The 57,671-nt window shown below is 62.6% G+C and carries 25 protein-coding genes and 3 pseudogenes; 13 read left to right on the top strand and 15 right to left on the bottom strand.

Annotation, left to right across the window (positions count from 1 at the left end):
* Positions 1-3,605: 3,605 nt before the first annotated feature.
* The 4 genes and pseudogenes from XpruCFBP8353_RS24710 to XpruCFBP8353_RS20280 all read right to left on the bottom strand — a co-directional run.
* Positions 3,606-3,806: pseudogene (locus XpruCFBP8353_RS24710) on the bottom strand (LexA family protein); the annotation flags it as partial.
* A 515-nt stretch (positions 3,807-4,321) separates the two neighbouring features.
* The gene (locus XpruCFBP8353_RS20290; RefSeq protein WP_101364850.1) at positions 4,322-4,939 is read right to left on the bottom strand and encodes a hypothetical protein; all 618 of its coding nucleotides are present in this window, start codon (positions 4,937-4,939) and stop codon (positions 4,322-4,324) included.
* 34 nt (positions 4,940-4,973) lie between these two features.
* Complete coding sequence (locus tag XpruCFBP8353_RS20285) at positions 4,974-11,231, bottom strand: MalT transcriptional regulator family protein (protein WP_101378182.1); 6,258 nt, start codon at positions 11,229-11,231, stop codon at positions 4,974-4,976.
* Between the two features lie 587 nt (positions 11,232-11,818).
* Complete coding sequence (locus tag XpruCFBP8353_RS20280) at positions 11,819-12,211, bottom strand: hypothetical protein (protein WP_101364848.1); 393 nt, start codon at positions 12,209-12,211, stop codon at positions 11,819-11,821.
* 874 nt (positions 12,212-13,085) lie between these two features.
* On the opposite strand from XpruCFBP8353_RS20280, the gene XpruCFBP8353_RS23555 reads away from it, so the two are divergent.
* From XpruCFBP8353_RS23555 to XpruCFBP8353_RS20255, 6 genes are all read left to right on the top strand, one after another.
* A complete protein-coding gene (locus XpruCFBP8353_RS23555; RefSeq protein WP_133125688.1) occupies positions 13,086-13,961 on the top strand; it encodes a hypothetical protein in 876 nt (291 codons plus the stop codon).
* Between the two features lie 73 nt (positions 13,962-14,034).
* A complete protein-coding gene (locus tag XpruCFBP8353_RS20270; RefSeq protein WP_101364846.1) occupies positions 14,035-14,553 on the top strand; it encodes a hypothetical protein in 519 nt (172 codons plus the stop codon).
* A gap of 100 nt (positions 14,554-14,653) precedes the next feature.
* Positions 14,654-15,352: a DUF6710 family protein gene (locus tag XpruCFBP8353_RS23550; RefSeq protein WP_133125687.1), complete on the top strand. Its 699-nt coding sequence runs from the start codon at positions 14,654-14,656 to the stop codon at positions 15,350-15,352.
* Between the two features lie 759 nt (positions 15,353-16,111).
* Positions 16,112-16,831 carry a hypothetical protein gene (locus XpruCFBP8353_RS23545; RefSeq protein ID WP_133125686.1) on the top strand — a complete coding sequence of 240 codons (720 nt, stop codon included), beginning with the start codon at positions 16,112-16,114 and terminating at the stop codon, positions 16,829-16,831.
* Positions 16,824-18,677, top strand: a complete 1,854-nt coding sequence (locus XpruCFBP8353_RS20260; protein WP_101364844.1) for a hypothetical protein — start codon at positions 16,824-16,826, stop codon at positions 18,675-18,677. Before XpruCFBP8353_RS23545 ends, XpruCFBP8353_RS20260 begins: the two co-directional genes overlap by 8 nt.
* A 59-nt stretch (positions 18,678-18,736) precedes the next feature.
* The gene (locus tag XpruCFBP8353_RS20255; RefSeq protein WP_101364843.1) at positions 18,737-19,741 is read left to right on the top strand and encodes an AAA family ATPase; all 1,005 of its coding nucleotides are present in this window, start codon (positions 18,737-18,739) and stop codon (positions 19,739-19,741) included.
* A gap of 2,365 nt (positions 19,742-22,106) precedes the next feature.
* On the opposite strand, the gene XpruCFBP8353_RS20245 is transcribed toward XpruCFBP8353_RS20255, so the two are convergent.
* The 3 genes and pseudogenes from XpruCFBP8353_RS20245 to XpruCFBP8353_RS20235 form a co-directional block, all read right to left on the bottom strand.
* Positions 22,107-22,742, bottom strand: a complete 636-nt coding sequence (locus tag XpruCFBP8353_RS20245) for a VOC family protein (protein ID WP_101364841.1) — start codon at positions 22,740-22,742, stop codon at positions 22,107-22,109.
* On the bottom strand, positions 22,739-23,695 hold the full coding sequence (locus XpruCFBP8353_RS20240) for an SDR family NAD(P)-dependent oxidoreductase (RefSeq protein WP_101364840.1): 957 nt from the start codon (positions 23,693-23,695) through the stop codon (positions 22,739-22,741). The genes XpruCFBP8353_RS20245 and XpruCFBP8353_RS20240 overlap by 4 nt, the downstream gene beginning before the upstream one ends.
* Positions 23,696-23,706: 11 nt before the next feature.
* A pseudogene (locus tag XpruCFBP8353_RS20235) lies at positions 23,707-23,787 on the bottom strand (FMN-dependent NADH-azoreductase); the annotation flags it as partial.
* Positions 23,788-23,901: 114 nt separating this feature from the next.
* Between XpruCFBP8353_RS20235 and XpruCFBP8353_RS20230 the strand changes: the two are divergent.
* Positions 23,902-24,273 carry a winged helix-turn-helix transcriptional regulator gene (locus XpruCFBP8353_RS20230; protein WP_101364839.1) on the top strand — a complete coding sequence of 124 codons (372 nt, stop codon included), beginning with the start codon at positions 23,902-23,904 and terminating at the stop codon, positions 24,271-24,273.
* Positions 24,274-24,740: 467 nt separating this feature from the next.
* Here the strand turns inward: XpruCFBP8353_RS20230 and XpruCFBP8353_RS20225 are convergent, their stop codons facing one another.
* Positions 24,741-25,694, bottom strand: a complete 954-nt coding sequence (locus XpruCFBP8353_RS20225) for a TauD/TfdA family dioxygenase (RefSeq protein WP_101364838.1) — start codon at positions 25,692-25,694, stop codon at positions 24,741-24,743.
* 199 nt (positions 25,695-25,893) lie between these two features.
* Here XpruCFBP8353_RS20225 and XpruCFBP8353_RS20220 point away from each other — a divergent pair, with 199 nt between their 5' ends.
* The gene (locus XpruCFBP8353_RS20220) at positions 25,894-27,477 is read left to right on the top strand and encodes an MBL fold metallo-hydrolase (RefSeq protein WP_101364837.1); all 1,584 of its coding nucleotides are present in this window, start codon (positions 25,894-25,896) and stop codon (positions 27,475-27,477) included.
* Positions 27,478-27,521: 44 nt separating this feature from the next.
* Positions 27,522-29,120, top strand: a complete 1,599-nt coding sequence (locus tag XpruCFBP8353_RS20215) for an MBL fold metallo-hydrolase (RefSeq protein ID WP_101364836.1) — start codon at positions 27,522-27,524, stop codon at positions 29,118-29,120.
* Between the two features lie 103 nt (positions 29,121-29,223).
* Here the strand turns inward: XpruCFBP8353_RS20215 and XpruCFBP8353_RS20210 are convergent, their stop codons facing one another.
* The 7 genes from XpruCFBP8353_RS20210 to dpgA form a co-directional block, all read right to left on the bottom strand.
* Positions 29,224-29,442, bottom strand: coding sequence for an MbtH family protein (locus XpruCFBP8353_RS20210; protein WP_003468470.1), 219 nt, complete (start codon positions 29,440-29,442; stop codon positions 29,224-29,226).
* A 97-nt stretch (positions 29,443-29,539) separates the two neighbouring features.
* Positions 29,540-31,246 carry a cyclic peptide export ABC transporter gene (locus tag XpruCFBP8353_RS20205; protein ID WP_101364835.1) on the bottom strand — a complete coding sequence of 569 codons (1,707 nt, stop codon included), beginning with the start codon at positions 31,244-31,246 and terminating at the stop codon, positions 29,540-29,542.
* A 76-nt stretch (positions 31,247-31,322) separates the two neighbouring features.
* Positions 31,323-32,120, bottom strand: a complete 798-nt coding sequence (gene dpgD / locus XpruCFBP8353_RS20200) for an enoyl-CoA-hydratase DpgD (protein ID WP_101364834.1) — start codon at positions 32,118-32,120, stop codon at positions 31,323-31,325.
* The gene (locus XpruCFBP8353_RS20195; protein WP_101364833.1) at positions 32,117-33,463 is read right to left on the bottom strand and encodes an aminotransferase-like domain-containing protein; all 1,347 of its coding nucleotides are present in this window, start codon (positions 33,461-33,463) and stop codon (positions 32,117-32,119) included. Before XpruCFBP8353_RS20195 ends, dpgD begins: the two co-directional genes overlap by 4 nt.
* A complete protein-coding gene (gene dpgC, locus XpruCFBP8353_RS20190) occupies positions 33,460-34,737 on the bottom strand; it encodes a (3,5-dihydroxyphenyl)acetyl-CoA 1,2-dioxygenase DpgC (RefSeq protein ID WP_101364832.1) in 1,278 nt (425 codons plus the stop codon). The genes XpruCFBP8353_RS20195 and dpgC overlap by 4 nt, the downstream gene beginning before the upstream one ends.
* On the bottom strand, positions 34,734-35,477 hold the full coding sequence (dpgB, locus tag XpruCFBP8353_RS20185; RefSeq protein WP_101364831.1) for an enoyl-CoA-hydratase DpgB: 744 nt from the start codon (positions 35,475-35,477) through the stop codon (positions 34,734-34,736). The genes dpgC and dpgB overlap by 4 nt, the downstream gene beginning before the upstream one ends.
* Before the next feature lie 39 nt (positions 35,478-35,516).
* Positions 35,517-36,611 carry a 3,5-dihydroxyphenylacetyl-CoA synthase DpgA gene (gene dpgA / locus XpruCFBP8353_RS20180; RefSeq protein ID WP_101364830.1) on the bottom strand — a complete coding sequence of 365 codons (1,095 nt, stop codon included), beginning with the start codon at positions 36,609-36,611 and terminating at the stop codon, positions 35,517-35,519.
* Between the two features lie 527 nt (positions 36,612-37,138).
* Here dpgA and XpruCFBP8353_RS20175 point away from each other — a divergent pair.
* The 4 genes and pseudogenes from XpruCFBP8353_RS20175 to XpruCFBP8353_RS20160 form a co-directional block, all read left to right on the top strand.
* Complete coding sequence (locus XpruCFBP8353_RS20175) at positions 37,139-50,842, top strand: non-ribosomal peptide synthetase (RefSeq protein ID WP_101364829.1); 13,704 nt, start codon at positions 37,139-37,141, stop codon at positions 50,840-50,842.
* Positions 50,784-51,874 (top strand): annotated as a pseudogene (locus XpruCFBP8353_RS24675) (condensation domain-containing protein); the annotation flags it as partial. The gene XpruCFBP8353_RS20175 and the pseudogene XpruCFBP8353_RS24675, both read left to right, overlap by 59 nt.
* 90 nt (positions 51,875-51,964) lie before the next feature.
* Positions 51,965-57,238, top strand: coding sequence for a non-ribosomal peptide synthetase (locus tag XpruCFBP8353_RS20165; protein ID WP_101364827.1), 5,274 nt, complete (start codon positions 51,965-51,967; stop codon positions 57,236-57,238).
* 4 nt (positions 57,239-57,242) lie between these two features.
* Positions 57,243-57,671 (top strand): condensation domain-containing protein (locus tag XpruCFBP8353_RS20160; RefSeq protein ID WP_162301135.1); only part of this gene is annotated, 429 nt, incomplete at its 3' end.

Below are 57,671 nucleotides of genomic sequence, written 5' to 3'. Positions count from 1 at the left end.
ATCACCTTTATCTGCTCGGGTGAGTGCCGGATCAGTTCCAACGCGACTTCGCTCCAAACCACATGTTTGTCATCGTCCTCGGCGAACGCCGGAATCGAATCGGCCAGTAGCGCCCAACGCTCGGAATCACCACCACGGCACCATGCCAGCAATGTTTCCAACGGGACGTTGGCAAGCGGGTGTTGCCCACCGTGCAGGCCTTCGAGCGTCAATGTTCGAATGAACCCTCGAGGGTCGTCCTCGCTGGGATCCAGCAGCTCGTCAAGTGCGGCCACCGGATGAACCGAAAACAGCGCGCCAATAACGTCTTCGAAGTCGTACGAGGACAGCGTATGGTCCGCCATGCCTGCACGGAGGCTCAGGAGCAGCGCCCTAGCTGCCGGCTCCCCGTCAGGACCCGCCATGCACTTCTCCACCAGCGACTTGAGGGAGAAGTCGAGCTGGTGGTTCCGCCGTACGGTCAGCGGCACCTTAGGCACGAGCTCACGGACGGCGGCAGTAATTTCCGGGCCCGCCTGCGGCTTGCCGTGCAGATGCATCGCCACCACGTCCAGCGCGACCAGCAGGCCATCATCCTTGTCGGCGATGCCACGGATCAGCCGCGCCATATCCGGGTCCGCCAGTCCCTCCGTGACACGTCCGTAGGCGAGGTACTGGTACTTGTCGGCAGGTGCGGCACGGCGCTCGAGCGAGCGCATGAGCCTTTCGCTGCCGCGCTCGTCCAGTGGTGCACAGGTCTGCAGGACGGGCACCCACTCGGAAAGCGTCGGGCTATCCAGTGCTTCATCCAGAAGTCGTTCGAATAGCGGCCTGTCGACCTCGTGGAGGCCACCCAGGAATCCAAGCAGCACCTGCACACCGCGGACATCAGCATCGGTCGATTCGAAGGCGGACACGAGTGCACGCCAAAGTTGCTCCGGCTGGTTCGACCCCTTCGCGAGCCCGAACCCGAACCTCGACTGGCGCGCCTGCTTGTTCTCGACCAGCATCGGAAGCAGTACCTCCAGCGATTCGGCGTCCGTCGCCACCGCCCGCCCAAGATCCTCCGCGTAGCGCTCGGCACGCTCATAGGGCTTCAGGCCGTCGTATTCGTCCCCGTCGGTGATATCCAGTCCGGCCGAGAACGAGGTCAACACTACGGCCTTGGTCTGTGCGACCAGGGTCGTTGGGCGGATTTGTTGCTCAAGAGCCGCCAGGCGACGCGCCCCCTCCGGATTCTTCTCGTCCTTGTCGAACCGCATCGTCTGGCGAATGGCCAACCACCCCTTTTCCCAGCCGAGTGGCATCAGCCTCGCGACGGCATCCTCCAACTGGTCGTACCGGCGGACATTGGTCCACAGTGACCGGAAGTTGCTCGCCAGCATGTTCCGGACCCTCGCGCCCAGCGCCGACTCGCGCATACCGAACTCCACCGCAAGCGCGATGAAAGACTCGAACCACGCCAACGCCTCCGGCCCACGCTTGGGCGTGTATCCATAGTTCCGCGACCACGCCCCGAAGTCGAAACCGTAGTGCGAGGAGAAATGGTTCGTCTCCAAGGCGGAATCCAGGCACCGGATCGCCAGCCCCTGCACGCGCTCGTCTGCCGACTCCAGGTGCGCACGAAGCCATGATGCGCGCTGGTCCCTGGTGGCGTGCGTGCCGGACAGGTAGATGGTGAACATCGACTTGATGAGCTCGTCGGTACGGTCCATCCGGTTCCCGGTCGGCTCGGCCAGCACGAACAGCACGAGAACCGCCAAGCACCGGTCGAAATGCTCGGCTTCGTAGGCAATGGACCGGAGCAGGTGCGTGATGGTGCTTCTGGCCGGGTTGTCCACGGACAGGAACTGTTCGGCATCATTGCCGTTTGCCGCCCGCTCGATCGATTCAAGCGTCGCCTTGCGATCCACCGGCGCCACGTTGCGAAGCACCTCAACCAGCGGTTCGTTGAGCCCGGCGACGTCACCGAGGAGTCCTTCTTCAGCCAACCATCCGCGGACGATGGCGACGGCCTCTTCGCTGTCGTGCAGGTAGCCCAGCCGGCGCGAGAACGAGCGTAGCAACCGCCCTCTGCCCTCCACCAGCTGGGGGGCGATGAAGCTGTAGGGAATCGCCGAAAGTGCCAGCTTCGCAAGGCGGTTCGCGATGGCATGCGGCAGCACTGCGCGCCAGGGACCACGCTTCTGCGCCAAGCCGCGTTGGAGCAGCGTGGCCACTTCGCCGTGGAACGCGAGCACCCCCATGTTGGCCAGTGCGGCCAAGCGGGGGAGCTCGTTCGCCTCGTTCTCGCCATCGAACGAGTACACCAGCGCACAGGCTCGTGCTGCGCGCAGCAGCGAGTCGTTTTTGTCGTGTTTCTGCCAGAACAGCCGGTTGAAGAGCGCGTCGTCGTTCAGCCTACCCAGCGACTCATGCTTCCCCACCGTTTCGGCCAAGGCGATAGCGACCCTGGAATTGCCTTCCGAGAAGCGAGTGATCGTTGCAGCGTCGACCTGCGAGATATGCGGGTACTGCTGCTTGATCACCTCGGTGATCAGCTCCGAAGACGCCGGCTCCAACCGGAAGACGCTCGTCTCGTTCGGCGTATCCTCGCGGATGTCGTATTCAATGGTCAGCAGGCTGACGGTATTGGAGCCCTTGCACTTCGCCGCCAGCTTCGCGTGTAGCTCGGACGAACAGTTGTCGACCACGAGCACAACTCGGCGCCCGGCGGCGACCAGCTCGTCCAGGAGCACCTGCGGCACCGGCATCGGCTCGTCGGAAACGTCGCAATACACCGCCAGTGACGGATCAATGGCGTTCTCCACAGCCTCCCCTTCGAACAAGGCCTGGGCGAACCGGGTCTTCCCGACCCCGGACAGACCCGCGATGCGGACAGACGCGCCTCCCTTGCGCAGCAGCGTGCGCACGTACTGGAGTCCCTCCTGCAGCGAGTACCGGTGCTGTTCGCGATCAGCGGGGTCGACCAGGCGCGGGGATTCGTCGTCGACGAAGGGATGGGCCTTGCCTCCCCGATTGACTACCCACTGCCCATGGGGGCGCCATCCCTGCAGCGGTTTGCCGAGACGCTCCCGGACCCACGTGACGACCCCGGGATGCCGGTTGGTCCAGTCGGCGATCCGCCGTGCGTCGTAGAAGTCGACGAACGCGGCGTCCGCGCCCTCCCCCCCGGCCACAGCCTCCTGCATGGCCTTCTTGCGTTCCTGATAGCCGCTGTCGGAGGTGCTTTCCGAGCTGACGATGATGTACGCGCCACCGGTCTGGAGGATGTTGCGAATCGACGGACGCAGTACGCCGCCCGGACACATCTCGGCCTGGATCTCGGACCGGGGCATCCGCATTTTCTTCACTTGGTAGCCGATTACGGGCCGGGGGAAGCCGGCTTCGTCCGCGACTGCCTGCGATGCATCGAGTCGCACGTCCACCCCACCATCTGAAGCGCGCTGATCGCCACCCCAGGTCACGTGCTGCGACGGGTGTCGGCTCGCCGCCAGGCTTGCGTCGCACAGCCTGGCGAGGAGTTCGCGCAGGGCGCTGTCATCCAGTTCGGCGACATCACGGGGGGTGATCTCGAACAAGCTGCTCTCCCGAATCAGGTCGGTGCGGGTCCTGGTAAGCGTCGGCCGTGCACCACGCGCCTGGCCGGGTGCGACTTCGATCAGCCCGGCCTCCTCCAACGCGACGACATGCTTCCGGGCGGCGCTGCGCGAGGCCAGCCCACAGGCCTCCGCGATCTCAGCGAGGGTCGGCGGCTGCCCCTGTCGGGCCACGCGTTCCTGGATAAAGGCCAGCACGGCGAGCCGACGATCGCTGAGCTTCTTCATGGAGAACATATGTACTCCATAAAAGAGAACGCATCAATACTCCTTCCAGACTCTGCTCCTATCGCACCGCCAGGCGCCCCAATCCCAATGAATGATGAGACGGACAAAGCTCTTCAGGCAGCCGCGTCAGCCACCGGCTACCGTCCACATGTGCACCCGGCCCCGCTCTGCGAGGCTACGCTTTTCGCCGCTCGGCCTGTGACTGAGCCAGTTGGGTCGCCTGCTGCAAACGCTCCATAAGCACAGATCGCGGCGGCAGGGTCATTAGGTACTCGGCGACGCGGATCCCCGACTAGAAGTGGGTGGTGACCATGTGCGTGATCTGGACGGAACCATTCCGCTGCTCACGAAAGTCTGGGAGCGGCCGCCGTAAAGGCTCCATCGGAACAGCAGCCGGAGCGTAAATTCCTCGTAGCCTTATGAGTCCGGATACTCAGTAGGCAGCCTTAGCAGCACCCGTAGCGTACGGAGTCCGCTCGGACGAAGCGGGCCCGCCCTACCCCCGATAAATCATCCTAATCCGCTGCCCCGCCCATGCGCACCCGCCGGGCGCTACTATCCTTAGCTTCAGCTAGAGATTCCATGAGGCTCGTGCGCAGCGACTGAGCGGCAGCAGAGAACTGATCAAGTTGAGCGATTCGTTTCTCCAGCTGCTCAATGCGATACCTCTCGAGTGATTCCTGCTCCCGCCCCATCGCCACGATCCTAATTCGGAGTTCAGTGTAAGGGTCTTCATCTTCGAGGTCCTGAGCAAACTCCAACCATTCAGCGCTCTCTCGCCCAGCCACCTGCGCTGCAAGCGTAAGAACGTGGTGAATGAGGCTGCGAGCGATGCCATCAATTTCTAACGCAGTCGTCAGTAGCTCATCTATTTCATTGCCTGCGCCAATAGCGAGCGCCTCAAGGGCCCGCCAGCGATCGTTGCGATAATACGACCCAGCATCAGGATGCAGAGAGTCGATAACTTCGATTATCCGGTCAACGGATTCGAAGATTCCTCTCTCGGTAGGAAAGGTCCGCGCCAGCGCCCACAGATCCATAATGGCGCGCGCACACTCTTCCAGCGCCTCTCTGTGCTGAGCCGGAGCAGCCTGCTCAGCGCGCACGATCAATTCGGCGATGTAATGCGCCATCCATCGCGCAAGCGTGTTTGTTGAATCAACCAGTTTAAGCTCGGCGATGAGCCTTTCGCCTAGGGCGAGCACTGAAGCCGACGATGCACGGGGAGCCCGCCGCTTCGATCCTGATGATACTAGTTGCTCGCTCTTCTTGGACATCTTCAGCCCTGCTTTGGTAGTTGAAAGGTACAACTCGGCGATCGCAGGTGACTTCAATGATCAGCGTTCGCCCCTGTCGATCCAGCATCTCTTTCAGGAACTTCATGTCTACCAAGAGGCGTTCTCCACTTGGGCTGCGCCCATCCTCATCGTAGGTTCGTTCGCCCCACCGCTCCACCCACGCCACGCAAGTTCCGTCATTCTGGTGCCACTCACCTGAGGCTTCATCCAGGGTGATTCCAAGCTCATCAGCCACCGCGCCGGCGATGTCCGGAAATCGTCGGGACAATTCTCCGGCCCACGGATCATCAGAATCAGCTCCCGTCTCCTTGCCCGCCTCGGTTACCCAGCCCTCCAATACATAGTCCCCGTGGTGGATCTCGTGAGTATCCTGGAAATCGGGAAGTGCGTAGTCATAAGGGTTTCGGGTCGTCGCCAATGCTCGAGCCAGCGCCCCGGCGCGCGTGCGCGATGCCAATGCACTGACCACGCGAAGTGATTCGCTGTTGCGCCCGGCATACTGTGTCCATCTGCCTGCAGCCACGACCGCCTCGCCATGAGCCATGATGCGCGATAGCGCGTAACTCTTTGCGGCAGGTACGGGCCAAGTGCCCTTCTCGTGTGCCGGGAATTCTATGACATCTGTCGGAGGCAACTGCCTGCTGTCCGCCAGCCAGTCGCCCTTGGGATCGAACGAGGCATTCTCCAGAAGCCAGTAAGAGAATGAGCCCCAAGAGCTCTCAAGGTCTTCATGAAGCGGATGTGTCTCCAGTAGCTGTCCTGCGGCCTCCATCAGCGCGTGATAAGAGAGATAGAACGACAGGTTATCCTTTCCTCCCAACTCGTTGCCTCGGTGCCTCAGGTCTTCCTTGAATTGGCCGCGCTGAGCACGCACATCGCTGTTGTAATCGCCGCTTTCATGCAGCCCCCACTGCTCTCGGATAACTCGGCATGCGATTTCTTCGATCTCTCTTGGATATATGGCAAAGGCTCGCGCTAGCGGCTCGATCCAGCTTCGCGAGAAGTCGTAGCCGAAGGTGAACTCACAATCGACGTTCGGTCGGGCTTGATTGCGGTGCAGTCTTGTGTGGGTGGCGGAGAATTGGGTTGGCAGGTGGGATGAATTTATCGCTATAAGCGTATTGCGGGTATCCGAATCCATCTCAAGGTGGGCCTGATCGGCTAAGTTCAGCAGGGTCCTAGCCGCCATGCCTCTGGAGATCACGTGTCGATTTTTTCGGGATGCCAATGACTCCAGCCACTGGGCATGACGCGCGACAGCCTGCGCACTCTCACGAGATGCACGGTCGACGGCGGTCAATAGCCATTGGAGCGCGTGCATTCTGTAAAAGTGGAGGCTCGCGTCTGTAAAGGCGACCGCACTTCCTCCAGTTGCGAGCGCAACAAGATCCGCAAAAAGTGAATCGCGCCCCAAGAAGCACAATGCGCGGACGGCATGGGCTGCCTGCCACCGGCGGCCCGACTCAACAGCCCCCAAGGCAGCCCAGATATAGCCTGCGACACTCTCGCGACAACCTCCTGCGGGTTCTAGGTGCGGACTCCACGGCCCATCCCCCTGTTCGTAACCGAGGCTGTCCTCTAGATGCTCTAGGCCATAGCCTAGGACAGAACGTGCTTCCGCCGGGTTCAGGAACTGTGCGGTGATGCCGACGAGTTGAAAGAGGCGTCGGGACGAAGTTGGCAGGCTAGTCTCTGCAATTGCGTCAAGTGCGGACCGAAGCAGGTCCTGCCGCGAGAGCCCGGTCTTCTCGTAAACAAGGTCGAAGGGTAGCGGTTGGTGATAGCGGTTGATGTCGAGCGACGTCGCATGCTCACGCACAGTGCGGTCAACGAACGACGCTAACGTCTTTCGCAACGCGAGTCCGTCCACCCAGATCGAGGGAATCCTCTCGAGAAGCTCATGAACCGCATAGAGATTCCATTCATCAATCGACTCAAGACTCTTGAGGAACTCGCCTTCCATGCCGTGATGCACGCGGCCTACAGCTTCTTCAATCCATCTCTCTCGCCAACGCCCGAGTCGCTCATCGGGCATTCGCGATTGACTCTCTAGGAGGCCCAGGGTGGTGGCGAGATCGATGCCTTCAAACACCGCTTCCCAGTCTGGACTGGGCTGGCGCGCGCTAGATGTTGAATCCTCGTGTGACACATCGCCTGACTCAAAACGTCTCGCACGCTGCTCCAGCTCGCGGAATGGCCGAGCTTCCAAGCCCCGTTGCTGAACAGCATTTGCAACCATTTTCAAGTGCTGCTTGGAACTCGCGGAAAAGCGTAAGTATCGGTAGAACTGAGTCAGTAGCTTGTCTTTCTCAGCACGGCTGCCGGCCGCGTCTAGCGCCATCGAGATCATGGACGACCAGTCCCAATGGCCCTCAAAGCAGATGAGTGCGGCGCCATCGCGACCATCCAGATTGCCCCGCTTGCACAAGAATTCGACAAGCTGGGGCAAGAATCGCTCGGGCTCACCAAACCGACGATCGCGCCAACGACTCATGATGGCTGGCGCAGTCCGCGGTGACAGCGTGGCGATTGCCTCGACTGTGTGCTCCCAATCGAAGTGTTTGTCTCGATCAACGTATGATCGCGTTAGCTCGGCGGCACGGGCGAATCGATGGGCTAGGCGCGGATCGTCGGCTTTATCTTCGGTACAAGCGTCGCTCAAGTTCAGTAGGGCATGCCATCGCTCGAGGTTCTCCTGCCCTATGTTGCTGGCGACACGGACCGCCTCACTGAAGTATTGCAAGGCTTCATGCTTGCTGGCCCCAAGCACAGCTCGAGAGAGTAGAACGAAGCTGTCGGCCATTGATTCAGCCAGCTCGGTGTCCTCTCCGATTCGACTCCGGGCCTTTTTTGCAAAGGAAAGGACGACGTGTGGAGGTCCTTTAGTCAATGCCGCGCGACGCGCGAGGTCTGCCAAGGTTGGGATGAACAGAGGGATCCGCAATCCTTCCTGCCATTGCACTAGACCACTCCAGAGAGTTTCGTCTCCGTCTAGCAGGACAATGCACTCAGACCACAGCCGCGCGACCTCGTCTGCCGTTGCAGACCAGTCCTGATAAACGTCACGCCTGTGGCGGGTCCAACTCTCCAAGGCTTCGGATAAAGACGTGGCAAATTGCCCTTGCGACAATGCGCCAGTACGGACCTTAACGCTAAGTTCGTGCCAAGGAATCAGAGCCTTGAGGTTCTCAAAGCCTCGACCACTAAAGTCACTCTTCGCAGTTTTTCTGGAGTTGCGCTTCGAGCCATAAATGACCTCAAGCGTCAAAGACTTGCCCGAAAGTCCGGCAAGCAAAGCATATGCGCGTAAGAATACAATTCTATCGTCGTTCAGATGCTCTGATTCGAGCGCCCCAGGCACGCTTTTGGGTAGGTAGCGGCGCAACAAGCTCGCGAGCTTACGTTTTGGCGCCAGCCGGTAGCGCTGCGCAGTCTCAATAATCGACGAAATTGCTCCAACTCGCGTGGCGTCACCTCGCCAGTCGCCAGGCGACTCGATTCTAACTCGAGGATGAAAGAGCAGGCGCATGATTCGCTTGGCGGCGTGCTTCGGCACTTGTCGCTCGACTTTCCTGAGCTCCTCGGCGACCGCCAGAACTAGGCCGATATCGTTGCCGGCTGAAATAGCTAAGGCCTCTGCATCCTCCCACCGCGCCCCGTCGACCAGGCGCTTTCCAAGCAAGCGCCCCACGCGATAGGAAATCTCGCGCGGTCGCCATCGGCGCAACTGATCAGCGCAGCGTGCAGGTCCATGGATATTTAGCTCCGCCCACTGCAGTTCAAGGATGTCACCGTCCTCAAGCGAGGTTGAGTAATCATCCCTTCGTCGGTTCCTCAGCCAATGGTTGAGCCAGTCATAGGCAATCCGCAGTTGAGCGCGTGCTTCGCCCTTAAGACCTTCTCGTCCTGAGAGAAGCGCTGCTTCATAGGCGTGCTCGGACCCCGTCCAGTTTCCACCGATGATCTGACGTCTTGAGACCTGCTCCACGAGCTGATCCCCATCGAGGAACTGTGATGCCAGATCCACATTTCCGCTCAAGAGCGTTTGCTGACGACCGTCGGCCGCTACACGTCCGCCGGCCTTCAATGCGAGCTTGGCGGCATCGGCATATCGACGTGCTCGAAGTGCCGCCAGGGTCGCGAACTCCAGTCGCTGCAACTCGACATCACGCCGCGCGATCTCGTCATTCTCAGGAAGTGCGTCATCATCTAGGGCGAGATGAACTAGCTCATCAAAGCGATCAGTGCTCAACATCAGCGCCGGGAGCGCAGAGGCGGCATAGCGACTCTCCCGCGCCAGTGGTCTCAGGCGACGTACGAACGCATCGAGCTCCTCGTGGCCGGGCCTGAAATGCTCTTGGAACCACGTCTCCGTCGGCTCGTCCCTGAACTGTACGGAATCTTCGCGAATCAGCAGCGGTTTGCCGAGGTCATGGACGAAGCTTCTAACCAAGCCTTCGTCAACGCCCGCTGTCAAAGCAATGACTCTGATCGGCACGAATGGGCGCAGTGTAGCGAGAGCCGCGCAGATGCGGTCAATTTGAGTTCGCTCTATCGCTGACGCGGCATGGCGGGTCTGGCTGACAGCCCGCTCCAACAGGTCCGCAATGGTGTCGTCGACAGTCCGGGGCGATGGGCCTAGGCTGCGCAGGACCGTGGCCAGGGGCGCGGCCGGGTCTAGATCGAGTGCTGTACGCTGAACCCGCGGATTGCGGGACGTCAGGCGATGAAACTCCAGAACATCAGCCTCGACAATCTCGGTAAAACGGGTCCTGAGAAGATGTTCAGTCTCCTGCTGAGTGAAACCATCAAGGTCAAACCGGGTTACGCCCGGCGGCGGATGGAGCTTGTCGATCCTATGAGGGCGCGAAGTGAGTACCAGCCGAACGTTATCGGGAAGGGCCTCGGTGAGCAGTAAGCGAGGGAAGCTAGGGGGATGGTGGAACTCTTCGGCCGCCATCTCGGCGTTGTCTGCCGCGTCCAAGATCAGAATGAGGTGCGCATCGGCGGACCTGCTCCGCACAACTATGCTGGCTTGCTCCACCCGTGCCAGAAACGCGCGCACATAACCAGAGTCATCCGCCTTTGGCGTAGGGATCAGGGGGTGACACAGGCCATGGGAGGCCATTTCATTTGCCAGTTGGACCAATCCGTCTTTCGCGCGATGTCTCAGTCCGGTCGCGCTTCTATATCCACCGTTACCGAAGCAGTCGTAGACGAAAGCCGTGTCCGAAAAGGCGGCACCGATCTGGGTGGCGACGACGGATTTGCCGCAACCGCCATCGGCGGAGACAATGACTGGCAACTGCGAATCGATGATGACCTTGAGCAAGTCTGGCATCTGGGCGCGGGGCACGACAACGGCAGGCGAATCGATGACATTCGGTGCCGGGAAGAGCTCGTCTAGCCTGGTGCCGATCGTGTCCAGGACATCTTCGCGTCGGATCTCGTGGTTGGATCTGAATTCTGATGTGGCCTTGCGTGCGACGAGCTCGCGCAGAGCAATTGCCGCGTCTTTGTCGTTATCTGGAAGGTAAGCTCTCAGGTCTCGATTGAGTAGTGAGCGCTGTTCAAGAAATCCTTCGACGCGCGTGATCGGCCGGAATAGGGAGGCAAATACCTGGAGGTCAGCGGGCGCTAGCCCAGTTACACGACTGATGTAGCTCGCGTAGCGCCCTGTCGTACCCCTCGTCAGCTCCGCTAGCGCCTGTTCAACCTTAGATGAGATTGGCCGATTGGTTTCGAACTCAAATGCAAAACGGGTGCGGACGTCCTCGATCCCGAATTGGCCGGCCAATGCGGTGAAGCGATCCGAGAAGTCTTTGAGCGTCTTTCGCAAGCCGCTTGCGGTCCATTCCTTGTCGGCATGAAGCGTCGAGTGCTTGAGCTGGCGATAGCGCACGAGCCGCGCCGTCGACAAACTGGTGCTGCCGTAATAGAGGGCGAGGTCGATGGATTCGATGCCCGCGTTGACAGAGTCCTGCTTTGAGATTCCTTCGACGGATACTACCTGTAGGTCGGAGGATGACTGAAGGAGTTCTAAGCAAAGGCGCGACGCGCGCGAGTAATGAAACTGGTCGCCGTCTCTGCTTGGGCCTACATCAAAAGTATCAATTTGCTGCGCCATCGACTTCAATTCCGGATGTTAACTTCACTAAGGTGGTCGGCATCGGGGCCTGCGTGTCCGACGGTGCGGCACAACGAATTCTAGTGACAACTATACTGTTGGCAGCCCGCGGGGGAGATTTTGCCTATCCCCCGCTAAGTTCGCCCAGATATACGAGTGTACCCTTGGGATCAGTGCATACCCCTCTTGCCAGATGTTGCGGTGCGCGCGACCTAAGATCCGATTATCCCAATCGAGGTGCACCACTGCTGACGCGGCTTGAATCACGTCCTGGGAATCACTTTGCCCTGTTCCAAGGTAATCGCCCGGAGCCAGTGATGGCCTTGAGGCGTTTGGCGACTCCATTGTCGGTTTCGATGCCGGAGGCCTTGATGGAAACCTCTAGTGCTTTTAGTTTCGCGATGGCTATGTGCACACTGGCCTGACCTTGCACATATCCAAGGTTGACGTATCCCCAGTTGGGTCCATTCGCCTGGGCAGCGGGCCAGTGGGTGTTATTTCGATGTAACACACTAATGCAGACCCTAGCATCTAATTTAAGCTGCGCCGCGAAGCGGCGTCGGCTTGAATGAATTTTTAGAAATCAATCAATCAAACTTCAAGCCACTCTTGATCCTCGACATGCTCTCACGCTCTGCGGCATCGGCAGCGGCTTTTTGCGCAGTTTCACGCTGCTTCTGCTCCCAGTGCTGTGCGTATGCCTTGTTCGTCTCGGCGACAATCTTGTTGAACTCTATAATGAGATTCTGAAGCTCATTAAGCACACAGTAGGTCTCCAGTCTATCGCCGGAGACGTAGGCGTCACGCTTCATCATATAGAAATGTTCTTTCCAGCGCCGATTGAAGTAGTCAGCCCATTCCTCCGGAGCCGAGGATGATAATTTCAACACTGCATTGAACAGGGCTGAGTCCGGGTCAGTCTTACATGCCGCATTGTCGTCGAAAGAGACGATCTTAATGCATTCAAAGTCACGCACCATGAAACTCTCCTTGTCTTTAAGAAATGTAATAATTATCTCTGGCGACGACTAATTACTTGCCCGCTGTGCCCTGCACGTCGCGTGCCATCCTGTTGACGCCAATCGATCTTAACGCGGCTGGGTCCGATTAACAAACCGAAGCATAAAGGTCCAGGACGTTCGCTACGGTACATGCCCGCTTTCCATCAAAATTTGACTCTAGCACTCTTAGCCGCGTCCAGGTCCGCCTACGGCCAGGAGCGGACCTCTATCCCGCCCCCGATAACGCTCCCTAATCCCCTGCCCTGCCCAATGTTCAGTCTCGGCCAGCAGCGGACATGCGGTCAAAGTAGGTGGTTCGCAACAGAACCCGGCAAGAACAATAGTACCTTCATCAGCGACTCCGACAGCAGCATAGCTCTGGCTGCGGTACCGAGGCTACCGACTGGCCTCATGAGCTCCGGTCATCCTACGATAAGGATGGGATTTTCCTGATAAACCATGTCGGGCCATCCGACCTGCACGGCGACCTCCTCACTCCCGCCTACGCGGAGGCGAAGGCGACCTTAAAGACCATCAATCGTTGCTTTACGCGAATCTTGCCGGCCTGCGCGCTAGCCGCTGGCAGTACTCGGTGACATGCCACGTCCGCCAGTAGTTCTCTTTGGAATGCGACACGACCTAACGTGCAGATCTTTAAAGAGCAAATAGAGAAGATGCCCATTTTAAGCGTACCGAGCGCATGTACCCGGGTATCAAAGTCACGATCACATGCAGAAAGTCCGCGCCTCCTGGCTCGCTCAACGCCAAGTGGTGATCAGCCCGCTCGGCAGGCTAGGAAAAACGCGGCTGCAAGGCGAGAATCCCTGATCCAGAACTTCTCCGGCCGAGCACGATGAGCAAAGATGGAAAGGTGCACATCCAAGGGCACTTTGCACTACAGCCAGATAAACCAGTGCCGCTGCGCTCCGCTGCTTCCATTCGCTATGAGAAGCATGATCCAACCTCCCTCGAGGTTGAGGTCCTCTTCTTGGGCGGCGAAGAGGAACGTGCCGAGGCATACCTTGCAGTCCATGCCCTTGACATCAACTTAGTAAAGCTCCATCCAATCAACGAGGGCGGAGACTCCATCAACTTGCTCGGGCTCAATAGATGGCAGTCGAGTCTCACAAGCTTGAAGCTGGAGGTGGGTGCCATAGAGATCGGCATCGATCGTGATCCCGCCATAAAACCTGTCGATGTGAGCTTTACCGTTAGCCTCCAGCCAAGTGGCATCCTCACCGGCTACGGCTCGGTCGAACTTCATTGCAATGGAAACATCAGTACCACACATGGCGAAGAAGAACAGATTCTTGTTCAAACGAGTCTTGGCCCAATCGAGGCGATGGAGGCGTACGACTACCTTGACGGGACGGCCTTCGGCGACAAGGTCCTCCATCGCATCCAGCGCCTTCGCCTGGTGGGCAGGATCGAGCTTCGAGTAGGCGAGACGCTGAGGTCTTTGCATGAAAAATTGCTCGAGGAAATCTTTCCGATCTGCAGTGCACTTTCCCTTTGCTACAGGCAACCGGTCGATGCATACGAGATTCAATATCTGTGGGAAGGGCCTGAAGAGGATCCCATCAAACGAGCTACCTACAGGCGTAAGTGGTATAGAAGCCGGGAAAAGGTAGGCGGCAGCGAACTTATCGATACCTCGAACTTACGAGGGGGGGGGGCTTTCGGATCTGGTCAATGCTCTGAAAGGACACCCTCAAAGCAAATCACTTGACCAAGGTATCGGCTTCCTTTCGCATTCCTATGTCAGCTTTCTCGAAACTGCGTACTTCACTGCCTTTTCTGCTATGGAGACCATCGTCAACGCCGTTTGCGAAAGTGAAGAAGTGTTGCTGATCGGGCCAGCATCCTGGAAGAAGGTTGAAAAAGTGCTGCGGGCATCTCTGAAGGAACTCTCCGACGCAGAAACCATCTCTAAGAAAACCGCCACGCATATGCAGGAAAAGCTTCCGGAACTGCGGCGTGCATCGCTTGCATCGAGAATCGGCAGGGTTGTCGAGGCTTACTCGATCAAGACATCCGACCTGTGGACCTCAGAAGGGTTCGCCGCTGGAATGAAGCGAGCATCTGGGTTCAGGAATGAGTTGTTCCATGCCGCCCGCACCTCCGACCTAGACCTGATGGATGTGGACCTGACCAGGATTAGGGCATTTACCGAGAGGCTTCTTCTTGCTGCACTGGCGTGGCCTGAAGATCGCCGGTGGGTCTGGCGCGATGACCAGATCCATTTGATCATTCAGCCCCCGGATCCGATCGAGTATGAAGCATCATTTAAAGGCAATTTCGAGAATGACCTTGAAAAATAAATTTGAAGGAATACCTCCACTAAAGAGCCCTGGTCATGCCCTGCATCTATGGAGGTTATTGATTAGGCCGTGGATTTTACGTCAAAAGAAAAAAGAATAATTGAAATTTTTTAAGAAAAATAATCTTCCAAATTCGCGATTTAACAATCTAATGAGAACGGCTCAAGCCATTGCCGACATAAACCCTGCAGGTTTACAAGACCTTGTTAAAGCTATCCTGAGGCCCATGCAAGCAGAACATATCTTGTCAATCGCCGAGTTTGGACATGGCTCAAAGACTCCGATCCAGTGGCAGACGTTTTTCGGTCCCGCAGTGCGTGACAGGCTTTATGAAAGCGACGGAATGACCATCCGCCCATCAGAGTTTGATCCAGGCAAGTATCCAATCTCGCTTGCTCGCGACATCGTCCTCCCTTGGCCATGGAAAGAGACAAGCTACGCCAGTGCATTGGCGACGATAGGCACCAAAAAAACTTCGCTTACCCCAAATACAATGCATGGCTGCCAAGGGGAATGGCGTCAAGACTTAAATCATGCAATTGAGCTGTGGTTGCCATGGCGAATCGGTTTCGTCACGGGTGGAAATCACTCTATCGCTGCAGGAATTTTAGCCGGCGAAGGCACAGTCATTCCCTATTTGGTACTGGATTTCTCATATCTGTTTGATGAGTTAGCTGCGGATGGAACTGCCTTCTATGAGCTTGAAGAAAAACGCCGGATCTGTGATGTACATGATCCTCGTGTAGCTGCAGTTTTTGAAATTGGGCGCATGATTCACAAAAGCTCCCGGCCAAACTAAAACGATCAATTTACTAACGATTATTCACGCCAAGAATGCCGCCCATCCCTACTAAGAAGGGGTTACAAGTTCAGGGCGCGCCTCTCCTCGAGATATCCCCGAACCCGACTTGACTCAATCCGAGGCCTTTCGGTCTGCGAGTCTGATGGCAGCTCGTGCAACACCCATTGGCAAATGAGTTTACGAAAACAAGAAGTGAGTAACCAACTTTCGTTGTTATAAGCCAATGGCCTCAAACACAGGGTGTTGCGCCAGACTGCGCGGCCTGCTAGCGTCGTTTATCTAATGGAGCGCTGCCGGCCAGGCGAGGGATCCTCTGACAAATGATGTGCTCGCCTGAGCACCACATTGCAGCTTCGCCGTGGCTTCGTTGGAACTTGAGGCGGCGCTGCTAGGACAACCCCACTTCACAGATCTGTCGCATTCTCAACCGCATCTACATCGGAATGCCCGATATCCCACACTCGAGAAAACAGTGCATGACAAGTAGTTTTTAATTCTCTGACCATCTGAAATGAAATGCCCCCGTTGGCGCGGGGGCATTTTCCTCTCGTCGGAGCGAGAGGTAGAGGAGCACTAAGGACTCGATGCTTAGGCTCCCGCATTTCTCCTACCTAGTCAAGCCTCCGTGACGGATGGCTGGCAGAGTGTTACCGCCTTTCAGGGCCGACCGAGTTCGGCAACTGGAGCGTTGCGCCCTGCCCTGCCCCCGTCACAAGTGGCGTGGTGCCCCTGTGCACCATTTTTCAGGAGACGCAAATGACTGTTGGAGCAGCAGCCAGTGCCATAGGCACGACCTTGACACACCATGTCGATCCTTCACTGAACTACACCCCACGGCAGCTGACTCGAGGACAACGCAGCCGGCAAGAGGTGTTCGTGTATCAATCTCCGCGCAACCGGCGGGTCGTCACCGTGGCGGATCCCGCCCACTTTGCATTGGGTCTGATTCTAGAGTTCGACTCTGCAGTTCGAGCATATGTGGAACGGCCCCGTCAGCTCCAGCTGTCGCTCAAGACATCCGTTGATCTATCTTTCTGGTCGCATATGGCCAACGGAAGTCAGCAGTTCCATCTCCTCATCCCGACTGCACGCACCGCCCGTAGTAGCAGCGGCGTCGTCATGCTTCCCGCAAGAGAAGAACTTATCGAAATCGGCGTCCGGAACGGCGTGCTACTCACCTGCATGACTGAGTTGGAGCTGACCTCCTCACTGGCACGGGTGGCCGTGTGCTACGAGCTCCTGCCATTGGTCTGGGATAGCGAACGGATCATTGCTCGCGCCGCCATCGCAGAGCAGGTCAAAGAACTTCTAGGACGTGCGCCGCGCCTGAACTTGGCCAGCTTGATCTCTGCCCTCTCCTACACCGCGCACCAAACTCGGGCCACGGTTGCCTGGATGATCCATCAAGGCATCCTCGCGCTTGTAGACCACTCCCCGGGTTCAAGTGATGCGGTGCTGGAGCTCGCCCATGGCTAACCCGCGCAGACTCTACGATACCGAGGAGCTGGCCGAGTGGTACTGCCCTAACGAGGTGGAGCTTAAGGAGGCGGATCGATCCAACTATCGCCGCGCCAGGGCCGCATTGACTGCCGCACTGACCGGTGAACTCTCCTTCTCCCGCGCTGCTGCTGCTAATCAATTGTGCCGCAAACGGCTTGCACGTATGGCTGAAGCAGCGCCACGCAGGCACGCGGACGGAATGCCTAATGGCTTTCGCGTCTGCGTCCCCTGGGGAACTTATAGTCATGGCACTGCTGGTGACGTCGGCGGCCGTGTACCTAGCGCCGCCGGCCCAGGGGCAATGCGCCAATTGCTGCAGGCGTTACCGCTAATCCGCACGTGGGTGGAGGGCTACCAGCAGCCTCTCCCCCCCGGTCGCGCTCCCAGGGGGTTTGATCGTCTGCACGAGCGCATCTGCGCGGAATTGGGGCGCCAGGACTTGGCCGACCACTATCCGTTGAACACACCAGATCGAGGCAGACGCGCACTTCTGGACTACCTTCGCCGTTCTCGGATCATGGCGGTAGTACCTGGCACTCTAGAAGTTGAGCAAGTGCCTGTGCGCAAGCTGGAAGATGCGTTCAGAGGGCGAATATTTGATCGCACCGAATTTGATGCACATCGCATTGATGTGGAGGGCACGTTGAGTGTGGACGTGCCGCTTGGTGGCACCGTCGAGAAATCGGTCACCACAATTTGGTTGCTCATTGAAGTTGAAACACGCTCCCGAGCTATTGTGTCTTGGTCACTTCGAGTTGGTCGTGGCTATAGCAATCTCGATGTGGCCACCTGCTTAGCGGTGGGACTGAGGCCGTGGGTTCCACGTGAACTGACAATCCCGAATCTGTCATATGCGCCGGGAGCGGGCATGCCGACGGGGTTGGAACCGGCGCTAGCCGCGAGGCGGTCCAGATCCATTGCGCTGGATAACGCCCTTGCTCACTCAGCATGCGACTTGGAAGCGTCCTTCTGCCATTCCCGAGGCGGCGTACTGATCTTCGGGCGCGCCCAACAACCGCGCTCTCGGCCAATTGTTGAGCAGTTGTTCTCCCGTTTGGAGCGAGGTGCACTTCGCCGTATCCCAGGTGGCTTCGAGCCGGCCAAACGTTTAGGCGATTCGAAGATTCGGATCAGCAAGGTTCACGGTGATGACCACGCTTTTCAGCTGGGTGCGTTCGAGGAGTTGATCGATGTAATAGTCGCAAACTACAACGCCACCGTACACCCTGCCTTGGGCAGCCTGTCGCCTCTGCAATTCCTACAATCGCAGGCCAGTTCTGCATTCGACTTCAGCCCCGACACCGGCGCGCAAGATGCAGATGAATTGTGTACGGTCATGGCTCCCCTAGTCGTTCATGGGAACAAGTCTCAGGGTGTTGTGCCGCACGTTAACTACAAATACGTAAAGTACCGCAGTGCGGGTCTCGAGGGGCGCTGGGAACTAGTTGGCAAGACAGTGATGGCTCGAATCAACCGAAACGATCTGCGCAGCCTGATGCTGATGCGCAGTGCAACTGCCCCACTTTGTGCAGCGCGAGCCGCCTCACCATGGGACAGAACACCACACGACGAAACCACCCGCAAGTTGATCATGCAATGGGTCAAAAATCGCTCGGGCTTCAGCATTGCCGGTGCCGACTGCGCTGTGGCTGCCTATATCGCCTTCTTGCGCAATAAAGCACAGACCTCACAACTAGCTGTAGACCAGCTCGCTCGCATGGATACCGCTTTTACGCAGGAATCGCGCCCTATAAGTGGGCCCGACTACTACAGCGCAGAACTTCGAATTGCTTCCGATGGATGGGTGAGCCTGGATGAGTAACTAGGTTTTAATCGCCGCTCGCCCAAGACCATCTGCATTCTTCTGCCAGAGTCGAGTATATGAATAGTCCTCATGTCAACTCTATCACCAATAAGGTCCATCCACTTCTGATTCCCGACGGCTATCAAATCAATACAAAGCCGACAGAACGACTCGCTAATTTTATTAGAACGAACATCTTTGAGGGACACCATGGATGCTCTGCATATGGTGGCGGAGGCATCGGAAAAACTACGGCAATTACCTATCTGACAGATAACGCGTCTCGATGGTTGATCAACACTGATAAGCAGCCCATGGCAGTCGCGATGCGAATGGTCATGGCCAGCGGGATCCGCCGCACTGACAGAGCGTTCTGGTCCACCATGAATGAGCGGATAGGAATTGGCACCTCCAGCGGCACCACATCTGCAGTTGGCATGGCCAAAATCCGCCACCTCATTGGAAGTCGATGTGGACAAGCCGGCGTAAGCAGGATGGTGCTGTTCATCGACAATGCTCAGAGGATCACTGAAGCGGAGTACGAGTACATGGAGGATCTGGACAGCATGATCCTTCAGGATCGCCTGAATCTATTCCTTGTCCTGATTCGCCAGAGTGATGCCGAAGGCGTGGAGGTAGGAGACGATTGGCGCGATCGTGGTACGCACAGTATCCGGCGCTGGTTCATGGCTACTACACCTTTCGGGCCACTGGTGGGGCTGGAAGAGGTCAAGCACGCGCTCAACGGCTACGACAGTAGTTGGTGGCCCAATCCGGAAATGCCCTACAGCCGCTACTTCGCTAAGCAGGCTTTCGACAATGGATGGCGACTGAGCAGCCAGGCCTCATTGATCTGGGAAGTGGTGGGCGAGATGAGGAAGAAGGGCAAGCTTCCCGAAAGTAAAGCGTGGCCAATGGCCACCTTCACGTTGATGGTTCGGCAACTGCTTTGCGAAATTGCTTTCCGTCAGGAGAACTTCAATGGCTTCACAGGAGACCAAATAGCGATGGCCCTGCAGAACTGCGGCTACCTGCGTCTTGAGTACGTACGGGCTCGTATGCGCATGCCTCCGGGCGGTTAATCGAAGGCCACAAACTATGAGTTGGTTGCACGAAATTGAAGGTCAGCCGATTGTGCCACGTGTTATAGGGGCTGATCTCAGCCCCTATCCCTACATCTCCGGGTATGGGCTGGTACAACGAATCGCCAGATTCGCCCTGCCAACCGGCGGAGAGCTAGCCGCTTTGGGTTTAAAAAACAGAAAGGGGCTAGACGTATTGTTAGCCACTCAGAGGGCCGGCAAGACCCGATCCACCCTTCTAGGGGCGTTGGGCCTGGATGCCACGAGCGTTAGCAACTATTGGACACCAGATACCTGGTCACCAATTGATTGTCCAGAACTTTTCAATCGTCACTCTCGTCCTCTGCGTCAGTGCTGGGAGTGTGCTTGCCACGGCTATCATTGCGCATTATTTCAGCTTCCATCCGTGCGTCGTTGTCCTTGGCACGGCTCTCCACTGACCTGCACATGCCCCAGCTGCGGGGCTACTCAGTTCGCAAGGTTCAACGAGAAGGATCAGCTTGGTATCTGCCGCTGCGGATACACGGCCGCAGATGCACGCATTGCCTTGGCGGAAATGCGCACATTCCCGGCGGTCCAGTGCGCCGCTTGGACAGATGATTATCTCGCTTGGGCAACGCGGGAACGGCGTCACCGGGTAATCTCTGTTCCGGAATCGAACCAGCGCTGGGACGAGGCGTTCGCCACATTAGCTGCGCTGCCCACAATGCTTCAATCGACGGAGTCCGCTCCCACGACAGCACAGCTGATGTGCTTTGAAGGGGCTGGGCCCGATCCTGCACCGGATGCTCTATGGGGATGGTCACTTCTGGGTGGCTCTCAGACGTTTCGCTCCGCACCCTTACCTCGCTTTGCTTTCCAAGCCCTCGCCAAGGTAACGCAGAGCGTACTAAAAAATTGCGGCTGCAACGACGACGTCGTGGCCTTTGATGGCAGCTTGAATCGTGACCCGGCCTATGAGACAGACGCTACGCCCAAATCAGGATATATATTAATCGCGCCCTATGGACTCTCCGAGAACGGGCATGCTTGGTTGAATTTGAACGTGATCGATAAAGAAGTGACCACTGCCTGCGGTATGGCTCTGTCATTGACAGCGTGTCGTCTGATTGGACCGCCTGACACGCACATGTCTCCTCAGGCAAGCATCGGCAGGTCGCTTGGCCAAGTGGTGGGGCGGCGGCACATAGTGGATGCGATGATGGCAAGCCTGTGCCGGGGCTACGCTCAAGGACTGACCTTGGTGCTGCAGCCCTCATGGTCAGGTGAACAGCTAAAGCCGCTGCGCCTTGAAGTACCCCTGATCGAATTAACAATCTGCTCTGGTGGGATTGATCGGGTACGAATAGCGTGGGCACCCTCCTCAGCGATCCAAAGAAGCTCTACTCCTCAAGAGCATGCGGCCCCCATGCCGACGAAGAAGTCCAAATCCATAAAGCGGAAGAGCCGCGCTCGGCGCGTCATTCCGAGGTGAATCTAGAGATTAAGAAATTAAGGGCATCTTCTCGGTCGTTTCGCCAATTTTGAGGTAGCTTTTCCGTTGCTCAGCAAATCTGGGGCAACATTTCCGCAGCTCGTGAAGCATGAGGCAGCTTGTCTGCAGAGACATGTACCGATACCCACCCCCGCCTCGATGTCCGTGCCATGCGAATCAATGACTTACGGGTGGGGCGACTCTTCCCCGTCAATCAGCTGCATAGGCGAATGATTGCCGCGGAGGAAATGCCCCCGTTCCCGAAGACATACACCCCATTCTGAACTATCTGCTCACTAACTTCGCGGCCCAGCGCCAGGACTTCACCGGTTTCTCCGATGAGGACGTTTACGACGCATTGCAGGCCGCCGGCTTCATCGAACTGGAGCGCTCGCGCGGCAGCGAGCAGGAAGAGGAATAGCACGATGATGCTTACCCTGCCCTCATACGCGCATGGCGTGGTCCATGCGCGCCTGGACCGCCAACCTGGAATTTCCGGGTTTGGCACTGTGCTGCTGACCCAGTGAATACCACAAGTCCATCTTCCCCGCCCGTCAGCGCTCCGGCAGCCAAATGGAAGGTCGTCAGGTTTTCGATCGGCAGTACCCATGTCGCCGCACTCGTAAGGCCTCGCACAGACTGCGGCGCCCCGCCGACATACGGACGCACGATCGTGCAGCCAGGCCCCGCCTCCATCGCGATGCTGCCGATGCCGGCAACCATCAGCGGGAGTGGCTGCTTGACTAAGCCGAGGACGGTACCGATCGTGTCCGCCTCCTGGATGCCAGTGATGCCATAGTGGCGGTATACGCCCCGCAGAGACTTGAAGATTTCGTCGTTCGGGCAATCATTGGGACGAGAGCCTCTCCAAGGAATAACCGAGTAATGCGGTCAAATTACCTTTGATACATCGAAGGCCGCCTGAGGCAAAAACTCCTCCTGGCAGGCGCGCAAGTGCAACTCCCAGGGCGTAGCTCCAGCCTGCCGTGCTGCCACCAACTTGTCCGGATCAATATCGATGCCCAGCGGTTTGCGGGCAAATGCAGCCGATGTCTGCATGTGGTCGAGTGCAGCCCATCGATCGGTGTAATTGTTGACGTTGATCTCGACGCTGTTGCGATCGGGGTCCTCATAGTAGAACGCGGTCTGCGGCCCTTCATCCACAGAGAACACCGGCACGATGCCGATCCGCTTGAGGCGGAGATACGTGCCTAGCAGGTCGTCAAGCGAACCGAGTTCAAACGCCAGATGCTGGACTCGCTGGTGCTGGGAGCGCTCAGGATCTTCGGTGAGGCCGGGAACTTCGATGACGGCGAGCCGATGACTCACCTCGTCGTTGCTCAGGAAGGCCGCCTTGATGGCGGCCGCCGGAGCATCGACAGCAGCGGCGGTTGGATTGCTGGATGCGCTGACGAGACGCATACCGAGGACGGGCGTGTACCAGTCCAGAAGCCGTTGCAGGTCACCCGTCAACAAGCCAACGTGCTGAAGTTTCGGATGGAGAACCGCTTCCGTGTTGAGAATCATGTGAGTTCACTCCCGTTGCTGAAAGGGCCTACGGTGGGTGAATTCCCCGTCACTGAGGGCAGTGTCAGTCCATGACGATGGGCGAGTTCTCCTGTGATGTTCCACAGCTTCTCGCAGGCAGCCGGATCAAGTGCCAAGGATTGCGGGCTGTAGCGCTTTGGCTTGCGCAACACTGCCCCGTTCGCGTCTTGCGCAGATGCCTTGGTGAGCAACCTGACGGCATTCATGGCGGAGACTTCCGGCGTGGTGCCCGCCAAGCCCATCAGCCGCATGACGAGCGGCATTTCGGGCTGTGCCATGGCCTTTGTCTTGGTTGGACCAACGCAGGATGCACTGATCGTGACGGGGAGATCATGCCAACGCCGTGCCGCTTCCTGAATGTGCAGGAAGCCCAGTGCGTGGGTGCCCAGTACCGATTTGAAGAATCCCCACTTGCGCCGCTCGAACTGGAGATCGTCCAGATCGGGACGGATGAAGGCAGGAACATCGCCCGCGATATGCACGATGCGACCATCGCCTGAGGCCGCGAGGTGATCGACCAATGCGCGGTTAAGGACAGCCCTGGCGAAGTATTGCAATGCGAAGGCAAACTCCAACCCGTCGGCCGTGACTTGTTTGCGGTTGAACGCGGCCATGGCGGTATGCATGATGCCGTGCAATTGCGGACGCCAGGCTTTGACGCCTTCTGCAACAGAATGGATGCCAGCGACGGTAGACAGGTCGCCGGCAAGGAAATCGGCGGACGTGGCGCCGGCCGCAACGACGGCATCGACAGCAGCCTGACCAGCTTGTCGTCCTCGGCCGACAATCAGAACCGACGCGCCGCGGCGACCCAACTCCAGCGCAGTGGCTCTTGCGATGCCGGTTGATCCACCGAAGAAGACGAAGTTCGACCCGCGCACGCTGCGCTCGCCGGCGTCATGGATCTCGTCAGAGCGGGAGTCCAGCGTCATGCCGCTTCCAGGCGCGCCACGACCGCAGCGGTGAGTTGCCGGCTGACCGAATAGTCTCCAAGGATGCTGGAGTCGATATGCAGAATATTCATGATGTCCCGTTGAGGTGGGGCTTTTCGAGAAGTCGGTAATCGAGTTCCCTTGCAGAGCATGAATTTATGCAGGTACAGTTGATCTATCAAGAAGGATGATTATCAATACCTAGTATGAAAAAACATACCATTGAGCTCTGCAAAGGCTCCCCGGACGATATCGCGGTGCTGCGCGAGCATATGCGCCGCGCCGTGGCGTTGTTCAGCGGAAAGTGGAAGCTGGAAATCTTGTGGTTGCTCGACCAGCGGCTGCACCGCTTCAATGAGCTGCGGCGGGCCATTCCGGACGTGACTCAGCACATGCTTACGGCACAGCTGCGGGAACTGGAGGCGGATGGCCTGGTGCGCAGGACGGTGTATGCGGAGGTACCTCCTCGCGTCGAGTACGAAATCACGGATGATGCGAAGCGACTGAAGCCAGTGTTCGAGGCGATTTTTGCGTGGGCAGGTGATTGCAAGCGAGGGGATGAGGGCGCCCGCAGATAGCGCTTGTGGGCCACCTGCCCGGTCTGCGCCTGCTGTTGTTGCTGGCGCACGTCCTTGTACGGGTTGTAAGGAGCGCCATTGCGCGCAAGCGTGCGGCACATAGGCTGCGGCAGATCGTAGCGCGTGCCCTGCTCTGTCATGCAAGTGCAAGAAGCCTCGCGCGGATCTGAGGCGGTCGGCGTGCTGGCCATATCAAACCGCGCTTCCGGAACCGCCCAAACACCACCTTCGACGCAATCTGTCGGTAGGGGCAGTAGTGGTTCGCTCGTCGCAGGGGGAGGGCTGCGTATGCGAGTTGGCAGTCTGCCGACCCAGCCCAGCTGCGAACATCGGCTCGGAAGCAGCCCTGCCCTTGCACTTCCTCAATCCATCGTTGGCATAGACATGGATACAAACGCGCCACTTTTCCGCTGCAACCAGCACGCGAGGCGACAGCGTGGCACGCACCCGTGCGTAGGTCAGTGGATTCAGCGACTAGGCTCCATCAGCGCTGCGAATACGGCGCGCGATCCCTTGTATGGTTTACGGCCGTGCGCGAATGTCATGTTGTCGAGCAGCAGGACGTCGCCGGGCTGCCAGTGAAACACGAGCGCCTCGCTGGAGAACGCCTGTTGGATTCTCTGCAGATCATGCTCGGAGATTTCCGTGCCGTCGCCGAAGCGTGCATGCCTTGGTAGCTTGTCGGCGCCGAACATGTTCATCATGGCTTGGGCCTGCGTGCGCCCCAGGCTGGAAACATGGAACAGGTGCGCCTGGTTGAAGACGATTTTCTCTGACGTGACCGGATGCAACGCGGTGCCCTGCGCTCGGTTCGCGGTGCGAAGCAAACCGTCGGCGCCCCAGTGGGAAGCGATGCCACTGCTTGCGCAGTACTCGTCGACCTGCGATCGATCTTCGGTCTGGAACACGGTTTGCCAGGGAAGGTCGATATTCGGGTGGTAATGGCGGATGTATTCAACCCCCTTTTCTTCCAGTCGCTCAAGCAGGTCGGAGCCAATATTGCGGGTGATCTCGCGCATGGGGGCGATCGGTGTCTGCCCTCCTTCGGCGGGTGCTTCGATGCAGCAGAACGCTACCAACAGTGGCCAGGTCGTGTGGTATGCGCTCTCGTTGTGCATCGGAATTTCAAGGCGCGCCGGATAGTTCGTTGCCGTCGATACCCGGTTGGTGATTTCGGTCCGCGGCGTGGATCGATAGACGTATCGATACTGCTGTTGCGATATACCTTCGACAAATGCATCGAAGTGTTTGACTTCCGAGACATCGAAACCACGTAACAGGATGGCGCCACGTTCGTTGAGTTCCTGCCGGTAATGCGGCATCTCCGGGACGATGGCATCGAGCAGGGAGTGCCGCCCGCTCGCTGGCGAGATGATCGTCGGACCCTTCCGGCTTTCAAATAACGGGGAATATTTCAGCATATGTCCTCATTGATTATGAAACGGGGGGTTGTCGTAGCCGCTGCGATTGCCATTGTCCGGGACGCGTTTCGCCCTGAACAGAGAGACGCCGTGCATTGGCGCGCTGCGGCAAGTGCCTGCCACGATGAAGCAAGCATCAGCCACAGCTCAAAAACAGACTGCGACGCACCATGGCTATGCTCTGCGCGGTTGCTACCGTATGACATCCCCCCGTTTGCGACTCTCCGAACACGTCCGTCTGCTTCCGCGTATCAATGGTTGGTTCGCGCATCCGTATCTCATTTCCCCACTGACCTTCGGGCTGTACACCGAACATTCGCATCTGGCGATGATGGAGTCGTTTCTGGAGGATCCGGAACAGCACCGCGCAGCCCTGCGTGAGCCTGACATGCGTGGCGGTCCCTTCATCGACCATGCCGGCGATGTCGCCGATATCCGCAAGCTGCGCGACCACACCCTGCAGCGTTGTGCGCCCCAGCTGCGCTACGCCGAGGCGATAGCCGCGCTGTATGAGCTGCTGCACAACGAAGCCAAGGGTGCCGGCCTGGCCGGTCTGTACACCAAGATCGATCCGCTGATCCGCGCCAAGCTGGAGATCTTCTACGATGTCAGCAAGCAGCCTGGCGTGCGTTTCATGGAGCGCCAGTTCTATGCCAGCGACGCCTACGACACCGGCCTGCAGACGGCGGTGCTGGAACCTGTCAGCGAACAGGAACGCGCGTTCGCGTTGAGCACCCCGCAGCTACCGTCGGCCGCCGGTTCGCTGGAGTTGAGCGTGCCTTTTGCCGATCCGTTCTGGGACCAGTTGTGCGGCGGGATGTCCGATGCAGATGCCCTGCTCGATCTGATCCTGCGCCATGCGCCTGCCGGCACCACGCGCGCGCAGGCACTGGCGCTGCTCACCGATGCGCCGCTGCCCGAACACCCCGCACCTGAGGGCGTGCGCGTGCGTTACTTCGGCCATGCATGCGTGCTGATCGAAGGCGCGGGGGTCAGCATCCTGATCGATCCGCTGATCAGTTATTCGGGCGAATGCGCCATCGACCATTTCACCTTCGACGATCTGCCCGCCAAGATCGACTACCTGCTGATCACCCATCCGCATCAGGATCATGTGGTGATGGAAGCACTGCTACGCATCCGTCACCGCGTCGGTACCGTGGTGGTCGGGCGTGCCGGCGGCGGTGATTTGCAGGATATTTCGTTGAAGCTGTGCCTGGAGCACTGCGGCTTCGCCAATGTGGTGGAACTGGCCGACTACGAGGAACTGCGCTTTCCGCAGGGAAGAATTGTCGGCGCGCCGTTCTACGGCGAGCATGCCGATCTGGATATCCGCGCCAAGCTGGTCCATGCAGTCGAGCTGGACGGCAAGGTATGCGTGCTGTTCGCCGATTCGCGTCCGCCGCTGGTGGAGTGCTACGCGCAACTCAAGGCACTGTTCCCGAAGATCGATTGCATGTTCCTTGGCATGGAGTGTGTCGGTGCGCCGGCGACGTGGCTGTACGGCCCGCTGCTGCAGAAGATGCTGACCCGGGGCGAAGACCAATCGCGCCGCCTGGACGGCTGCGACTGCGCACTGGCCAGCGCACTGCAGGACTTCTTCCTGCCCGAACGGCTGTATGTCTACGCCATGGGTGCCGAACCCTGGGTCACGCACATCACCAGCATTCTGTACTCCGAAGACTTGCCGCAGTTCCGCGAGGCACGCGCGTTGGAAGCGAGTGCGCGTGCGAAAGGACGCCATGCCGAGCTGTTGTTCGGCCGCTGCGAGATCGTGCTCTAAGAGATATCGCTCTAACCGATATCGCTCTAACCCAGGCATCCCCCATGTCCGACACACAAGGTTACCTGCGCGCCAATGCGGTGGCGCGCCCGCTGTTGAACCACTGGATCTTGTGGGACATGTTGATCCCGCCGGTGCAGTCCGCGCTGGTGGTAGCAAAGCAGCAGCTGCCGATCCTGGAATCCTACCTGCGCGCGCCCGAACAGCATGCACAGGCGGCACGTGACCCGGCCTTGATGGGCGGCCCGTGGATCAATTATCCGTCGCCAAAGACTGCCGAGATCGCGCAGTTGCTCGAACACACCCGCGTCGCGCAAGGCGATGCACTGGCACTGGCGGCCGCGTTGCAGGCGCTGGAGGATCTGTTGCGCCAGCAGGCGAGCGGACAGTCGCTGGAATCGCTGTACGCGCAGATTCCCGGCGAATTGGCCGGCCTGGTCGAGCTGGTCTACGACCTCAACGATCATCCCGGCCTGCGCTTGCTCGAAGGCCTGCTGTATCGCAGCCGTTTCTATCGACGCGACCTGCAACAGTTCGCCTTCGGCCTGGTCGAACGCGACTGGCTGCCGTACGAACGCAGTACGCCGGTACTGGAATCGCCGCAAACCCCGGTGCTCGCCCTGCCCTGGAACGATGCGCGGCTGGATACGTTGTTCCGCGCGGAACGCGCGCAGGTGGTGATCGACGAAGTGGCCGAACTGCTCGGCGTCGCCGCGTCGCAGCGGGCGGGATTTGCGGCGTTGTTCGACGCTGCGCCGCCACCGCAGCGCCATCGCCCGCCTGCCGCAGGGGTGCGCATCCGCTATTTGGGCCATGCTTGCCTGCTGATCGAATCGGATCAGGTCAGCATCCTTACCGATCCGTTCGTGGCCTACGACTATCCGACGGATCTGCCCCGCTACACCCTGGCCGATCTGCCCGAGCGAATCGACTACGTGCTGATTACCCACGGCCACAGCGATCACATCCGACCGGAAACCTTGCTGCGGCTACGCCACCGCATCGGGACCGTGGTGGTGCCGCATAGTGCCGGCCGTCGCCTGCAGGACCCCTCGTTGAAGCTCATGCTGCAGGCGCTCGGATTCGAGCGGGTGATCGAGCTGCACGAGTTCGAACGTATCGCGTTGCCCGATGGGGCGATCACCGCGTTGCCCTTCCTTGGCGAGCACAGCGATCTGGATATCCAGGGCAAGGCTGGCTATCACGTGCGCCTCAAGGGCTGCAGTGCAGCGTGCCTGGCCGATTCCTGCAATCTGGATCCCAGCCTGTACCGGCACATCGCCGCGGAACTGGGGCCCGTCGATGCCTTGTTCTTGGGCATGGAATGCGAAGGGTCGCCGCTGAGCTGGGGCTATGGACATCTGTTGACGCGACGCATCGATCCCAAGCTGGATCGCAGCCGGCGTGACCGCGGCTCGCATGCGGACGAGGCCATCGCGCTGATCGAACGTTGGCCGGCCCGCCGTGCCTACGTGTACGCGATGGGCCAGGAGCCCTGGTTGAATCATGTCCTGGCGATCAACCAGTCCGGTGAGCACCTGGGCCTGCGCGAGGCCGATCGCTTCCTTGCCCATTGCCGCGCGCGCGGCATCGACGGCGAGCGTCTGTTCGCGATGAAGGAACTGAATCTGCCTGCCGTCTGAGCTTCGACACGCGCTTGCGTGTCCTTGTCGTGTGGGTTGCTTAGGTTCCCAACCGCCCTGCCCTCCCGACGACGTAGCGTCAGGAGGGAGGACGAGGCGACACTCAATGTCCCGCCGCTGCCATCGCGTCGCGCAGGCTCTTCGGACGCATGTCGGTCCAGTGTTCGTTGACGTAGTCCAGGCAGGCCTGCTTTGGGTTCGGGCCAAACACCACCGACCAGCCATTCGGTACGTCGGCGTAGTCCGGCCACAATGCATATTGTTCTTCGTGGTTGATGACCACCACATAGATCTGGTCTTGCTCGTCGTCTTGGATCGACATCTGTACGTCTCCGGTGGGAATGAATCGCGGCGTGTTGCACGCATCGGGCGATGCGCCGGGCGCCGGCCGCAGGTTCGACGCGCCCGTGTTCTCTCGCTCAGGTTCCCGACGACATGCCGGGCACCTGCAGTTCTTCCAGCGCCAGCCCGCGCACATCCGCAGGCAACGGCGCGTTACGCGTGTGCGCCGGTTCGACCACGTGACCATAGTCCAGCGACAGCACGCGGTCAGCCAGATGTCGGTAACCCGCATCGTGGGTCACCAGCACCAGCGTCTTGCCGCGTGCGCGCAACTCGGGCAACAGCACGGTGTAGAAACGTTCCCGGAACGCCTGGTCCTGATCGGCGGTGAATTCGTCGAAGAGCATGATCTGGCGATCGTCCAGGCAGGCCTGCACCAGGGCCAGGCGTTTGCGCTGCCCCTGCGACAGATTCACGCTGGCGAACACGCCGTCGGCCTGGTCGAACGCGACCTTCGCGGCAAGGTCGACGCGCTCCAGCCAGTCCTGCACCTGCGCCGGATCGGCAGGCGCGGCGTCAGAGCCGATCACATGCGAAAACAACATGAAGTCGAAGAACACCGCACTGAACATCGCCCGGTAGCTGGCCAGCGTCAGGCTGGTTTCCAGCGCCTGCCCGTCGACGAGGATGCGTCCTTCGCTGGGGCGCAGCAAGCCGCTGAGCAGCAGCAGCAAGGTCGATTTGCCGCTGCCGTTGCCGCCGGTGACGAACACCGTTTCGCCGCGTCGCAGAGTGAAGTCCACCGGGCCGAACTGAAAGTGATCGCCGTTGTCGCCGGCATAGCGATAGATCACCTGTTCCAGGCGCAGCGTCGTCCACGCCGGCATCACGTCGGTGGCTGCCGCTGCCGAGGACGGCGCCGATGGCGCATCGTCGAGTCCCATCTCGCGCAGGTGGCGCACGCTCGCCGATGCACTGCCGACCTGGGCACCGAGATCGAACAGCGCGTTGAGCGGGCCGCTGATAAACAGCCCGGTGATGACGAATTGCAGGATCGTGGCCGACGGCAGGTCGAATAGATAGCGGCCGGCCAGGATCGCGGCCAGCACCCAGCCATAACCGATCAACTCGGCGCAGGCATCGCTGATGCCCCAGTGCATGCTGGTGTCGAATTGAGTACTGCGGGCGCGCTCGATCGCTGGGCGTAGCTCGGCCCTTGCGAAGTGATTGGCACGGGCCGGCGACAGGGTCAGTTCTTTCTTGCCCTCCACCAGCGTGCGCAGCAGGCCGTTGAGGGTTTCCTCGGCCTTGCGCATGCGGTCGTAGGCGGGGCCGGTGAAGCGCCGGGTCACGTAGAACAGTGCGCCGGACAAACCGATGAAAGGCACGACCACCGCGAACAGCGGCAGCGACACCCAGGCCAGGTACAGCAGCCCGCCCAGCGACAACAGGCTATTGGTCAACAGCACCGGGCCCATCTGGATCATCTGCGCCAAGCGACCGACATCGCCGATCAGCGCGCCGAACACCGCATGCTTGCGGTGCATCAGCCGTTCCAGCGGCAACTCCAGAAAGCGCGCCGACAACTCCGTACGCAGATCGGCCATTAATCCGCTGCTGACGCGCGCGGCCAGACGTGCCGACAACAGGCGCACGACAAGTGCGGCGCCCAGCAGCAGCGCACCACGTAGCAGCGCCTCGCGCGTATCGATCTGTAGCGCATCGGTGGCGGTGGTGTTGAGATAATCCAGCAGCAACATCGAGGTGCCGGCGCTGGCTGCCGACAGCAACGACACGCCGGCCAAGATGCGCGCATGACGGCGCAGATAGCGCTGGATCAGCATGGCCGCGCTCCAGTGGTCGCGAGGGGGCGTCTTGCATCAACCAACACGCGGCCAAGCGACTGCAGCAGCGCCGCGCTCATTGGCCACACCAGTGCGGCACACGTTTTTCCACGAATGCCAGTGGCCCTTCGCGGCTGTCCTGGCTGTGGCGCCGACGTTCTTCCCAGGGATAGCGGGCCGCAAAGGCATCGGCCAGCGGCAGGTTCGCCGACTTGGCTGCCGCTTGTTTGATCGCGCGCAGCGAGAGCGGCGCACAGGCCAGCAGATCGGCCAGCCAACCGTCCACGCACGCATCCAGCTGCGCGGCCGGCACGACCTCGTTGACCAGGCCCAACGCCAGCGCACGCGCCGCGCCGATGCGTCGGCCGCTGAGCAGATAGCCCATGGCGCTGCGGTACGGCAATTGCCGGGTCAGACGGAACACGCCGCCGGCGCCGGGGATCAGGCCGAGCCGCGCTTCGGGCAATGCGAATTCGGCGGTATCGCAGGCAACGATGATGTCGCAGGCCAGCGCCAGTTCGAAGCCGCCGCCCAGGGCCAGGCCATTGACCCGGGCGATCACCGGTTTGCACAGGTCGAACCGCTCGGTCAGGCGCGGCCAACCGGCCGCCCCCTGGCTGCCGAACGACGACGACGGTACGCCATCAGCCAGCCGTGCGGCGAGTTCCTTCAAATCCTGACCGGCCGAGAACGCGCGCTCCCCGCTGCCGCTGAGCACGGCAACCCACAGCGTATCGTCGGCCTCGAAGGCGTCCCAGATCTCAGCGAGCGCGGCATGGGTGGCAAGATCGAGCGCATTGAGCACCGCCGGGCGGTTCAAGGTGATGCGGGCGACATGGCCGTCGCGTTCGAACAGCACCGGCGCGGCGTTCATCCGAGCACCCGAGGGTCGCACAGGAAGCGGCGCAGGCGTTTGACCCCGTCGTCGATCTGCGTGTCGGTGAGATAGCTGCACGACAGGCGCAGGCTGTGCTGGCCGCCGTCGTCCAGGTAGAACATGCGCATCGGTGTCCACAGCACGCCATGGTCGCGCGCGGACAATTCCAGCAAGTCCGCATCGACCTGCACACCGAGCTGCAGACAGACGAAAAAGCCGCCCGTTGGACGATTCCAGCGCACGCCCGGATGTGCGGCAGCCAGATCGCCCAGTTCGCGCTGCAAAGCAGCCAGCAGGCGGGCGAGCTTGCCTTGGTAGAAGGCCGCTCGCTCCGAGCCCAGGGCCGCGAGCGAGCCACCGCTGCTCAACAGCATGCCGGCAGCGATCGCTTGGCAGACCGGCGAGGTATTGACCGTCAGCATGCTCTTCAGCGTGGCCAGCGCATCGGCCAGCAGGCTTGGCGGTCGACCGTCCACGCACTGATCGGCGATCACAAAACCGACGCGGATGCCCGGCAAGGCGATCTTGGCGAAGGTGCCCATGTGGATCACCCGGCCCGTGCGATCCATTGCCTTGAGCGATGGCAGGCGCTGCGCCTGGGGGATAGTGAAACCGTAGGTACTGTCTTCAAGCAGCCAGAAGTCGTGTGCGTCGGCCGCATCGAGCAAGGCCTGGCGCTGTTGGCGATCGAGCAGACTCCCGGAGGGATTGGAAGCATCCGGAGCCACGTACAGCGCACGCACGCGGCGGCCCTGCGCGCGCAGCGCGGTACAGGCACGATGCAACTGCTCCACATCGACGCGGCCATCGTGCTCGTCGATGCCCAGCAGCGGGATATCGAGCGCGCGCGCCGCGCCCATTGCGCCGACGAAACACGGCTGCACCACCGCCAGGACATCGCCGGGTGCGGCGAACAACGCCCGCAGCACCAGAAACATCGCTTCCTGAAAACCCACCGTGACCACGATGCTCGACGGCGCGATGTCCAGGCCCTGATCCTGGCGCAACGCCTGCGCCAGCAGCGCATTGATGATGCCGCGGCTGGGGCCGTACTGGAACAGACGGCGGCGCACCTGCAACGCACTCAGACCCTCGGTCTGCGCCAGGTGGGCGAGATAGGTGTGCAGATGCGCGCTTAGATCCAGCGGTTCCAGCAAGGTCGGCGCCGGTGCGCCCGGCGCGAACGAAATGGCATCCGGGTAGCGGTCGATCACCTCGTTGAGAAAATCGATCGCCCCCATGACCGGCTCACCCAGACAGGGATGCAATTGCGTCGGGTCCAGCATCGCCACCGCTGACGGCTGCAGATCGGCCGATACGGCGTTGGCGTGGGCGCTCATGCCGCCCACCGCTGGCGCAGGCGCGCAAGCACGTCGTCGGCATAGATGCGGCTGGACTGTACCAGGGCGAATTCGGCCATGTAGCGGCGAAAATCCTCCGGCGATTCTTCCGCGATGCACAGCATGCGCCGATTCGGCGCCACCGCTTCGCTGCGCATCTGCTCGACCGCCCGGGCGATTGCCGCATCCATGTCGCCAGCGTCGACAACGTCGTCGACCAAGCCTGCGGCATCTGGCTCCTCGGCGCGGATGATGCGACCGCGCAGGATCATGTCACGACTGACCCGCTGCCCGGCACGCAGACCCAGACGCAGATTGGCCGAGCCCGGGACGATGCCCTCCTTGGCGGCAGGCAAGACGAAATACGCGTCGCGCTCGGCCACCACATGGTCGAACACCAGCAACAACTGCAGGCCCCCGCCGATGGCGAAGGTGTCCACCGCAGCCACCCAGGGTTTTTCGATGCTGTGCTCGAGCGCATCGGCGCCCGGCCAGCACAAGCCGCGTCGAAGTTTGTTGAGATAGGTGAACTCGCGACGCAGCAGGAAGTCGACGAAGGAGATCTTCCCCTGGTGCAGATGCTGCAGGTTGATGCCGGAACAGAACACCCGCCGCCCGCTGTATTTGGGGTGTTGCATCGGGCCGCCACGGACCACGCCGACCGTGACCTGGTCATCTAACAAGGCCAGATCCACCGCCACTTCCATCGCCTCGACCAAGGCGTTGTCCTCGGCGTTGAGGCCGGTCTGGTTGGCGACGGTCAACCAGGCAACGCCATCGCGGCGCTGCAGATGGATCGGGCCGATCTGCAAGTGCCCCTGGCTGCGGAATTCTGGTAGCAGTTCGAGCGCGCGCGCAGTCGGCCGCAGAAGGCTCTCGATCAGATGGTGCCCGCACTCCGGCTGGCGCAGCACGCCCCATAACACGATGCCCTGTTCGATCTCCCAGCCTTCCTTTTCCGACTGGATGCACGCGCCGTCCTGCGCCCATTGCGCCTGACTCGGCAACAGCCCAGGCACGAGCTTGGCGGCAGCGTGCAAGACCTCGTCCAGGCGTAGCGCCAGAGTCCGGTGCTGGGTCAGCGTCCCGTACAGCCAGTCGCCATGACGGCGCATGAAATCCATCCGTGCGGACCGGCAGCGCGTGTGGATCGCTGCTGCCCGCTGTGCCTGCAGCGGATCGCGCTGCGCGCGCGGCGGCAAGGCGACAAGCGCCTGCTCGGACCAACCCGCCAGTGCATGCAACTGCGCCATGTCATCGGCCAGCGGATTCATGCGGAAACCGCCTGTGCAAGAACATCCTGTGCCCCGTCGGCAGGCGCAGGATGCAGGGCGCGCAGTTGCCGGCGTCGCAGCTCCACATCGCAGGCGGCCAGATGCTGTCCCAGGGCTTGTTCGTAGGAATGGGCGGCGCCTTCGAGCAGCAACAAACGTCGATTCGGCAACACCTGCACATCGACGCCGGCCAGCGTCGCCAGCCATGCGGCGATTGCGCCCTGCGCATCGTCGCTGAGCTGATCGACCACACCCAGCTGCGCCATACGCGCGCTACAGAGCTGCGTTTCGAACAGGAACACCGAACGCGCCGCGCCCATCCCCAGGCGCGTGCTCATGCGCCGCATCGCCATGCCTGGCCATGCGGCTTCGCCGCTGTGCAGGCAGACGCTGGCCGTGGGCGTGGCGATACGCTGATCCGTCGCCAGCAGCAGATCCAGCATGCCGGCCGAGCAGGTGTTTTCGATCCAGGCCAGCGACAGCCCTTGCAGGCGTTCGAAGCGGCGCATCGCCTTTTCCCAGCGGCTCACCAAGTCCAGACTCACTGCGCCCGGCCAGCACGCCGCCGCAGACGGTGCGGTGGTGCCGCGCAAGTGCAGGATCATAATCGCCGGTGAGCTGGCGTCTTCGACCGCATCGCAGGCGCGGGTAAGCCGTTGGATCTGGTCGTCGCTCAGCGCGCTGGCGGCGTCGATCGTCAGGTGGACGAGATGCAACACAGGATTTGCAGGATCGCTCATGAAAATTCCACTGAAACGAAGATGGGAATCAGGCGTGGTTTACCAGCACAGCAGCGCGGTCTCGATCGACGACCCCGGCCCCATCGTCATCATCACGCCCCAGTCGCCGGGACGAACGTGCCCTTCGTCGAGCAGGCGTGCGTAAGAGAACAGGAACGAACCGCTGGACATGTTGCCGTGTTCGCGCAGCACCTCGATGGTGTGGCGCATATCGTGACTGGTCAGCATGAGGTTGGCCGAAATCGCGTCGATGACCTTGCGCCCGCCCGAGTGCACCAGCCAGTGCGCGATGTCGCGGCGGCGCAGACCGGTTCCCTCGAGCAGGCGGTCGACCACGGTCGGCGCATTGGCGCCGACCACGTATGGGACGTCCTTGTGCAGGCGGAAATGGAACTTGCCCTGCGCCTGGTCCCAGACGAACCGCATCGCATCCAGCGCCTCGGGAATCACCTGGCTGGCGAACTTGCACACGCGTGGCCCGCTGTGGGTATCGGCGTTGTCGGCGATCACTGCCAACGCTGCGGCGCCGTCGCCGAACAAACTGTTGACCACCGCCGTCTCGATGCCCTCATCGTCGACGTAGGCCGCCGAGCACACCTCGATGCACAGCAGGATCGCGAGCTTTCCGGCATTGGCATTGGCCCAGTTGACCGCTGCGTTGAAGCCATTCAAGCCGGCGTTGCAGCCCATCCCGACCACATCCAGCCGCAGGCAGTCCTGACGCAATCCCAGGCGTTGAATCAACAACGAACTGAAGCCGGGCGTGAGCAGCCCGGTGGTGGTGACGCAGCACAGATACTGCACATCATTGAGCTGCGCACCGATCGAGTGCAGACAGCGCAGGAGTGCACGCTCGCCGATTTCCAGGCCGATCTCGCGGTGCTTGTCGAGCAGCTGCGCCTGCGTTTCACTCGGTGCTGCCGCTGTCTCTTCGCGCCGTGGCAGGACCAGGCTGCGAGAGTCAATGCCGTTGCGCAGAAACACCAGGCGCCGGCGCTGATCTTCAATACCGAAACGCTCCAGCACATCGGGCTGCGAGTAGCGGCTACCAGGCGTGGCGGTACCAACGCCACGAATGCGCGACGCGATGGATTGCCGCGCGTGCGTCGATGCAACATCCGCATTGAAATTCATGCGTGTCCAGGTTCCAGCGTTGCCCAGGATGGATCGCCAAACGACTAGTGCGTGTGATGCACGTTGAGCGGCAGTGCGCGCGCCATCTCGACGCGCCACACGCCATTTCGCATTCACCTCGACGTACACAACAGGCTTTGGGCGACAGCGATGCACGGCATGGTGGTCGACGCCCTGTCGGGCCACTTGCTCATGTGCGCCGATCAGTTGCCTGTCAGCGTCACTCGACACTACGCATGTGCGCTCGCTCTTTCGGCATGGCGCAGCCAACACCCCACGGGTAGCAAGATCATTGCGTGGTGACTGCGGCACGACCAGCAAAGACAAATCGCCGTCACATTCAGTCAAGCGCACACGTGTCCGACGCCCTAAAAAAGCGATCTACGCCGTAAGTTGAGTCAGGTACGTGCAACGCCCGACATCGATGATTCTGCTCCGATGCGACCGCCAGGTGCCGCGTCTTCCGCCACGTCCCGCAGGGCGAACGTTTCGCAGCCGGGCACGCCTGCTCAAGGAGCGCGTCCATCATGGATAAGTCTACGAAGACGCTGCCTGCTTCGTTCGTGCAAAAGCGCATGTGGTTGCTCGCCCGGCTGGATCCGCAGGCATCCATCAGCTACCACATCGCCAACGGCGTGCGGTTGAGCGGCGAACTGGATATCCATGCATTGCAGGCCGCGCTGGACCGCATCGTGGAACGACACGAGGTGCTGCGCACCAGCCTGGTCGATATCAACGGCCAGATTCGCCAGCGCATCTTGCCGCCGTCCGGCTTTCCGCTCGTGCATGAGGACATGGGAGCGTGCGCTGCGGATCCTGCCGCGATCGCGCGCATCGCACAGCAGGAGTCGCGGCGGCCGTTCGACCTGGAACTGGGTGCCCCAGTCCGCGGGCGTTTGTTGCGCCTGACGGCGGACGAACACGTCCTGCTGCTGACCTTCCATCACATCGCTTGCGATGGCTGGTCGATCGGCGTGCTACTGCGCGAGCTGGAAGCCTTGTACACCGTGTTCCTGCGGCAACAGTCCGATCCGCTGCCGCCATTGTCGATTCAGTATGCGGACTATGCGATCTGGCAGAGCGAGCAGCTGCAGGGCGACACGCTCGATGCGCAACTGCGCTTCTGGACAAGGCAATTGACTGGCGCGCCGTCACTGCTGCCACTACCCACCGACCGCACCCGGCCCGCCATGCAGGACTACCATGGCGCGTTCGTGGAGCGCTCGCTGCCGGCGGAGCTGGGGCAGCGGCTCCATGCGCTGGCACGTCGCCACGGGTGTTCGCTGTTCGTCACTTTGCTGGCCGGCTGGGCATTGCTGCTGGCGCGCATCAGCGCTACCGACGATGTGGTGATCGGGACGCCGGTGGCCGGCCGGACGCATCCAGACCTGGAAGCGCTGATTGGTTGTTTCATCAATACGCTGGCGCTACGGCTTACGGCGTCCGGCACGCCCTGCGTGGCGCAATGGCTTGCGCATGTGCGCAACGTGGTACTGAATGCGCAAGATCATCAGGAGCTGCCGTTCGAGCGTGTCGTCGAAGCGCTGCAGCCGAACCGCAGTCTGAGCCATACGCCAGTGTTCCAGGTGCTTTTCAGTCTGGATGGCTTCAGCGGCGAGCAAGCGCTGCACCTGCCCGGACTGCAGCTGGCGCCATTGCCCGACGCGTCGGACATGTGCGCGTTCGATCTGATGCTGTCCATGCAGGAGTCCGCCGCCGGGCTACGTGCCTGCCTCAAGTACCCGGTTGCGCTGTTTGAGCGCGTCAGCATCGAGCGGCATCTCGATCAATTCATGGCGCTGCTGTATGGCATGGTCGCCGACGACAGCACGCGCGTGGATCGTTTACCACTCTTGCGCGCACCCGAGCGTCAACAGTGGCTGCAGACACTGGCGCGCACGCAGCGCACATTCGCTGATGATGCGTGCCTGCCGAGTTTGTTCGAACGACACGTCGCGCAACGGCCGCACGCCATCGCCGTGGTGCACGAGGAGCTGGCGCTCAGCTACGCCGACCTCGACGCGCGCGCCAACCAGCTCGCCCATCATCTGATCGCCCACGGCATCGGTCCGGAAGACCGCGTGGCGCTGTACCTGCAGCGCGGTATCGACCTGGTCGTGGCCATCCTCGCCGTGCTCAAGGCCGGTGCCGCCTATCTACCGCTGGATCCGGCCTATCCCACCCAGCGGCTGGGCTTCATGCTGGCCGATGCGCAACCGCGTCTGCTGCTTGCCCACCGCGCACTGGCTGCCACGCTACCCTCACAGACCGGCATCGCCACCCTGGTGCTGGATGATGCAGATGCATGGGCGCATCGTCCCATCGATGCGCCGCAACGCAGCGATCTGCTTGCGCAGCATCCGGCCTACGTGATCTACACCTCCGGCTCCACCGGCACTCCCAAGGGTGTGGTCGTCGCCCATGCGCAGGTGGTGCGCTTGCTGCATGCCACCCACGCTCACGTCGCGCCGAGCGCTGACGATGTCTGGACGCTGTTCCATTCCTGCGCCTTCGACTTCTCGGTCTGGGAGCTGTGGGGCGCACTGGCCCATGGCGGTCGACTGGTCGTGGTGCCGCAGCACGTTGCGCGCGACCCGGCCGCCTTCCATGCCCTGCTCTGCCAGCAGCGCGTCAGCGTGCTCAATCAAACACCCAGCGCGTTCCAGGCGTTGATCCAGGCGCAGCGACAGAGCCAGGTGCAGCACCACCTGCGGCTGGTGATCTTCGGTGGCGAAGCGCTGCAACCGGCCAGTGTCTCCACGTGGTTTGCTGCGCATGGCCAGCGCACCGCGCTGCTCAACATGTACGGCATCACCGAGACCACGGTGCATGTCACCGCGCATGTCCTCACCAAACAGGATGTCACGCGCGCCGACCTCAGCCCGATCGGCGCACCGCTCGCGGATCTGCGTGCCTATGTGCTGGGCCCGGATGGCCAGTGCCTGCCGATCGGTGTGGCCGGCGAGCTGCACGTGGCCGGCGCCGGTCTGGCGCGCGGTTATCTGCGGCGGCCGGGATTGACCGCCGAGCGCTTCGTGCCCGATCCATTCGCCGAGCAACCAGGCGAGCGCATGTACAAGACCGGCGATCTGGCGCGTTGGCAGGCCGATGGCAGCCTGGCCTATCTCGGCCGCAACGACGAGCAGGTCAAGCTCCGCGGCTTCCGGATCGAACTCGGAGACATCCAGGCAGCCTTGCGCGGCTGCGACGGCGTGCGTCAGGCAGTCGTCATCGCCAGCGAGGACAGCACCGGCGACAAACGCTTGATCGCGTACGTAGTCGGCGATGCGGATGTCGCGCTTGACCCCGACGCGTTACGCACCAGACTCGGCGCCCGCCTGCCCGACTACATGCTGCCGGCGGCTTATGTGCAGCTGCCCGCACTGCCGCTGACCGCCAACGGCAAGCTCGATCGCCGCGCCCTGCCGGCGCCGGATGCCGATGCGCTCGCCACACAGACCTACGTTGCACCGGAAGGCGAGCTGGAGACCTTGCTGGCCGCAGTGTGGAGCGAGTTGCTCGGTGTCGAACGCGTCGGTCGCCACGACGATTTCTTCGCCCTGGGTGGGCACTCGTTGCTGGCGGTGCAGTTGGCGTCGCGCGTGCGACAGCGGCTTGGCGTGGTCATCGGCTTGGCCGAGATCTTTGCGCACGCGCGTCTGTCCGAGTTGGCCAATGCCGTGAGCAACGCCGCGCTGGATACGCAACCGGCGATCGTGCCGAGTCCGCGTAGCGGGCCGCTGCCGTTGTCGTTCGCGCAGCAGCGCCTGTGGTTCATCGATATGCATGGCCAGATCGGCACGGCCTATTCGCTGGCGTACGCGCTGCGGCTGCGCGGTGCGTTGGACGAAGCCGCGCTAGGCCGTGCGTTGGACCGTATCGTCGAACGTCACGAAGCGTTGCGGACCTGTTTCATCACGGTGGATGGGCAACCGCAGCAGGTGATCGCGCCAGCCGAGCGTGGATGTTCCCTGCTCCACCACGACCTCAGTAGTGACAGCGATCCACTACAGGCCGCATACGCGCACGCTGAAGAACAGGCGCAGGCGCCGTTCGATCTGGCCAAAGGCCCCTTGCTGCGCGGGCAGCTGCTACGCCTGGGCCAGCACGACCACGTGCTGTTGCTGACGGTGCATCACATCGTTGCCGACGCCTGGTCCGGTGCCGTGCTGGTGAATGAACTGACTGCGTTGTACGGCGCGTTTGCGCAAGGCCTGGCCGACCCGCTGCCGCCCCTGCCGATCCAGTACGCCGACTTCGCGCTCTGGCAGCGCCGCTGGATTGCCGGCGAACGGCTGCAACGCCAATTGACGTACTGGCTGGAACACTTGCGGGGCGCTCCGGCGCTGCTCGATCTGCCCACCGACTTTCCACGCCCGGCACGGCCGGATCACTGCGGCGAAGTGTTGCCGTTCCGCCTGGACGCCGCCCAGTCGGCGGCGCTCAAGGCGCTGGCCCGGCGGCATGGCGTCACCTTGTTCATGGTCATTCTGGCCGCGTGGGCGGCGTTGCTGGCACGCTTGTCTGGGCAGCGCGAGGTCGTGATCGGTACGCCGGTCGCCAATCGCCATCAGGCCGAACTCGAATCCTTGATCGGGCTATTCGTCGATTCGCTCGCACTACGCATCGCTCTGCGCCAGGACCCGAGCGTGGCCGAGTTGCTGGCGCAGACGCGTGCCACGGCACTGGCCGCACAGGCATGCCAGGACATTCCCTTCGAACACGTGGTCGAGGCGCTTAACCCGGTGCGCAGCAATGCGCACAATCCGGTATTCCAGGTCATGTTCGCCTGGCAGAACGCCCCGCAAGGCGAGCTTGCGTTGCCCGAGCTGAGCTTGGAGACGCTGGAGCGTAGCGGCCGCACTGCGCAGTTCGATCTGGAACTGTCGATGCAGGAAGACGCCGATTGCATCGTCGGCAGCTTGGGGTTTGCCACTGCCTTGTTCGCGCGCTCCAGTATCCAGCGCCACATCCGCCAGTTGCTGACGCTGCTCGGCCGGATGGCTGCCGACGACAGCCTTTCGCTATCGGCGTTGTCGGTGACCACGCCGCAGGATCTGGCACTGCTGCAGGACTTCAACGCCACCGACACCGCGGTCGCCGACGTTGCCGGTGTGCACACCCTGTTCGAACGCCACGCCGTGCAGGCCGCGACGGCCATCGCCGTGGTCGATGCCGCGCGCAGCCTGTCCTATGCCGAACTCGATGCACAGGCCAATCGCCTGGCGCGCCATCTGGTCGACCTCGGCGTCGGCCCGGACCAACGGGTGGCACTGTGCCTGGGCCGCAGCGTCGAATTGATCGTGGCGATGCTTGCGGTACTCAAAGCCGGCGGCGCCTACGTCCCGCTGGATCCAGCTTATCCAGCGCAGCGCCTGGCTTTCATGCTCGCCGACAGCGCGCCCTGTGTGCTGCTGACCGATGCGCAGGGCGCGGCCCAACTGGGCGCGCGGGCCCGCATGCCGATGCTCCTGCTGGACCAGTCGCAGCCCGAGTGGGCGCAGCTGCCGCACACCGCCCCCGCTGTGCCGGCGCTACGGACACAGCACCTGGCGTATGTGATCTACACCTCTGGTTCGACCGGCACGCCCAAGGGTGTGGCGGTGGACCATGGTGGCTTGCGCAATTATTGCGTGGCTGCTGCCACGCGCTACGGCTTGCAGGGGGGCGACCGCGTACTGCAGTGCAGCTCGCCGAGTTTCGATATCGCCGTGGACGAAATCTTCGCCACGCTGTCCAGCGGCGCGACGCTGGTACTACTGCCGGGCCAGCGCTTGCCGGCCATCGGCGAATTCTGCAGGGCGATCGATCAGCAGCGCATCAGCGTGCTGAATCTGCCGACCGCCTACTGGCATGCCTGGATGGCCGAACAAACCGGCAGCACGGCCGCGCTGCCGGCAACGTTGCGGCTGGTAGTGTGCGGCGGCGAAGCGCTCAACTTCGCGCATGTCGAGCGCTGGCACCAGCTGGCACGAGAGCGCGTGCAACTGCTCAACGCATATGGCCCCAGCGAGACCGTCTCTGGCGTCAGCTTCGGTGCGGTCGTGCCTGGGCAAGCGCTGCACATCGGCGGACCGATCGCCAATGTGCGCCTGCACGTGCTGGATCGCCGGCAACAATTGCTGCCGATTGGCGTGAATGGCGAGCTGCATATCGCGGGCGCGCAACTGGCGCGCGGCTATCTGGGCCGCCCGGATCTGACCGCCGAGCGCTTCGTTCCCGATCCGTTCGCAGCGGTCGCCGGCGCGCGCATGTATCGCAGTGGCGATCGGGTCCGTTGGCGAGAAGACGGCACGTTGCTGTTCGTCGGTCGCGACGACCACCAAGTCAAGTTGCGTGGTTTCCGCATCGAACCGGGCGAAATCGAGGCCGCGCTGCGGACGGCACCCGGCGTGCAGGATGCGGCGGTGCTGGTCCGCGAAGACCGACCCGGCGAGCGCAGTTTGGTTGCTTATGTGGCGACGCCGTCGCTGGTCGTGGAGGCCGTGCGCGCGCATGTGGCGATGCGCCTGCCCGACTACATGGTGCCGGTCCGCTATGTGCGCCTGCATGCGCTGCCGCTCACCGCCAACGGCAAGCTCGATCGCCAGGCCCTGCCGGCGCCGGATGACGAACACCGCAGCGGCCCGGCAGGCGCGGCGCCGCAGGGCCGCAATGAGCAAACTCTGGCCCAGCTGTGGTGCGATTTGCTGGGCGTGGACCGGGTCAACCGCGACGACGATTTCTTCGATCTGGGAGGGCACTCGCTGTTGGCGGTGCAACTCATTGCGCGGGTCCGCGACAGCCTGGGCGTGGAGCTGCAGATCGGCGACATCTTCACCCACACTCAATTGCAGGCGCTGGCGCTGTGTCTGGAGCGCAGTGGCGGCAGCGATGCAGGTACCGACTCGTCTCCCGTCGTCGCAGTGGATCGCAGCGCGCCGCTGCCGCTGTCCTTCGCCCAACAGCGGCTGTGGTTTCTGGACCGCTTCGATCCGCAGAGCCAGCGTGCCTATTTGATGCCTGCGGGCGTGCGCTTGAGCGGCCCGCTGGATGGCCTGGCGTTGCGCCGTGCACTGGATCGGATCGTGCATCGGCACGAGGCCTTGCGGACCTGTTTCGGTGTGGAAGACGACGCGCCGGTGCAGCTGATCGGACCGCCACAGAGCGGCTTTTCGCTGCACTGTGTCGACCTGAGCGACCTGCCCGACCCCGACGCAGCCGCCCGCGACCACGCCGCCCAGGAAGCCGGCACCGGCTTCGATCTACAAGAGGGGCCGTTGCTGCGCGGCCGCCTGCTGCGTCTTGCCGAGCAGGAACATGTGCTGCTGGTGACCATGCACCACATCGTCTCGGACGGCTGGTCGATGGGCGTGTTCGTGCGCGAACTGGGCGCCTTGTACGGCGCATTCGTCCAGGACCGCGACGACCCGTTGCCGCCACTGCGGGTGCAGTACGCCGATTACAGCAGTTGGCAACGTCAGCGGATCAGCGGCCAGGCGCTGCAGCGCCAGCGCGATTTCTGGCGCGCGCATCTGCAAGGCGCGCCGACCTTGTTGGAATTGCCCACCGACCGGCCGCGCCCGGCCCAGCAGGACTATGCCGGGGACACGGTTGCATTCGCGCTGGATCGCGCCGACAGCGCAGCGCTCAAGCAATTCGGTCACCGTCACGGCACGACCGTGTACATGACGCTGCTGGCTGCCTGGGCGGTGCTGCTGTCGCGGCTGTCCGGCCAAGCGGATGTGGTGATCGGCACGCCGGTGGCCAACCGCACCCATGCCGAGCTGGAGCCATTGATCGGCTTCTTCGTCAACACCCAGGCGCTGCGGGTGGATCTGTCGCACAACCCAACCGTGGCCACCTTGCTGGCGCAGGTGCGCGCTAGCGCGTTGGCCGCGCAGACGCATCAGGATCTGCCGTTCGAGCAACTGATCGAGACGCTCAACCCCGAGCGCAACCCAGGCGCGCATCCGTTGTTCCAGGCGATGTTGAGTTGGGAGAACGTGCCGCAACCGGAACTGCAGCTGCCGGGATTGCACCTGCAGGGCGTGGATCTGCAGATGCAGACGATCAAGTTCGATCTGAGCATGGGCCTGCAGGAACACGATGGCTGCATCGTCGGCACGCTCGGTTACGCCTGCGCGCTGTTCGACCGCAGCACCATCGAGCGCCATGTCGCCCAGTTCGTGCACCTGTTGCAGGCGATCTGCGCAGGCGACGCACAGCGCGTTGCCAGCCTGCCGCTGCTGCCCTCAGAAGAGCGTCGTCAACTGCTGGAGATGGGCGTTGTTCCGCCAACGCGGCCGTTGCCGGACGCGAGCCTCTATGCCCTGTTTGCGCAGCAGGCTGCACTGACTCCCGATGCCTTAGCGATCGTGAGCGGAGCAACGATGCTCTCGTACGCCGGTCTGCTCGGCCATGCGCAGCAGGTGGCGCAGCAGCTGATGGCTGCGGGCGTGCGCCCGGGCGATCGGGTGGCCGTAGTGCTGCCACGGTCGACGCGGTTGATCGTCGCCGAACTGGCGGTGCTCCACTGCGGTGCAGCCTACGTGCCACTGGACCCGACGCATCCGGCCGAGCGCCTGGGCGAACTCATCGGCCACTGCGCCGCACGCGCCCTGCTCAGCGACATCCACATCGCGTTGCCGGTCCTGCAGCTGCCGCGCGTGGATCTGGATCATCGAGATCTGGACCACCTGCCAACTGCGGCCCACTCTCTGGCGACACCGGTCGCGGTGCCGGCAAACAGCCCCGCCTACGTCATCTACACCTCCGGGTCGACCGGTACGCCCAAGGGCGTGGTGGTTGCGCATGCCGCCGTGGTGGCCTTCGCCATGGGCGGTGGCCATGCGCAGATCCAGCCAGACGACCGCATCGCGTTTGTGGCCAACCCGGCATTCGATGCGGCAACCTTCGAAGTCTGGACTGCCTTGCTGCATGGCGCGGCTATCGTCGTCGTCGAGCAGGCCGTGTTGCTCGATCCGCCAGCCCTGGCCGCGCATCTTGCCAGGCACCAGGTCAGCATCCTGCATCTGACTGCCGGGCTGGTGCCCGGCTACTGGCGCGCGTTGGCCAGCTGGCTACCGAGACTGCGCTGCCTGCTGACCGGTGGCGACCGCGTCGATGCGCGCGCCATTGCCGATCTGCTTGCGCAGGCGTCTCCGCAGCGTCTATTGCACTGCTATGGCCCCACCGAAACCACAGTCTTCGGTGTGCTCCATCCAGTCGCGGCGGTCGAACCCGGCAGCGAACGTCTGCCGCTCGGGCGGCCCCTGCCCGGCACCTGCGCGTACGTGCTGGACCAGCACGGACAACCGGTGCCGATCGGCACCCGCGGCGAACTGCATCTTGCCGGTGCGCAGCTGGCGCAAGGCTATTTGCATCTGCCGGCGCTGACCGCCGAGCGTTTCATTCCCGATCCATTCGCCACCGCGTCCGGTCAGCGCATGTACCGCACCGGCGACCTGGCACGCTGGCGCAGCGACGGCACGCTGGACTTCCTTGGTCGCAACGACGATCAAGTCAAGATCCGTGGCTTCCGGGTCGAGCCGGCTGACGTCGAAGCCGCAGTGCGCGATTGTCCCGGCGTGCGCGAAGCGATCGTGCTGACCGACACGTCGCGTGCCGGCGAGCGCCGGCTGGTGGCCTATGTCGTTGCCAGCGCAGTCGTCGCTCCCGAGTCGCTGCGGGCCATGTTGAGCGCTCGGCTTCCGGCTTACATGGTGCCCGCCGCATATGTCTGCCTCGATGCGCTGCCGCTCACCGCCAATGGCAAACTCGATCGGCAACGCTTGCCGGCACCGGGCAGTGACGACCTCGCCAGCGATATCTCTGTGCCACCACAGGGATTGCTCGAACACACGCTGGCCACCCTGTGGTGCGAGTTGCTCGGTGTTGCACGGATCGGTCGCCACGATAATTTCTTCGCCCTCGGCGGGCACTCGTTGCTGGCGGTCACGCTGATCGAACGACTGCGCCGACATGGCTGGCAAGTGGACGTACGTAGCGTGTTCACTTCACCCACGCTGTGCGGCCTGGCGGCAACGCTGCAGACGGCGACCAACGTGGTCGTGCCGCCCAACCCCATCGACGTCGGCTGCAGCCATCTCACTCCGGATCTGTTGCCGCTGGTCGAGCTCACGCAGGCCGAGATCGATCTGGTGGTGGCCAGCGTCGATGGTGGTGCCGCCAACGTCCAGGACATCTATCCGCTGGCGCCGCTGCAGGAGGGCTTGCTGTTCCACCACCTGGCCGAGACTGCGCGCGATCCCTATCTGCAGCACACGCTACTGTGCGTCGACACCCGTGCCCGTCTGGACGACTTGCTTGCCGCGCTGCAGGCGGTGATCGTCCGTCACGACATCCTACGCACTGCCATCGTCTGGGAGCGCCTGAGCACGCCGGTACAGGTCGTGTGGCGCCAGGCGCCACTAGTGGTGTACGAACATGCTTGGGCTGGCTCGGTCGAACGCCTGCGTGCGCACATGGTGCAGACGCCGATGCGCTTGCAGCAGGCACCGCTGTTGTGCGCGCACGTGGTTCGCGACGCCAGCCATGATCGCTGGTTGCTGGGTCTGCAGCACCATCACCTGGTGATGGATCACACCACCCTGGAACTGGCGATGGCAGAGATCCGGACCTGCCTGGCCGGTGGCCAGCACAGCTTGCCGCCGGCGCTGCCGTTCCGCGATTTCATCGCCCACACGCAGTTGGGCGTGCCGCAATCGGAGCACCAAGCATTCTTCACCGAAATGCTGGCCGATCTCGATGCGCCCACTGCGCCATTCGGGCTGCCTACGCCTGCCGATGCGGCGATCGCTAGCGAACACGCGCATCTGCAGCTCGACCAGACGCTTGCTCGGAACCTGCGCGCGCATGCCGGCCGCCTGGGCGTCAGCGTCGCCAGCCTGTTCCATCTGGCCTATGCGCTGATCGTGGCGCGTAGCAGCGGTCGCGACACCGTGGTGTTCGGCACCGTGCTGTTCGGCCGGATGTGGGCCGGCGACGGTGCCGACCGCGTGCTCGGCATGTTCCTCAACACCTTGCCGTTGCGGATGGACTGCGACCGCACCGGCGTGGCCGAGGCGATCCACGCTATGCAGCACCGGCTTGCACGGCTGTTGCGCCATGAGCATGCCCCCCTGGCACTGGCCCAGCGCTGCAGCGGCGTGCAGTCGCCGGCGCCCTTGTTCACTTCGGTGCTGAACTATCGCCATGCCAGCGACGGTCGCGCGGCCGACACCAGGTCCGGCCACGCTTGGGACGGCATCGAAGCGCTGCCGGCGCAGGAACACACCCATTACGCGCTGTTGCTGTCGGTCAACGACCACGGCAATGCGGGCGATTTCTCGCTGGATGTTCAGGCCATGCCCAGGGTCGGCGCCGAACGCGCTGGCCGGATGATGCTGCAGGCATTGGCCGCGCTGGACAGCGCCTTGCAGCTGGCGCCGGCAACCCCGTTGCATGCGCTGGACGTGTTGCCGCAGCAGGACATCGCCGCGCCGCGCGCATCCGCTGCGGCACCGCTGCCAGCGCCGCCGGCCGCGTGCATCCACCACCTGTTCGAACAGCAGGTAGCGCGCAGTCCGCAGTCCACTGCCGTGCGGTTCGAGGAGCGTGCAATCTCCTATGCCCAGCTCAATGCACAGGCCAATCGCCTCGCCCATCACCTGATGGCACTCGGTGTCGGTGCGGATACGCGCGTGGCCCTGTGCCTGGAGCGCGGCCCGGAGATGTTGGTCGCCGTGTTGGCGATCCTCAAAGCCAGCGCCGCCTATGTGCCATTGGACCCGCGCTATCCGGCGCAGCGCCTGGCGTTCATGCTTGAAGACAGCGCACCGCACTGCGTGCTCAGCCACACCGCGCTACGCGCGCGACTGCCGCACGGCAGGATCCCGATGGTCTGGCTGGACGACAGCGACGCATGGGCGCAGCAGCCCGAGTGCAACCCCGGCCCGGCGCCCGGGTTCGGCCCGCAGCACCTGGCGTACGTGATCTACACCTCCGGCTCCAGCGGACGTCCCAAGGGGGTGATGGTTCAGCACGACGCGGTCGTCAATCTCTGGCAGGCCTTGCATCCGGTCGTGCACGCGAACGCCGCATCCGCGCCGCCGTGCGTGTCGCTCAATGCGTCGCTGTCGTTCGACGCCTCGGTCAAGATGTGGGTGCAATTGCTCTCCGGCGCCTGCTTGGCGATCGTGCCGCAAGCGGTTCGTCTGGACGGCGAGGCGCTGCTGGCCTGGATGCGGCACTCGCGCCTGGATGTGCTCGACTGCACCCCGGCGCAATTGCAACTGCTGCTCGACACCGGCCTGCTCGAGGCAACGGACGGCGTGCCGAAGACGGTGCTGATTGGCGGCGAAGCGATTCCACCGGCCATGTGGCAGCGCTTGAGCCAGTGCACACAGATCGCCTTCTTAAATGTCTACGGCCCGACCGAATGCACGGTGGACGTCACCGTGTCCGCGATCCGGCCGGACGCGCCGCTGCCCACGCTGGGCCAGCCATTGGCCAATGTGCGACTGACCCTGCTCGATCGTCGGTGCCGCCCGGTGCCGGCCGGCGTCATCGGCGAACTGATGGTGGGCGGCATCCAGGTGGCGCGCGGTTATCTGCACCGCCAGGGACTGAGCGCAGAGCGATTTGTGCCCGATCCATTCGCCGAGCAGCCTGGCCAGCGCATGTATCGCACCGGCGACCTGGCGCGCTGGCGCGCCGATGGCGTGCTCGAATTCGTCGGCCGCAACGACGATCAAATCAAACTGCGCGGCTTTCGCGTCGAACTGGCCGATATTCAGGCCGCCTTGCTGCGCTGCGACGGTGTGCGCGCTTCCGTCGTCATCGCGCACGACGATGGCCATGGCGATGTCCGCTTGGTGGCCTATTGGGTCGGCACTGCAGCCGACCGCGCTGGTGACAGCCTGCGTAGGCAACTGTCGGCACAGTTGCCTGATTACATGGTGCCCAACGTCTATCTGCAGTTGGACGCGCTACCGCTGAATGCGAACGGCAAGCTCGATCGCCAGGCGTTGCCGCCGCCGGAGGCGGCAATAGCGGACGCCGACGGTTATGTGCCACCGGCCAATGCCATCGAACGTGCGCTCGCCAAACTCTGGGCCAGCGTCTTGGGGCAGCGGCGTATCGGTCGCCACGATCACTTCTTCGAGTTGGGTGGACATTCGTTGTTGGTGGTGCGGCTGATTGCGGCCGCCAAGCGCAGCAGCCTGGAACTGACTGTGCAGATGGTCTACGACTGCCCCACCCTCTGCGGGCAGGCTGCGCGTCTGACCGGAGCAGCGCAGACATCGGGACCGCAGGCGCTGGCGGCCCGGCGTGGTGGCACTCGCCCCCCTCTGTTCGTGCTGCCGACCGGTGTTGGTGATATCACCTACGCGTTCGAGCTCGCTGCACACCTGGATACGGATATCCCGGTCTATGCCCTGCCCTGGCCCGATCCGTTACCTGCCACATTGGAGGCGCTGGCGGCGCAGACGGCCGCGCTGATCCAGGCGGTGCAGCCGCACGGCCCTTACCACCTGCTGGGTTATTCCTCCGGCGGGCTGCTCGCCTACGCCATCGCCCAGCACTTCGGCATGCACGACGCGCCGGTCGGCTTCCTGGGTCTGCTCGATTGCGATGTACCCGCAGCAGCGACGGAAACCGAAACGCTCGACGATGCGATCGGCCAGGCGTTGCTGCGCCAGCTCGAAGGGCTGCAGCGCCATCGCCCTTACCAGGACCGTGACGACATCCAAGCGGCGTTGAAGGCGCTGCTGGATCGTATCGGCGACAGTGCCTACCACGAGATGCGCACAGTCTGCGAAAGCGATCCGATGCTGGCGAAGTTGGCGGGCGAAGAACAGACCTCGGTCGCGGCCCTGCTGCATACCTGCGTCACCAGCACGTGTTTCAATCGCCTGTGGCCGACGTTCGACGCGCAACCATTGCCGGCGTCAAATCGACTGCATCTGTTCCAGGCCACAGAACCCGAACCGGCCACCGATGCCTATGGCTGGCAACAGCTGTTGCCGGATGCGCAGATCGAACGGATTGCGGTCGGCGGCGGACACACCACGCTGATCGAAGCCGAGCATATCGCCACGCTGGCGCGTCGCATCGAGCGGGCGCTCGACATCGCTGCATGCCCCCGTACAGCGTTCGCGCCGCAGCACGCTGTCGCCGACGACGACGATGCAGGCGAGAGGGTTACAGCCAATGCTGCCTGCGCGCCCGAAATGGACACCCCATGACCGCGCTCGCCCATTCGCATGCCCACGCGAACCAACGGACACCAGCCCGCCCCGCGAGCGCCACCCTGCGCCCAAGCACGCCTGCGGCAGCGCTCTACACCTTCCCCACGCTGGAGATTGCATGAGCGCCGTCGAACTGGCCCTTCCTCCTGCACAGATTGCGCTGCATGCGCTGGGTTCGGCACAGCAAGGCGTGTGGCTGGGGCAACTGCTCGCACCGGACCAGCCCAGCTACAGCATCGGCTGCGTGATGCACTTCGAGGGAACGCTGCGTCGCGATGTCTGGGAACAGGCCATTGCCGCAGCGATCGCACGCCATGATGCGCTGCGCACCGTACTGGTCGAAGGGTCGCCCTTGCCGAGCCAACGTGTGCTGGAAGCGCTGTCTTTTTCGCTGCCTTGGCACGATTACTCGGATAGCGGTAATGGCGAGCACCGCGCCTGGGAGCATATTCGCCAAGCGACGGCCCGGCCATTCGCGCTCTATGACCAACCGCTGTGGGACATCCAGTGGCTGCAGGTCTCCGCCACGCGTGGTTATTGCGTGTACCGCTGCCACCACATCATCGCCGACGGCATTTCGATGGGCATGCTGGCGCGACAGGTCGTGGATGACTACAACCAGCGCCTGCGCGGCCAGACCGAACAGACTCCATCCCCATCGTATCTGCGGGCGCTCGACGCCGACCAGGCCTATCTCGGCTCCAGCCGTTATCAGCGCGACCTGGCGTTCTGGCGCGACCGTCTGCAGGCGCGACCGGAGCCGTTGTTCCCCAGTGCGACGGCAGCGCTGGGCCATCAGCGCAGCGTGCAACTCAGCAATGAGCTGGACACCTCGCTTTTTCTTGAGCTGAGCACGCTCGCCGAGCGCCTGGGCGGCTCGTTCACCAGCCTGATCGTCGCCTGCTTGAGCAGTTGCCTCACCCGCCTTGGCAACCGTCAGACGCCGATCGCGATGGGCCTGGCCGTCCACAATCGCCGTAACGCGCGCGAACGCGCGATGTTCGGCATGCTGTCCACGCAGTTGCCGCTNAGCAGGCGCCGCGGCCGTTCGACGTCAGCGTGTCGGTCGAGGATTTCAGTGCATGGGGCGACGCGTCGATCGTCGGCGGCGGCTGGCACATGCTGCCGCTGCACCACGGTTACGAGGACACCGCGCTCGGCGTATTCGTCCGCCGCTACAGCCCGCAGCATCCGATCGTGCTGGAGTTCAATGTCAACCCGGACCGGATGCCCGTGCCGATGGCCGAACAGGCGCTGCTCGCGCTGCGGCAGATGCTGCCAGCGCTGCTCGCCGATCCGCAGACGCCCCTCTGGCGCCTTCCGCTGCTGACCTCCGCACAGCGTCAGCAGGTGCTCTACGCCTTCAACGACTGCACCGGACTGCCTCCCGGCGATTGTCAGGTGCAGCATGCGTTCGAACGCCAGGCCGCGGCCACCCCGCATGCCATCGCCGTCGTGCACGAGGATGCGACCCTGAGCTACGCCGCGCTGGAAGCCCAGGCCAACCAGCTGGCGCATTATCTGTGCGCACTCGGTGTGGCCCCAGACGACCGCGTCGCCGTCTGCCTGCCGCGCGGCATCGCCATGGTCGTGGCGGTGCTGGCCACGCTCAAGGCCGGGGCAGCCTATGTACCGCTGGATCCGGCTTATCCGCCCGAGCGGCAGGCCTACATGCTGCAGGACTGCCAAGCATCGGTGCTGCTGACCACGCCGGCCTGTGCCGATGTCGACGCGCTGGTCTCGCCCGCAGGGCTGACCGTGGTGTTCGCCGACGCCGCGCACCCGGCGTGGCAGACCATGCCCACGACCGCGCCCGCACGCGTCGGCTCGGTATTGCAGGGCGGCTACGTGATCTACACCTCCGGCTCGACCGGGCGCCCCAAGGGCGTGGTGATGCCGCACGGTCCGCTGCTCAATCTGCTGCATTGGGAAGCCGAGCACTGCGCCGGCGCAGGCATGCATGCGCTACGCACCCTGCAGTTTTCCGCGCTCGGCTTCGATGCCAGCTTCCAGGAAATTTTCAGCACGCTGGGCAGCGGCGGCAGCCTGGTGCTGATCGCCGATGCGCAGCGTCGCGACGCGCATGCGTTGTACCGCCGCGTCTGCGCCCAGCGCATCCAGCGCCTGTACATGCCCTACATCGCGCTGCAATCGCTGGCCGAAGCGGTGTTGGCCGATCCGGCCCTGGGCGCGCTGGAGTGCCCGCTGCGGCAGGTGCTCACCGCTGGCGAACAGTTGCGCATCACCCCGGCGATTCGCGCGTTCTTCGCCGCACGTCCGGCTTGCCGCTTGCACAACTACTACGGTCCCACCGAGACCCACGTCGCCTCCGCCCACCGATTGCCCGCAGACACTGCGCAGTGGCCGTTGCTGCCGCCGATCGGCACCGCACTGCCGCGCACACCCTTGTACGTGCTGGATGCGCAATGCCAACCGCTGCCGATCGGCGCCATCGGCGAGCTCTACATCGCCGGCGTCCAGGTCGCGCGTGGCTATCTGCACCGGCCGGCGCTGACCGCCGAGCGCTTCGTCGCCGACCCATTTGCCACGCAACCGGGCCAGCGCATGTACCGCACTGGCGATCTGGCCCGCTGGCGTACCGACGGCAGTGTGGAATTTCTCGGTCGCAACGACGATCAGGTGAAGTTGCGCGGCTTCCGCATCGAGCCCGGCGAGATCGAAGCCACCCTGCAGGCCTGCCCTGGCGTGCGCAACGCGGCGGTGGTGTTGCGCGAGGATCGTCCCGGCGACAAGCGCTTGGTCGCCTATCTGGTCGGCACTGGGCTGCATATTGAGCAGGTACGTGATCGGCTCGCCGCCAGCCTGCCCGACTACATGGTGCCAGCGGCGTATGTGCTGCTACCCGCCATCCCGACCACCACGCACGGCAAGCTGGATCGCGCGGCGCTGCCGGTACCGGATGCCGCTGCCCTGCCGCTGCAGGCCTATGTCGCGCCCGAAGGCGAACGCGAGCGCTTGCTTGCCGCGCTGTTGAGCGAGCTGCTCGGCATCGAACAGGTCGGCCGCCATGACAGCTTCTTCGCCCTTGGTGGCCATTCGCTACTCGGGGTGCAACTGATCTCGCGCCTGCGCAGTGCGTTGGGTGTCGAACTGCCGCTGGCCGCGCTGTTCGCGCACCCTCGCCTGGCCGATCTGGCCATGGCCCTGGACAGCGCCGCCGCCAGCGCCCTGCCGGCCATCGTGCCGTTGCCGCGCCCGGACACCCTGCCGCTGTCCTTCGCCCAGCAGCGGCTGTGGTTCTTGGCTCAGTTCGATGCGCGTGCCGATCTGGCCTACCTGATGCCCGGGGGGGTTGAGCTGCGCGGCCAACTCCACCTGCCTGCACTGCGCCAGGCGCTGGATTGCATCGTCGCTCGCCATGAAGCGCTGCGCACCCGCTTCGTCGCCAGCAACGATGGCGCTGCGCAGGTCATCGCAGCGCCCGATGTCGGCTTTGCGCTGGACTGCATCGACCTGCGTCAGTCTGCCGATCCACACGCCGATGCCCAGCGCCACGCCGAACAGGAAACCCGCACGCCCTTCGACCTGACCTGTGGCCCGCCGATCCGTGGCCGCCTGTTGCGCCTGGCCGAGCACGAGCATCGCTTGCTGGTCACCCTGCATCATCTGGTCGCCGATGGTTGGTCGATTGCCCTGCTGCTGCAGGAACTGGGCACGCTCTACAGCGCGTTCGTGCAAGGCCAGCCCGATCCGCTGCCGCCGCTGTCGCTGCACTATCCCGACTACGCGCTGTGGCAACGCCGCTGGATCGACGGCCCGCTGCTGCAACGCCAATTAGCGTTCTGGCGCGACCACCTGCGTGCAGCGCCCGCACTGCTGGAACTGCCCACCGACCGGCCGCGCCCGGCCGAGCAGGACTACGCAGGCGACGCGCTGCCCGTGCGCTTGGACGCAGCGCTGACCCAGGCGCTGATTGCCTTGAGCCAGCGCCACGGCACCACGCTGTTCATGACCGTGCTCGCTGCCTGGGGCGTGTTGCTGGCGCGCCTGTCCGCACAGCAGCAGGTGGTCATCGGCACGCCGATCGCCCAGCGCACCCGCGCCGAGACCGAGGCGTTGATCGGTCTGTTCGTCAACACGCAGGCGCTGCATCTGGACCTGCGCGCGCAACCGACGGTCGCCGAATTGTTGGCCCAGGTCCGCGCCACCGCACTGGCCGCGCAGGAGCATCAGGATCTGCCCTTCGAGCAGCTCATCGAAGCGCTCCAGCCGGCACGCAGCCTGGCCCATCCTCCCGTGTTCCAGGTGATGTTCACTTGGCAGAACACGCCCCAGATCGAGCTCGCACTGCCGGATCTGTATAGCCAAGTCCTGCATGGGCCAGCCCACGACGCCAAGTACGATCTGGACCTGGATCTGCGCCAGGACGGTCCATGCATCGCCGGCAGCCTGCGCTTCGCTACTGCGCTTTTTGATGCAGCCACGATCCAACGACAGCTCGACAGCCTGGTTGTGCTGCTCGAGCATATGGCCCACGACGACCAGGCCCGCGTGACCAGGCTGGCGCTGCTGCCGCATCCCCAGCGCCAGCAGTTGCAGACCTTCAATGCCGGCGACACCGCCGCAACCGACCCGCGCTGTCTGCAACACTGGTTCGCGCAACAGGTGGCCGCTACGCCGGACGCCATCGCGCTGATCTGCGGCGACACCGCGCTGAGCTATCAGCAGCTCGATCGGCAGGCCAACCAATTGGCGCACAGACTGCGCGCACTGGGCGCACGGCCGGACAGCTGTGTGGCGCTGTGCCTGCAACGCGGCATCGCGCAAGTGGTCGCCGTGCTGGCCGTGCTCAAGGCCGGCGCCGCGTATTTGCCGCTGGAACCTGGCCAGCCGCGCGAGCGCCTGGCGCTGGTGCTGGCAGGCGCGCGTCCGGCGCTGGTGATCGTCGACGCTGCCGACAACGCTGGCTGGGAGGATGATCCGGCGACACCGGTGCTGTCCATCGCCGCAGCGCAGGCCGCTGCCCTCGCCCATGCGGACCACCCACCGCTGCTGCATCCCCATCCGCAGCAGTTGGCCTATGTGATCTACACCTCCGGCTCCAGCGGCCAGCCCAAGGGTGTGATGGTTTCGCACCAGAGCGTGGTGGCGCGCCTGCATGCATTGATCGACACCTACGGGCTGAGCGCACAGGACCGCGTGCTGCAATTTGCCACGTTGTCTTTCGACGCCTCGGTCGAAGAAGTCTTCGGCGCATTGTGCAGCGGGGCCACACTGGTGCTGCGCGACGACAGCTGGTTGGACACAGAACGCTTCTGGCAGCACTGTGCCAATGCCGGAATAACCGTGGTCGATCTGCCGACCCGTTTCTGGGCAGAGTTGTGCGCGCACTCGCTGCAGATCCCCGACTGCGTGCGCCAGGTCATCATCGGCGGCGAAGCGTTGACCCCGGCCATGCGTCAGACCTGGGTGCAGGGTGCGCACACCGCGCTGCTGGACACCTACGGCCCGACCGAAGCCATCGTAGTGGCGACCGCTCAGGCGGTGGCCGCCGACACGCCGACCGGTATCGGCCGTCCACTTGCTGGAACCCAGGCCCATGTCTTGGATCGCCACGCCCAGCCGTTGCCGATCGGCGTACGCGGCGAACTGCATCTGGCCGGCATGGCGTTGGCACGCGGCTATCTGGGACGCCCGGATCTGACCGCCGAACGCTTCATCCCCGATCCGTTCGCAGCACAGCCCGGACAGCGCATGTATCGCACCGGCGACCTGGCCTGCTGGTGCGTCGATGGCAGCCTGCGTTTCCTGGGCCGCCACGACCGCCAACTCAAACTGCGCGGCTTCCGCATCGAACTGGGCGAGATCGAAGCGGCGCTGGGTGCTTGCGCCGGCATCAATGATGCCTTGGTGTTGGCGCGCGAGGATCAGCCTGGCGAGGCGCGTCTGGTGGCCTATCTCGTGGCCGAACAGATCGACACCGAGGTAATGCACGCGCACCTGCGTGCTTGCCTGCCCGACTACATGTTGCCGGCCGCCTACGTGCGCATGGATGCCCTGCCGCTGACACCCAGCGGCAAGTTGGACCGCCGTGCCTTGCCGGCACCGCAAGACGACGCCTTTGCGAAGCGGCCGTACGAAGCACCGGATGGTCCGCTTGAGCAGGCGCTCGCTGCGCTGTGGCGCGAACTGCTCGGCATCGAACGCATCGGCCGCCGCGACAGTTTCCTGGATTTGGGCGGGCATTCGTTGCTTGCGGTTCGCTTGGCTGCTGCGATTCGTCGAACCCTGCATTGCGATATCCCCATCCGCAGCCTGTTCGCGCAGCCGACGCTGCAACAGATGGCCTGTCTTGTTCTAAGCGCGCGGCTTGCACAATTGCACGCCGCCGATGCCGCGAACGTTCTCTCCAAAGCAAAAGTGGAACGCTAACTCCATGTCCTCTTCCGCAAAGTTTCCGCAAGATGTCTCCACGCTCAGCACGGAAGAGGCACATCGGCTCTGGGCCTTGTTGAACGAGGCGCCCGCAGCCATCGAAGAAGAAGCCATCCAACGGCGCAATGGCGACGACGCCTTGCCGCTGTCCTTCGCGCAGCAGCGCCTGTGGTTCCTGGCGCAATTCGATCCGCGCGCCGCACAGGCCTATCTGCTGGCCGGCGGGGTGGACCTGCATGGCGAGCTGGATCTTCCCGCACTGCAGCGGGCCCTGGATCGCATCGTCGCGCGCCACGAAGCGCTGCGCACCTGTTTTATTGCCTGCGATGACGGTGCCACGCAACTGATCGCGCCAGCAGACGTCGGCTTCGCACTGGATTGCATCGACCTGCGTCATGCGGCCGATCCGCATGCCGACGCGCAGCGTCAC

The organism is Xanthomonas prunicola, assembly GCF_002846205.1.
Lineage (GTDB): Bacteria > Pseudomonadota > Gammaproteobacteria > Xanthomonadales > Xanthomonadaceae > Xanthomonas > Xanthomonas prunicola.
The sequence above is the reverse complement of the archived record's forward strand: the minus strand, read 5'-3'. Positions and strand labels throughout refer to the sequence as shown.

What these genes read in the sequence shown, in the direction of transcription:
- XpruCFBP8353_RS20290 (WP_101364850.1), bottom strand. Translation starts at nt 4,939, where the DNA reads ATGGCGCATTACATCGCCGAATTGATCGTGCGCGCTGAGCAGGCTGCT.
- XpruCFBP8353_RS20285 (WP_101378182.1), bottom strand. Translation starts at nt 11,231, where the DNA reads ATGGCGCAGCAAATTGATACTTTTGATGTAGGCCCAAGCAGAGACGGC.
- XpruCFBP8353_RS20280 (WP_101364848.1), bottom strand. Translation starts at nt 12,211, where the DNA reads ATGGTGCGTGACTTTGAATGCATTAAGATCGTCTCTTTCGACGACAAT.
- XpruCFBP8353_RS23555 (WP_133125688.1), top strand. Translation starts at nt 13,086, where the DNA reads ATGAGCAAAGATGGAAAGGTGCACATCCAAGGGCACTTTGCACTACAG.
- XpruCFBP8353_RS20270 (WP_101364846.1), top strand. Translation starts at nt 14,035, where the DNA reads ATGGAGACCATCGTCAACGCCGTTTGCGAAAGTGAAGAAGTGTTGCTG.
- XpruCFBP8353_RS23545 (WP_133125686.1), top strand. Translation starts at nt 16,112, where the DNA reads ATGACTGTTGGAGCAGCAGCCAGTGCCATAGGCACGACCTTGACACAC.
- XpruCFBP8353_RS20260 (WP_101364844.1), top strand. Translation starts at nt 16,824, where the DNA reads ATGGCTAACCCGCGCAGACTCTACGATACCGAGGAGCTGGCCGAGTGG.
- XpruCFBP8353_RS20255 (WP_101364843.1), top strand. Translation starts at nt 18,737, where the DNA reads ATGAATAGTCCTCATGTCAACTCTATCACCAATAAGGTCCATCCACTT.
- XpruCFBP8353_RS20245 (WP_101364841.1), bottom strand. Translation starts at nt 22,742, where the DNA reads ATGATTCTCAACACGGAAGCGGTTCTCCATCCGAAACTTCAGCACGTT.
- XpruCFBP8353_RS20240 (WP_101364840.1), bottom strand. Translation starts at nt 23,695, where the DNA reads ATGACGCTGGACTCCCGCTCTGACGAGATCCATGACGCCGGCGAGCGC.
- XpruCFBP8353_RS20230 (WP_101364839.1), top strand. Translation starts at nt 23,902, where the DNA reads ATGAAAAAACATACCATTGAGCTCTGCAAAGGCTCCCCGGACGATATC.
- XpruCFBP8353_RS20225 (WP_101364838.1), bottom strand. Translation starts at nt 25,694, where the DNA reads ATGCTGAAATATTCCCCGTTATTTGAAAGCCGGAAGGGTCCGACGATC.
- XpruCFBP8353_RS20220 (WP_101364837.1), top strand. Translation starts at nt 25,894, where the DNA reads ATGACATCCCCCCGTTTGCGACTCTCCGAACACGTCCGTCTGCTTCCG.
- XpruCFBP8353_RS20215 (WP_101364836.1), top strand. Translation starts at nt 27,522, where the DNA reads ATGTCCGACACACAAGGTTACCTGCGCGCCAATGCGGTGGCGCGCCCG.
- XpruCFBP8353_RS20210 (WP_003468470.1), bottom strand. Translation starts at nt 29,442, where the DNA reads ATGTCGATCCAAGACGACGAGCAAGACCAGATCTATGTGGTGGTCATC.
- XpruCFBP8353_RS20205 (WP_101364835.1), bottom strand. Translation starts at nt 31,246, where the DNA reads ATGCTGATCCAGCGCTATCTGCGCCGTCATGCGCGCATCTTGGCCGGC.
- dpgD (WP_101364834.1), bottom strand. Translation starts at nt 32,120, where the DNA reads ATGAACGCCGCGCCGGTGCTGTTCGAACGCGACGGCCATGTCGCCCGC.
- XpruCFBP8353_RS20195 (WP_101364833.1), bottom strand. Translation starts at nt 33,463, where the DNA reads ATGAGCGCCCACGCCAACGCCGTATCGGCCGATCTGCAGCCGTCAGCG.
- dpgC (WP_101364832.1), bottom strand. Translation starts at nt 34,737, where the DNA reads ATGAATCCGCTGGCCGATGACATGGCGCAGTTGCATGCACTGGCGGGT.
- dpgB (WP_101364831.1), bottom strand. Translation starts at nt 35,477, where the DNA reads ATGAGCGATCCTGCAAATCCTGTGTTGCATCTCGTCCACCTGACGATC.
- dpgA (WP_101364830.1), bottom strand. Translation starts at nt 36,611, where the DNA reads ATGAATTTCAATGCGGATGTTGCATCGACGCACGCGCGGCAATCCATC.
- XpruCFBP8353_RS20175 (WP_101364829.1), top strand. Translation starts at nt 37,139, where the DNA reads ATGGATAAGTCTACGAAGACGCTGCCTGCTTCGTTCGTGCAAAAGCGC.
- XpruCFBP8353_RS20165 (WP_101364827.1), top strand. Translation starts at nt 51,965, where the DNA reads ATGCTGCCGCTGCACCACGGTTACGAGGACACCGCGCTCGGCGTATTC.